This is a genomic window from Octadecabacter dasysiphoniae (genome assembly GCF_021532615.1).
Taxonomy (GTDB): domain Bacteria; phylum Pseudomonadota; class Alphaproteobacteria; order Rhodobacterales; family Rhodobacteraceae; genus Octadecabacter; species Octadecabacter dasysiphoniae.
On record NZ_JAKGAQ010000001.1, the window covers coordinates 230,687 to 287,770 of the forward strand.

The 57,084-nt window shown below is 57.7% G+C and carries 57 protein-coding genes (2 of these 57 only partly in view); 37 read left to right on the plus strand and 20 right to left on the minus strand.

The genetic code is table 11. The annotated features are described in order from the left end of the window. Positions 1-390, minus strand: partial view of a bifunctional adenosylcobinamide kinase/adenosylcobinamide-phosphate guanylyltransferase gene (gene cobU, locus L0664_RS01060; protein WP_235223772.1) — the 5' portion only. The gene continues 135 nt to the left of window position 1, outside the view; only the first 390 of its 525 coding nucleotides appear in the window; its start codon is at positions 388-390; its stop codon lies beyond the left edge, outside the window. A 99-nt stretch (positions 391-489) separates the two neighbouring features. Here cobU and L0664_RS01065 point away from each other — a divergent pair, with 99 nt between their 5' ends. The 7 genes from L0664_RS01065 (at position 490) to L0664_RS01095 (ending at position 7,884) form a co-directional block, all read left to right on the plus strand. Then, positions 490-1,368: an RNA polymerase factor sigma-32 gene (locus L0664_RS01065; RefSeq protein WP_235223773.1), complete on the plus strand. Its 879-nt coding sequence runs from the start codon at positions 490-492 to the stop codon at positions 1,366-1,368. A 108-nt stretch (positions 1,369-1,476) separates the two neighbouring features. Then, a complete protein-coding gene (coaBC, locus tag L0664_RS01070) occupies positions 1,477-2,661 on the plus strand; it encodes a bifunctional phosphopantothenoylcysteine decarboxylase/phosphopantothenate--cysteine ligase CoaBC (protein WP_235223774.1) in 1,185 nt (394 codons plus the stop codon). Continuing rightward, positions 2,661-3,110 carry a dUTP diphosphatase gene (gene dut / locus L0664_RS01075; RefSeq protein WP_235223775.1) on the plus strand — a complete coding sequence of 150 codons (450 nt, stop codon included), beginning with the start codon at positions 2,661-2,663 and terminating at the stop codon, positions 3,108-3,110. The genes coaBC and dut overlap by 1 nt, the downstream gene beginning before the upstream one ends. A 15-nt stretch (positions 3,111-3,125) precedes the next feature. Then, a complete protein-coding gene (locus tag L0664_RS01080; RefSeq protein WP_235223776.1) occupies positions 3,126-4,169 on the plus strand; it encodes a HesA/MoeB/ThiF family protein in 1,044 nt (347 codons plus the stop codon). Positions 4,170-4,230: 61 nt separating this feature from the next. Continuing rightward, positions 4,231-5,016 (plus strand): transporter substrate-binding domain-containing protein, encoded by a 786-nt coding sequence (locus tag L0664_RS01085; protein WP_418888004.1) that lies wholly within the window; start codon positions 4,231-4,233, stop codon positions 5,014-5,016. Between the two features lie 15 nt (positions 5,017-5,031). Further along, positions 5,032-5,826: an amino acid ABC transporter permease gene (locus L0664_RS01090; RefSeq protein WP_235223777.1), complete on the plus strand. Its 795-nt coding sequence runs from the start codon at positions 5,032-5,034 to the stop codon at positions 5,824-5,826. Between the two features lie 45 nt (positions 5,827-5,871). Next, positions 5,872-7,884 carry a M3 family metallopeptidase gene (locus L0664_RS01095; RefSeq protein ID WP_235223778.1) on the plus strand — a complete coding sequence of 671 codons (2,013 nt, stop codon included), beginning with the start codon at positions 5,872-5,874 and terminating at the stop codon, positions 7,882-7,884. Between the two features lie 40 nt (positions 7,885-7,924). On the opposite strand, the gene L0664_RS01100 is transcribed toward L0664_RS01095, so the two are convergent. Continuing rightward, the gene (locus L0664_RS01100; protein WP_235223779.1) at positions 7,925-8,458 is read right to left on the minus strand and encodes an SH3 domain-containing protein; all 534 of its coding nucleotides are present in this window, start codon (positions 8,456-8,458) and stop codon (positions 7,925-7,927) included. Positions 8,459-8,571: 113 nt separating this feature from the next. Here L0664_RS01100 and L0664_RS01105 point away from each other — a divergent pair, with 113 nt between their 5' ends. After that, on the plus strand, positions 8,572-9,558 hold the full coding sequence (locus tag L0664_RS01105; protein ID WP_235223780.1) for a 2-hydroxyacid dehydrogenase: 987 nt from the start codon (positions 8,572-8,574) through the stop codon (positions 9,556-9,558). 21 nt (positions 9,559-9,579) lie between these two features. Here the strand turns inward: L0664_RS01105 and L0664_RS01110 are convergent, their stop codons facing one another. Continuing rightward, the gene (locus tag L0664_RS01110) at positions 9,580-9,777 is read right to left on the minus strand and encodes a hypothetical protein (protein ID WP_235223781.1); all 198 of its coding nucleotides are present in this window, start codon (positions 9,775-9,777) and stop codon (positions 9,580-9,582) included. 432 nt (positions 9,778-10,209) lie between these two features. Here L0664_RS01110 and L0664_RS01115 point away from each other — a divergent pair, with 432 nt between their 5' ends. Then, complete coding sequence (locus tag L0664_RS01115; RefSeq protein ID WP_235223782.1) at positions 10,210-12,711, plus strand: GcvT family protein; 2,502 nt, start codon at positions 10,210-10,212, stop codon at positions 12,709-12,711. A gap of 34 nt (positions 12,712-12,745) precedes the next feature. Next, positions 12,746-13,123: a hypothetical protein gene (locus L0664_RS01120; RefSeq protein ID WP_235223783.1), complete on the plus strand. Its 378-nt coding sequence runs from the start codon at positions 12,746-12,748 to the stop codon at positions 13,121-13,123. Here L0664_RS01120 and L0664_RS01125 read toward each other — a convergent pair. Beyond that, a complete protein-coding gene (locus L0664_RS01125) occupies positions 13,120-14,088 on the minus strand; it encodes an aminoglycoside phosphotransferase family protein (protein ID WP_235223784.1) in 969 nt (322 codons plus the stop codon). The two genes, L0664_RS01120 and L0664_RS01125, sit on opposite strands and share 4 nt — an antisense overlap. Positions 14,089-14,239: 151 nt before the next feature. On the opposite strand from L0664_RS01125, the gene L0664_RS01130 reads away from it, so the two are divergent. Next, entirely contained in the window at positions 14,240-14,782 is a 543-nt protein-coding gene (locus tag L0664_RS01130; protein WP_235223785.1) for a Hint domain-containing protein, read from the plus strand. Here the strand turns inward: L0664_RS01130 and L0664_RS01135 are convergent. Further along, on the minus strand, positions 14,779-15,852 hold the full coding sequence (locus tag L0664_RS01135) for an NAD(P)/FAD-dependent oxidoreductase (protein ID WP_235223786.1): 1,074 nt from the start codon (positions 15,850-15,852) through the stop codon (positions 14,779-14,781). The two genes, L0664_RS01130 and L0664_RS01135, sit on opposite strands and share 4 nt — an antisense overlap. Positions 15,853-16,021: 169 nt before the next feature. Here L0664_RS01135 and L0664_RS01140 point away from each other — a divergent pair, with 169 nt between their 5' ends. After that, positions 16,022-17,161 carry a YHYH protein gene (locus L0664_RS01140; protein ID WP_235223787.1) on the plus strand — a complete coding sequence of 380 codons (1,140 nt, stop codon included), beginning with the start codon at positions 16,022-16,024 and terminating at the stop codon, positions 17,159-17,161. 133 nt (positions 17,162-17,294) lie between these two features. On the opposite strand, the gene L0664_RS01145 is transcribed toward L0664_RS01140, so the two are convergent. From L0664_RS01145 to L0664_RS01195, 11 genes are all read right to left on the minus strand, one after another. Then, positions 17,295-18,395 carry a BMP family ABC transporter substrate-binding protein gene (locus L0664_RS01145; RefSeq protein ID WP_235223788.1) on the minus strand — a complete coding sequence of 367 codons (1,101 nt, stop codon included), beginning with the start codon at positions 18,393-18,395 and terminating at the stop codon, positions 17,295-17,297. Between the two features lie 33 nt (positions 18,396-18,428). Next, a complete protein-coding gene (locus L0664_RS01150; protein ID WP_235223789.1) occupies positions 18,429-19,340 on the minus strand; it encodes an ABC transporter permease in 912 nt (303 codons plus the stop codon). Next, the gene (locus L0664_RS01155) at positions 19,340-19,645 is read right to left on the minus strand and encodes a hypothetical protein (protein ID WP_235223790.1); all 306 of its coding nucleotides are present in this window, start codon (positions 19,643-19,645) and stop codon (positions 19,340-19,342) included. The genes L0664_RS01150 and L0664_RS01155 overlap by 1 nt, the downstream gene beginning before the upstream one ends. Continuing rightward, positions 19,642-20,724, minus strand: a complete 1,083-nt coding sequence (locus tag L0664_RS01160) for an ABC transporter permease (protein WP_235223791.1) — start codon at positions 20,722-20,724, stop codon at positions 19,642-19,644. Before L0664_RS01160 ends, L0664_RS01155 begins: the two co-directional genes overlap by 4 nt. After that, positions 20,721-20,864 carry a hypothetical protein gene (locus L0664_RS01165; RefSeq protein WP_235223792.1) on the minus strand — a complete coding sequence of 48 codons (144 nt, stop codon included), beginning with the start codon at positions 20,862-20,864 and terminating at the stop codon, positions 20,721-20,723. The genes L0664_RS01160 and L0664_RS01165 overlap by 4 nt, the downstream gene beginning before the upstream one ends. Continuing rightward, on the minus strand, positions 20,854-22,374 hold the full coding sequence (locus L0664_RS01170) for an ABC transporter ATP-binding protein (RefSeq protein WP_235223793.1): 1,521 nt from the start codon (positions 22,372-22,374) through the stop codon (positions 20,854-20,856). Before L0664_RS01170 ends, L0664_RS01165 begins: the two co-directional genes overlap by 11 nt. Next, positions 22,371-23,120 (minus strand): xanthine dehydrogenase accessory protein XdhC, encoded by a 750-nt coding sequence (xdhC, locus tag L0664_RS01175; RefSeq protein ID WP_235223794.1) that lies wholly within the window; start codon positions 23,118-23,120, stop codon positions 22,371-22,373. The genes L0664_RS01170 and xdhC overlap by 4 nt, the downstream gene beginning before the upstream one ends. Further along, positions 23,117-25,489 (minus strand): xanthine dehydrogenase molybdopterin binding subunit, encoded by a 2,373-nt coding sequence (xdhB, locus tag L0664_RS01180; protein WP_235223795.1) that lies wholly within the window; start codon positions 25,487-25,489, stop codon positions 23,117-23,119. The genes xdhC and xdhB overlap by 4 nt, the downstream gene beginning before the upstream one ends. Next, on the minus strand, positions 25,486-26,853 hold the full coding sequence (gene xdhA / locus L0664_RS01185; RefSeq protein ID WP_235223796.1) for a xanthine dehydrogenase small subunit: 1,368 nt from the start codon (positions 26,851-26,853) through the stop codon (positions 25,486-25,488). Before xdhA ends, xdhB begins: the two co-directional genes overlap by 4 nt. Positions 26,854-26,978: 125 nt before the next feature. Next, a complete protein-coding gene (locus L0664_RS01190; RefSeq protein WP_235223797.1) occupies positions 26,979-27,431 on the minus strand; it encodes an SRPBCC domain-containing protein in 453 nt (150 codons plus the stop codon). Then, positions 27,428-27,757 (minus strand): ArsR/SmtB family transcription factor, encoded by a 330-nt coding sequence (locus tag L0664_RS01195; protein WP_235223798.1) that lies wholly within the window; start codon positions 27,755-27,757, stop codon positions 27,428-27,430. Before L0664_RS01195 ends, L0664_RS01190 begins: the two co-directional genes overlap by 4 nt. 181 nt (positions 27,758-27,938) lie before the next feature. Here L0664_RS01195 and dnaE point away from each other — a divergent pair, with 181 nt between their 5' ends. Together dnaE and L0664_RS01205 are read left to right on the plus strand one after the other, a co-directional pair. Further along, positions 27,939-31,436, plus strand: coding sequence for a DNA polymerase III subunit alpha (gene dnaE / locus L0664_RS01200; RefSeq protein ID WP_235223799.1), 3,498 nt, complete (start codon positions 27,939-27,941; stop codon positions 31,434-31,436). Between the two features lie 106 nt (positions 31,437-31,542). Further along, positions 31,543-32,418: a hypothetical protein gene (locus tag L0664_RS01205; RefSeq protein ID WP_235223800.1), complete on the plus strand. Its 876-nt coding sequence runs from the start codon at positions 31,543-31,545 to the stop codon at positions 32,416-32,418. On the opposite strand, the gene L0664_RS01210 is transcribed toward L0664_RS01205, so the two are convergent. Beyond that, positions 32,415-32,618, minus strand: a complete 204-nt coding sequence (locus tag L0664_RS01210; protein ID WP_235223801.1) for a SlyX family protein — start codon at positions 32,616-32,618, stop codon at positions 32,415-32,417. The two genes, L0664_RS01205 and L0664_RS01210, sit on opposite strands and share 4 nt — an antisense overlap. Positions 32,619-32,725: 107 nt before the next feature. On the opposite strand from L0664_RS01210, the gene hisS reads away from it, so the two are divergent. The 3 genes from hisS to hisG are packed head-to-tail and all read left to right on the plus strand — an operon-like array spanning position 32,726 to position 36,059. Continuing rightward, the gene (gene hisS / locus L0664_RS01215; protein WP_235223802.1) at positions 32,726-34,285 is read left to right on the plus strand and encodes a histidine--tRNA ligase; all 1,560 of its coding nucleotides are present in this window, start codon (positions 32,726-32,728) and stop codon (positions 34,283-34,285) included. Continuing rightward, positions 34,282-35,370: an ATP phosphoribosyltransferase regulatory subunit gene (locus L0664_RS01220; RefSeq protein ID WP_336247084.1), complete on the plus strand. Its 1,089-nt coding sequence runs from the start codon at positions 34,282-34,284 to the stop codon at positions 35,368-35,370. Before hisS ends, L0664_RS01220 begins: the two co-directional genes overlap by 4 nt. Beyond that, entirely contained in the window at positions 35,367-36,059 is a 693-nt protein-coding gene (gene hisG / locus L0664_RS01225; RefSeq protein WP_235223803.1) for an ATP phosphoribosyltransferase, read from the plus strand. The genes L0664_RS01220 and hisG overlap by 4 nt, the downstream gene beginning before the upstream one ends. Before the next feature lie 114 nt (positions 36,060-36,173). Here hisG and L0664_RS01230 read toward each other — a convergent pair whose 3' ends face one another. Next, complete coding sequence (locus tag L0664_RS01230; RefSeq protein WP_235223804.1) at positions 36,174-36,605, minus strand: DUF1489 family protein; 432 nt, start codon at positions 36,603-36,605, stop codon at positions 36,174-36,176. Positions 36,606-36,709: 104 nt separating this feature from the next. Between L0664_RS01230 and L0664_RS01235 the strand changes: the two genes are divergently transcribed. The 3 genes from L0664_RS01235 to L0664_RS01245 all read left to right on the plus strand — a co-directional run bounded on the left by L0664_RS01235 (position 36,710) and on the right by L0664_RS01245 (position 40,698). Continuing rightward, complete coding sequence (locus L0664_RS01235; RefSeq protein WP_235223805.1) at positions 36,710-38,971, plus strand: adenosylcobalamin-dependent ribonucleoside-diphosphate reductase; 2,262 nt, start codon at positions 36,710-36,712, stop codon at positions 38,969-38,971. 330 nt (positions 38,972-39,301) lie between these two features. Beyond that, on the plus strand, positions 39,302-39,694 hold the full coding sequence (locus tag L0664_RS01240) for a carboxymuconolactone decarboxylase family protein (protein WP_235223806.1): 393 nt from the start codon (positions 39,302-39,304) through the stop codon (positions 39,692-39,694). 212 nt (positions 39,695-39,906) lie between these two features. Beyond that, the gene (locus tag L0664_RS01245) at positions 39,907-40,698 is read left to right on the plus strand and encodes a DUF2927 domain-containing protein (protein ID WP_235223807.1); all 792 of its coding nucleotides are present in this window, start codon (positions 39,907-39,909) and stop codon (positions 40,696-40,698) included. Positions 40,699-40,740: 42 nt separating this feature from the next. On the opposite strand, the gene L0664_RS01250 is transcribed toward L0664_RS01245, so the two are convergent. Then, positions 40,741-41,115 (minus strand): hypothetical protein, encoded by a 375-nt coding sequence (locus tag L0664_RS01250; protein ID WP_235223808.1) that lies wholly within the window; start codon positions 41,113-41,115, stop codon positions 40,741-40,743. A gap of 335 nt (positions 41,116-41,450) precedes the next feature. Between L0664_RS01250 and L0664_RS01255 the strand changes: the two genes are divergently transcribed. From L0664_RS01255 to L0664_RS01325, 15 genes are all read left to right on the plus strand, one after another. Beyond that, a complete protein-coding gene (locus L0664_RS01255; RefSeq protein ID WP_235223809.1) occupies positions 41,451-43,673 on the plus strand; it encodes a YjbH domain-containing protein in 2,223 nt (740 codons plus the stop codon). Then, the gene (locus L0664_RS01260; protein ID WP_235223810.1) at positions 43,670-44,308 is read left to right on the plus strand and encodes a YjbF family lipoprotein; all 639 of its coding nucleotides are present in this window, start codon (positions 43,670-43,672) and stop codon (positions 44,306-44,308) included. Before L0664_RS01255 ends, L0664_RS01260 begins: the two co-directional genes overlap by 4 nt. A 90-nt stretch (positions 44,309-44,398) precedes the next feature. Further along, a complete protein-coding gene (locus L0664_RS01265) occupies positions 44,399-44,620 on the plus strand; it encodes a hypothetical protein (protein WP_235223811.1) in 222 nt (73 codons plus the stop codon). A gap of 445 nt (positions 44,621-45,065) precedes the next feature. Further along, entirely contained in the window at positions 45,066-45,395 is a 330-nt protein-coding gene (locus tag L0664_RS01270; RefSeq protein WP_235223812.1) for a PepSY domain-containing protein, read from the plus strand. Positions 45,396-45,485: 90 nt separating this feature from the next. Then, entirely contained in the window at positions 45,486-46,169 is a 684-nt protein-coding gene (locus L0664_RS01275; RefSeq protein WP_235223813.1) for a winged helix-turn-helix domain-containing protein, read from the plus strand. After that, positions 46,153-47,436, plus strand: coding sequence for a sensor histidine kinase (locus L0664_RS01280; RefSeq protein ID WP_235223814.1), 1,284 nt, complete (start codon positions 46,153-46,155; stop codon positions 47,434-47,436). The genes L0664_RS01275 and L0664_RS01280 overlap by 17 nt, the downstream gene beginning before the upstream one ends. Positions 47,437-47,512: 76 nt before the next feature. Further along, positions 47,513-47,716, plus strand: a complete 204-nt coding sequence (locus L0664_RS01285; RefSeq protein WP_235223815.1) for a hypothetical protein — start codon at positions 47,513-47,515, stop codon at positions 47,714-47,716. 346 nt (positions 47,717-48,062) lie between these two features. Next, entirely contained in the window at positions 48,063-48,974 is a 912-nt protein-coding gene (locus tag L0664_RS01290) for a lipid A-modifier LpxR family protein (RefSeq protein ID WP_235223816.1), read from the plus strand. A 114-nt stretch (positions 48,975-49,088) separates the two neighbouring features. After that, positions 49,089-50,153 carry a Hint domain-containing protein gene (locus L0664_RS01295; RefSeq protein ID WP_235223817.1) on the plus strand — a complete coding sequence of 355 codons (1,065 nt, stop codon included), beginning with the start codon at positions 49,089-49,091 and terminating at the stop codon, positions 50,151-50,153. 3 nt (positions 50,154-50,156) lie between these two features. Beyond that, on the plus strand, positions 50,157-50,870 hold the full coding sequence (locus tag L0664_RS01300) for a M50 family metallopeptidase (protein WP_235223818.1): 714 nt from the start codon (positions 50,157-50,159) through the stop codon (positions 50,868-50,870). A gap of 133 nt (positions 50,871-51,003) precedes the next feature. Next, positions 51,004-51,624, plus strand: a complete 621-nt coding sequence (gene rpsD, locus L0664_RS01305; protein WP_235223819.1) for a 30S ribosomal protein S4 — start codon at positions 51,004-51,006, stop codon at positions 51,622-51,624. A 166-nt stretch (positions 51,625-51,790) separates the two neighbouring features. Continuing rightward, positions 51,791-52,366, plus strand: coding sequence for a TIGR00645 family protein (locus tag L0664_RS01310; protein WP_235223820.1), 576 nt, complete (start codon positions 51,791-51,793; stop codon positions 52,364-52,366). 62 nt (positions 52,367-52,428) lie between these two features. Next, the gene (hisC, locus tag L0664_RS01315) at positions 52,429-53,514 is read left to right on the plus strand and encodes a histidinol-phosphate transaminase (protein WP_235223821.1); all 1,086 of its coding nucleotides are present in this window, start codon (positions 52,429-52,431) and stop codon (positions 53,512-53,514) included. Beyond that, positions 53,511-54,425, plus strand: coding sequence for a prephenate/arogenate dehydrogenase family protein (locus tag L0664_RS01320; RefSeq protein ID WP_235223822.1), 915 nt, complete (start codon positions 53,511-53,513; stop codon positions 54,423-54,425). Before hisC ends, L0664_RS01320 begins: the two co-directional genes overlap by 4 nt. A 20-nt stretch (positions 54,426-54,445) precedes the next feature. Further along, positions 54,446-55,018 (plus strand): extensin-like domain-containing protein, encoded by a 573-nt coding sequence (locus L0664_RS01325; protein WP_235223823.1) that lies wholly within the window; start codon positions 54,446-54,448, stop codon positions 55,016-55,018. Here L0664_RS01325 and L0664_RS01330 read toward each other — a convergent pair. Beyond that, on the minus strand, positions 55,015-56,010 hold the full coding sequence (locus L0664_RS01330) for a DUF2125 domain-containing protein (RefSeq protein WP_235223824.1): 996 nt from the start codon (positions 56,008-56,010) through the stop codon (positions 55,015-55,017). The genes L0664_RS01325 and L0664_RS01330 overlap by 4 nt on opposite strands. A 64-nt stretch (positions 56,011-56,074) precedes the next feature. On the opposite strand from L0664_RS01330, the gene L0664_RS01335 reads away from it, so the two are divergent. Beyond that, a complete protein-coding gene (locus tag L0664_RS01335) occupies positions 56,075-56,596 on the plus strand; it encodes a gamma-glutamylcyclotransferase (RefSeq protein WP_235223825.1) in 522 nt (173 codons plus the stop codon). A gap of 70 nt (positions 56,597-56,666) precedes the next feature. Further along, a protein-coding gene (locus tag L0664_RS01340) for a biopolymer transporter ExbB (RefSeq protein WP_235223826.1) crosses the window boundary here: on the plus strand, positions 56,667-57,084 show its start. The gene runs 761 nt beyond the window's last position; 418 of the gene's 1,179 nt are visible here — the first part of the coding sequence; the start codon lies at positions 56,667-56,669; the stop codon falls past the right edge of the window.

Below are 57,084 nucleotides of genomic sequence, written 5' to 3' on the forward strand. Positions count from 1 at the left end.
AATGCCGGTCCCGACCTCATTTGACACAACGATCACTTGGGCAGGGCAAGCGGCCAGATCAAAGAGCAGCGTTTCGCACGCGGCCGCCATGTCCCCATCCGCCAAAAGTACGTTTGACAGCCAAAGCGTTGCGCAATCTAGCAGCACAATTTCAGAATCCAACCGCTCCGTAAGGGGCATGTGCAGGTCCAAAGGCGCCTCGACCGTTAACCAATTTGAACCACGCATGTCGCGGTGATCAGAAATTTTATCGCGCATTTCATCATCGAACGCTTGGGCCGTCGCGATATAGACGCGGGGCTTAGATGATTGAAAACAAAGGGTTTCGGCAAAGCTCGATTTGCCGGAGGCAGCGCCACCTAAGACGAGAGTAAGCGAGGGCAAGGGCAAGGCAGCGACTTTCTATGATCCGAACAGTTTAATGACACGTAACTAGAACACTACCAAAAGCAAAGCACTGCCACGACAGACCTTAGGGGGGCCACAGACATGGCATTTGACGGACGTTACGACCAAAGCCTTTCGCGCACCGCGATGAAAGCCGAACTGCTGGACGCGGAAACCGAGCTGAAACTGGCATACGCGTGGCGCGATCAGCGCGATGAACAGGCGCTGCACCGCCTCATCACGGCCTACATGCGGCTGGCGATTTCGATGGCGTCAAAGTTCAAACGCTACGGTGCCCCGATGAACGACTTGATCCAAGAAGCGTCGCTTGGCCTGATGAAGGCGGCAGACAAATTTGACCCCGATCGCGGCGTGCGCTTTTCGACATACGCGGTCTGGTGGATCAAAGCCTCCATTCAGGATCACGTGATGCGCAATTGGTCGATGGTCCGGACAGGATCGACGTCTTCGCAAAAGTCACTTTTCTTCAATCTGCGCCGGGTTCAGGCGCGGTTGGAACGCGAAGCACAAGCCCGCGGTGAGGTGCTGGACCGCCACGAAATGCGCCAGAACATCGCCACCGAAGTCGGCGTCCCCCTGCACGACGTGGAGATGATGGAAGGCCGGTTAAGCGGATCTGATTTCTCTTTGAATGCGACCCAATCGGCCGAGGACGAGGGCCGGGAGTGGATTGACGCATTGGAAGACGAAGGCGATCAAGCCGCTGAAACTGTTGAGAATTCCCATGACACTGACACGTTGCGCCAGTGGCTTTTGACGGCGCTTACGTCGTTGAATGATCGTGAACAGTTCATCGTCCGCGAACGCAAACTGCGCGACGATCCCCGCACATTGGAAAGCCTTGGCGGGGAACTTGGCCTGTCCAAAGAACGCGTGCGCCAGTTGGAGGCAGCAGCATTTGGCAAAATGCGCAAAAGCCTTGAGGGACAAAGCAAAGAAGTTCACCACTTCCTACTTTGACCCGCGTTAATCCGGCTAAGCCGCCCCCGTTCGGGGCGGCTTTTTCGTGTCTGGTTCTTTGGCGGGGTTGGGCCTAGTCTTTGGGCAGATATCCGAAGGTAGGGACCGATGGGCAAAAGAATTCTGTTAATAATTGGCGGCGGCATTGCAGCATTCAAATCATTGGATTTGATCCGCCGCCTTCGTGAACACGGCCATGAGGTGACGCCAGTTTTGACCAAAGCTGCGTCAGAATTCGTGACCCCTCTCAGCGTTTCAGCGCTGGCAGGCCAGAAGGTTTTTCAAGATCTTTTCGATCTGAATGATGAGGCCGAGATGGGCCATATCGAACTCAGCCGCGCCGCGGATTTGGTGGTGGTCGCCCCTGCAACGGCGGATTTGATGGGTAAAATGGCCGCCGGTCTGGCCAATGATCTGGCCTCAACTTTGCTGATGGCGACAGATAAACGAGTGCTGATTGCGCCGTCGATGAACGTGCGGATGTGGGAACATGCGGCGACGCAGCGCAATCTAGCTACTTTGGAAAATGATGGTATTTTGACGTGCGGCCCGAATAAGGGCGATATGGCATGTGGTGAATTTGGGTTTGGCCGTATGGCTGAACCGATGGAAATCGTCGGGGCAATAGAAGCGGCAGTGAATGACGGCCCGCTTAAGGGCAAGCATATCCTTGTGACGTCCGGCCCGACCCATGAACCGATTGACCCCGTGCGCTACATCGCCAACCGGTCTTCGGGTGCGCAAGGCACGGCAATTGCGCGCGCGCTTTTGGGGCTTGGCGCGCGGGTCACATTTGTGTCCGGTCCGGCGGACGTTGCGCCGCCAATCGGTGTTGATTTGGTCAGCGTGCAGACCGCTGCGCAAATGCTTGAGGCTGTGAATGCCGCGCAAGATGTTGATGCCGGTGTGTTTGCCGCGGCGGTTGCCGATTGGCGCATGGCGACCGCATCGGACCAGAAAATTAAGAAAGATGGCAAAGGGTTGCCTGTACTGGAATTCGCCGAAAACCCTGACATTCTGGCGACGGTCTGTGCGTCAAGGGGGCGGCCGAAATTGGTCGTTGGCTTTGCCGCAGAAACCCAAAATGTCATCGAAAATGCGACGGCGAAACGAACCCGCAAGGGCTGCGATTGGATCGTTGCGAACGACGTATCGCCCGCCACAGGCATCATGGGGGGCGCGGAAAATGACGTGACGCTGATCACGGACGACGGGGCGGAAGATTGGCCACGAATGGGTAAGGATCAGGTGGCACAAAAATTGGCACAGCGCATCGCAGAGGCCTTGGGATAATGGCGACCGTGCTGTTTGAATGGGTCGCGGGTGCGGATAAAAGTTTCGGGCTGCCGTCTTATGAAACATCCGGCGCGGCGGGGGCGGATGTCCGTGCAATTTTTGAGGATAAACAGGGTGTTAGCCTGGAATCAGGTGCACGTATGTTGGTCCCGACAGGGCTGCGCATTGCCGTACCTGACGGGTTCGAAGCACAGCTTAGGCCCCGTTCTGGGTTGGCATTGAAACACGGGATCACCCTGCCCAACAGTCCGGGCACGATTGACAGCGATTATCGCGGCCCGCTTGGCGTGATTGTGCAAAACGGGGGCGATAAGCCGTTCGAAATCACCCATGGAATGCGGATCGCGCAGATGGTGGTCGCGCCGGTTGTGCAGGCTACGTTTAAGGTCGGCGCGTTGGATGACACGCAGCGCGGCACGGCCGGATTCGGGTCGACGGGAACCTAAAGTAGGAGCGCGGAAATGATTATCGTCTTGTCCATGGCCGCCGTGCTGTGGGGCATCGGCTGGGGAATGGGCGCGCCCAAGGCGGCGCGTTTTTCGATGATTGCGCTGTTGATGATCGCGGTTGTCGCGATGCACATCATTTTGCCCGATGGGCACCCCTTGCGCGAGAACACAGGCAAAGAACCCGCACTGTGGATATTTATCATTGTGGCCGGAATGGTGGCATGGGGGTATTCTTATTTGCTATCGCGTGTGCGCGCACGGGCCAGCGGCGCACCGTCTTTCGGGTATGAACCCCCTGCAAATTCCGGCCCGTTTACAGATACGGAACTGGACCGCTACGCCCGCCATATCGTGTTGCGCGAAATTGGCGGCGCGGGGCAAAAGGCGCTTAAGGATGCGTCGGTTCTGGTCATCGGTGCGGGGGGGCTTGGCGCGCCGGCGTTGCAATATTTGGCGGCGGCGGGCGTGGGCACAATCGGCGTTATCGACGGGGATACTGTCGCAAATTCCAACCTGCAACGGCAGGTTATCCACACCGATGACCGCATCGGAATGTCCAAAGTGCGGTCCGCAGCGCAGGCCATGACCTCTCTCAATCCGTATGTCACCGTGAAACCCTACAGCCGCCAATTGGATGCGGACATCGCCGCAGAATTGGTTAATGAATACGATCTTGTGCTGGACGGAACGGACAATTTCGCCACGCGATATCTGGTGAACGAGGTCTGCGTGCAGGCCGGTGTTCCGCTGATTTCAGCCGCGTTGACCCAGTGGGAAGGCCAGATCAGCCTGTACCACCCGAAATCCGGAACCCCATGTTATAAATGCATTTTTCCGCAAGCACCTGATGCGTTCCTGGTGCCTAGCTGCGCTGAGGGCGGGGTTCTTGGCCCGCTGCCCGGTGTCTTGGGCGCAATGATGGCCGTAGAGGCCGTTAAAGTGTTAACTGATGCGGGCGAAGGATTGCGTGGCCGGATGCTCATTTACGATGCACTTTACGGCGAAACGCGCACGATCTCGATGAAACCACGCGCGGATTGCCCTGTGTGCGGCTGAACGCTTGCCACTTGGTCCCGCTGCGCCATAATCCACAAAACCCAACCTGATGGAGACTGCCATGAAAACCCCTATGATAGCTGCCGCTGCGGCGATGTTTGCGACCACTGCTTTCGCCGACGGACACCTGCCTGATCTTGGCGGACAAGAAATCGTTGTCGCGACCGAAAACGCCTATCCGCCGCTGCAATTCGTGGACGGTGACGGCAATGCTGTCGGCTGGGAATACGATGCCATGGCCGAAGTCGCAGAGCGTTTGAACGCCACAATCGTTTACGAAAATATTTCTTGGGATGCGATGATCCCTGCGGTGTCCGAAGGCCAGTTCGATATGGGCATGACAGGCATCACCATCCGCGAAGACCGTGCAGAGATCGTTGATTTTTCAGACACTTACATGACGTCCGAAATGGTCATGCTTGTGCGCGGCGATGAAGACCGGTTCAGCGATGCGGCGTCTTTTGCCGCCGACGATGACCTTTTGGTTGCCGCCCAGCCCGGCACGACGCCGTTCTACGTTGCGGTCTACGACGTTCTCGACGCGGATGAGGCAAACCCGCGCATCCAGCTGTTCGAAACCTTTGGCGCGGGCGTTGCGGCCCTGCGCAATGGCGATGTTGATCTGGTTCTGACGGATGGAACAGCGGCCAATGGCTACGTTGAGGCATCCGACGGCGGGCTGAAAATTGTCGGCGAAAAGCTCGGCACAGAGGACTTCGGGTTTATCTTCCCGAAAGGTTCCGAACTGGTCGCGCCGATCAATGCCGCGATTGCGGACATGCAAAGCGACGGGACGATTGATGCGCTGAACACGCGCTGGTTCCTCGACTATAAGCTGGGCCAGTAACGCCGAAAGGCCGGCGTGATCACGCCCCAACAAGATCGGGATTTCCCGTATTGGCTGCTCATCGTTTTGGCGGTGGGCGGCTATTTGTTTTGGCAGGTCATCGCGGATGATCTGTATTCTGACGTGTTACGCACGCTGTCTAAGGGCATAAAAATAACGCTGTTCGTGACGTTCGTGGGGTTTGCATTGGCGGCCTCCCTCGGGCTTGGGCTGGCGCTGATGTCCATGTCGCGCTTCATCGTGGTGCGCCAGATTGCGCGCCTTTATATTGAAATCGTACGCGGCGTGCCGATCATCGTGCTGCTTCTTTATGTGGCGTTCGTGTTGGCGCCATTGTTGGTGGCAGGGTTCAACCACGTGGCCGAAACCGTGGGTGCCGACCCGATCCGCAACCGTGATTTTTCCATGCTGTGGCGTGCCACGATCGCGTTAACCATCGGCTATTCCGCCTTCATCGCTGAGGTCTTTCGCGCCGGACTGCAAAGCATCGAAAAAGGCCAGATCGAAGCCGCCGAGGCACTGGGCCTGCGCCCCTGGCAGCGATTTCGCCACATCACCTTCCCCCAAGCATTCCGTCGAATTCTCCCGCCCCTCGGCAATGATTTCATCGCCATGGTGAAGGACAGCAGCCTCGTGTCCGTCTTAGGCGTGTTGGACGTCACGCAGGCCGGAAAAATCACCGCAGCGGGCAATTTTCGCTATTTCGAAACCTACAATGTCGTCGCGCTGATCTACCTGACCATGACAATCGGGCTGTCACTGGCGCTGCGCCGCCTCGAACGTCATCTGCGCGACAAGACCCCCGGTTGAAGCCGCCCGCGCGCGCGCCTAGTTTGATCCCAAAGGAGACCATCAATGACAAATCCGTTGCGCGACACGTGGGATACCCCGTTTGAATTGCCGCCGTTCGATCTGATCAAAGACGAACATTTCGCGCCCGCCGTTGACGCGGCATTGCAAGACGCGCGCGCCGCAATCGCCGCGATCTGTGATGGATCGCACCCCACCTTCGCCAACACGATTGAGGCCCTGTCGATGGCCGACACACCGCTTGAAAAGGCGCTGTCGCCATTCTTTGCCATGGCAGGTGCCGACAGCAACGAGGTGCGCGAAGGATTGATGCGGGATTTCTCGCCGATGTTGTCCGCCTACTCGTCCGAAATCACCGCAAATACGGAACTTTTCGCGCGGATTGAAACACTGTGGCAGGGCCGCGACGCACTGGATTTGACACACGAACAAGCCCGGGTTTTGATGCTGGTGCGGCGCAATTTCGTGCGCTCCGGTGCGTTGTTAACCGGCGCTGAGGCCGATCGTCTGGCCGACGTCAAGCAGCGCCTGTCCGTTCTTGGCACGCAATTCACACAGAACCTTTTGGCGGACGAACGCAGCTGGTTCATGCCCCTTGATGATCTGTCCGGCCTGCCTGATTTCGTGATCAACGCGGCCAAATCAGCGGGCGAAGACAAAGACGCAGGCGGGCCTGTCGTGACGTTGTCACGATCATTGATCGTGCCGTTCTTGCAGTTTTCGGATCGTCGCGATTCGCGCGAAAAAGCCTATGAAGCATGGACCGCGCGCGGCGCAAACGGGGGCGAAACAGACAACCGTGCCATCGCCGCCGAAACATTGAAATTGCGCCAAGAACGCGCGCAATTGCTGGGCTATGACACGTTTGCGGATTACAAACTGGAAACCGAAATGGCGGGAACACCGGACGCGGTGCGCGCTTTGTTGATGCAGGTCTGGGAACCGGCAAAAACATCAGCCGAAACGGATGCCAAGGTCCTCGAGGCCATGTTGGTGGCCGACGGACAAAGCGCCCCGTTGCAGCCGTGGGACTGGCGCTATTACAGCGAAAAACGCCGCGCCGCCGAACATGACCTCAACGAAGCAGAGCTAAAACCATACCTGCAACTCGACCGTATGATCGATGCGGCATTCGCCTGTTCAAACCGTCTGTTCGGCCTGCAATTCACGCCAATCGACGCGCCACTGTACCACGAAGACTGCCGCGCCTGGGACGTCACACGCGACGGCAAACATATGGCGGTGTTCATCGGTGATTATTTCGCGCGCGGCTCAAAACGCTCGGGCGCGTGGTGCAGCGCGATGCGCTCCCAACAGAAATTGGCGGGCGATATTCGCCCCCATGTGATCAACGTGTGCAATTTTGCCAAACCGTCTGCGGGGCAACCTGCGCTGCTGTCATATGACGATGCGCGCACGCTGTTTCATGAATTCGGCCACGCCTTGCACCAGATGCTCAGCGATGTGACGTATGAACAGATCTCGGGCACATCCGTCGCCCGTGATTTCGTGGAACTGCCCAGCCAGCTCTATGAACACTGGATGGAAGTCCCTGAAGTTCTTGAAGAATTCGCAATCCACGCCGAAACGGGCGACGCGATGCCACGTGATCTGCTCGATCGGATGCTGGGTGCGGCAACCTACGACATGGGCTTTTCCACGGTTGAATATGTGGCGTCCGCACTGGTTGATCTTGGCTTTCACGAAGGCGCGCCACCTGCCGATCCAATGCAAAAACAGGCCGAAATTCTGGAAGACATCGGGATGCCATCGGCCATCCGCATGCGCCACGCGACCCCAAATTTCGCCCACGTCTTTGCGGGTGACGGATATTCATGCGGCTATTACAGCTACATGTGGTCCGAGGTGATGGACGCAGATGCCTTCCAAGCGTTTGAGGAAAACGGCGGGCCGTTTGATCCGACAATGGCCAAAAAACTGGAAACCTTCATCCTGTCCGCTGGCGGGTCCGAAGACGCGGCTGTGCTGTACAAAAAATTCCGCGGTTCCATGCCGGATGCCACTGCGTTGCTAAAGGGGCGTGGCCTCGCCGCTTAGGCTTCATCTAGGCCAAAAAACTCCCCCCGGAGGGTCAGGGTCAGTCGCGCACTTCGTCCGCGGCGACTCCGAACAGGGCGGATTTCGGGGCCCAACCCCGATATCCGCCAGCACGCAGACGGCACCAATCCACACTGCATTCGCCAAGATCAGCAATCACGCCCAGTTCCAGCATGGCGATTTCGGTGGCATCGGGCAGGGGTTGCCCGCGCAGGGTCAACAGATCGCTATCGATGATGACGGTTCGATTGCCCGACAACATGGAATAATGCACCCAACCGCCCATGCCTTCGCGGTCCACAACACGGCGCCAGTGGCCATATTCGCCGATCACGCGCAACGGCATGTCACGGCGTGCAAAAATCCAGTCGATACGGTGCGACAGGGACGGCCCGCGCCGCACGTTGGCCTCGTTCGCCTTAAGCGACACATAGCGCGGCATCGGCAGGTTCGTCACAGGGCCGCGTTCGCCCTGCACAGCCGTAATCGCGGTCACGGTTTCTTGCGCGCCAACAGGTGCGGCAAAACCAATCAATACAGCCATCAGTGCGGCGCGCGCGCGGTTCATGTTCATACTATACTGCCCATCTTTGGTCTGTGCTTTTTGCTGGCGGTTCTTGTGCCGCCGGACCTTTGAGGGCAACCTGACAGGTGACGCCCGTTCGGGCAAGCAAGGGGAGCGCAAACATGCCAAGCAAACGCCTAAGTGTTACCGTCACGCGACGGTTGCCGGATGCCGTCGAAACACGGATGCGTGAATTGTTCGATGTCACCCTGCGCGACGACGACACTCCGATGCGCGCGGATGAATTGGTCGACGCGATGAAAACCTGCGACGTGCTGGTGCCCACCGTAACGGACGAAATCACCGCAGGCGTTTTGGGCCAAGCAGGCGAGCGTTTGAAACTCATCGCGAACTACGGGGCAGGGGTGGATCATATCGATGTGGCAACCGCCCGTCAGCGCGGGGTTTTGGTGTCAAACACACCCGGCGTCGTGACAGAAGACACAGCCGACATGACCATGGCCCTGATTTTGGCTGTGACGCGGCGCATCCCCGAAGGTCTGGCCGTGATGCAAAGCGGTACGTGGGACGGCTGGGCCCCAACCGCGCTGATGGGTGGGCGCATTGCGGGGCGGCGTTTGGGTATCCTTGGCATGGGCCGGATCGGGCAGGCGGTCGCAAAACGCGCCCGCGCGTTCGGAATGCAAATCCATTACAACAACCGCCGCCGCCTGCGCCCCGAGGTCGAAGACGCGCTGGATGCCACATGGTGGGACAGCCTTGATCAGATGGTTGCACGCATGGACATTATATCGGTCAATTGCCCGCACACGCCCGCAACGTTCCATTTGATGAACGCACGGCGGCTGAAATTGATGAAACCCGATGCAGTGATCGTGAACACGGCGCGCGGCGAAGTGATTGATGAAAACGCGCTAACGCGGATGCTGCGGGCGGGCGACATTGCGGGGGCGGGATTGGACGTTTACGAAAATGGAACCGCGCTGAACCCGCGCCTGCGCGAACTTAAAAACGTCGTGCTGCTGCCCCATATGGGGTCAGCGACCCTCGAAGGGCGTGTTGAGATGGGTGAAAAAGTCTTGTTGAATATCAAGACGTTTGATGATGGCCACCGCCCGCCGGACCTGGTTGTTCCGGCGATGCTTTAGCCATGCGCGCGGGCCGCAGCGTTACTGCGGGCCCATGGTTGAAAACCGCATAAAATCATTCTGCGACCGCGTCCCGACAGGGCGCGGGGTATAGGCCTCTGCGGTTGCAAAGCCGGAATTCAAGGTGTCATAAGTGTCGGCCCGCGATGTGATCTCGGGTGGGGTACATGCGCCAAGCGCCATCGCAGCACCAAGTGCTGCCAGTCCAAAACGTGTCATACTGCTCTCCTCGCGGGGCCGCTTAGCACGGCTCTCTCACGTTACTCTAACGTCAATATAGGCACGCACTGGCGAACCGCATAGGGGGAATTGTGCTGCTGGGCATCCCTGTCGCAAAATTGCCTCACCAATTAACCCTTTGTTAACTTGGCAAGTTCTTCCGTTGGTTGAAGGTGGTTCACGTAACGGAATGCAGCGCGCGTGAACAAGCGGAGCCGCCCCTGCGGGCCGGCGCATTTATTCTTGGTGGGCGCGGCACCCTGAGCCAATCGCGATGAGGCCGGTTTAGGTGGATAGGTGGGATCAGTCGCGCAAATAATAGCCAAGCGAAGGCACGGTTGGTCGGTTTTAGGTGATGACGGGTCGGGTGGGTTTGACGCCGCTGCGCCACATTGGGGCAACGTGTGCCCATAGCGTGAAGGAGTCGCCGCAATGAAAACGAATGTCAAAGCACTGGTTGTCGGCGGCGGAGCCGTAGGAACATCAATCGCCTATCATCTGGCAAAGGCCGGATGGGATGATGTGATGCTGCTGGAACGCGATGAATTGACGTCCGGGTCCACATGGCACGCCGCCGGTTTGTTGCCCCTGTTCAACATGTCCTTTGCCACGACCCACATCCACAAATATTCGGTCGATTTTTACAAACAGCTTGAGGCCGAGACAGGCCTGAATGCCGGTTTCGCGGTTGTCGGCAATTTGCGGATGGCCCAAACGGATGAACGCATGGACGAATATATGCTTTATGCGTCCACCGCCGAAACCTGCGACGTTCCCGTTGAATGGCTGACCCCGGATGACATCAAATCCCGCTGGCCCCTGATCAACACCGAAGACCTCAAAGGTGCGATTTATCATTCTGAAGACGGTTATATTAACCCCGCCGACGTAACGATGGCGATGGCCAAAGGCGCACGTCAGCGCGGCGTGGAAATCGTGCGCAAGTGGCAGGCGGATGCGTTTGACTGGAACGGCACCGCGTGGGACGTGACCTGCACCAAAATGGTGGAAAAGGGTGGCAATCTGGTGCCGTCTGACGAACAGATTGTGATCACGGCTGAACACGTTGTGACGGCGTCGGGCAACCACGCGCAACGCACGGCGAAGATGCTGGGCATCAAGATGCCCGCGATCCCCGTTGAACACCAGTTTATCGTTATGGATCAAGACCCTGCGCTGGTCGAATACCGTGCAAACGGCGGCGCAGAACACCCTGTTGTACGCGATGCAGATGCGCAATCCTATGTGCGCGAAGAACGTGGCGGCTGGATCCTCGGCGTCTATGAAAAAGGGGCGCCAGCACGGTTTGAACACGGGGTGCCGGACAGCTTCCGCGCGGACCTGTTCCAGCTCGATCTTGAACGCATCGAAGACCAATATATGGCGATGATCCACCGCGTGCCATCCTGCGAAGAAAGCGGGTTGAAGGACGATTTCAACGGCCCGATCTGCTACACGCCTGACGGCAATCCGCTGGTCGGCCCTGCGCCGGGCATGCGCAATATGTGGCTGGCCGAAGGGTTCAGTTTCGGGATCACAGCGGCGGGCGGCACGGGCTACTACCTCGCGCAGTTGATGGTAGAGGGTGAGGCCGAAATCGACATGGCGTCGCTGGACCCCAAACGCTACGGCGACTGGATGACAACCGAATTTGCCGCGCGCAAAAACGAAGAATGCTACGACCACGTCTATATTCTGCACCACCCCGACGAAGAACGCCCCGCAGCGCGCCCCCTGCGCACGGCCCCTGCCTATGATCGCCAAGCCGCGCGCGGGGCACAGTTTGGTTGGGTGAACGGCTGGGAACGCCCGAACTACTTTGGCCCCCTCGACGCGCCGGATAATTTTGACCATGACGCACGCAGTTTCAAACGCGGTGGCTGGTGGCAGCACGCCGTGGATGAGGCCAAGGCGATCCGCGAAGGTGTCGGCCTGATCGACGCCACGGCGTTTACAAAACACATCGTCAAAGGCCCCGGCGCCGCCGCGTTTCTGGATTGGTTCACCACCAACAAACTGCCCCGCGTGGGCCGCATCAACCTGACTTACGCGCTGACGAGCCACGGCACGACGCGCACGGAATACACGATCGTGCGCACGGGCGAAGATGCGTTTTATCTGGTCAGCGCAGGCGCGTGGACAGATTATGACGCCGATTTCCTGCGCAAGGCGATTGAAGACAAAGAACCCGACTTTGGCCGCATCGAATGCCAGAACGTCACGACGCAGTGGGGCGTTTTCGCCATCGCTGGCCCAAAGTCGCGCGATGTGTTGAAGGCCGTGATCAACGATGCGGACCCTGAAACCGCGCTAACCAACAAACGCTTTCCTTGGTTGTCCGCCAAGCAGATCGAACTGGGCATGTGCCCCGTCAACGCGATCCGCGTTGCCTATACTGGCGAATTGGGTTGGGAACTGCACCACCCGATGGAAATGCAGAACTATCTGTTTGATTTGCTAGAAAAGGCGGGCGCAGACCACGGTATGAAGCTGGTCGGCGCGCGGGCGCAAAACTGGCTGCGGCAGGAAAAATCCTATCGTGCGTTCGGCACCGAATTGGGCCGCGATGCGACCCCTCTCGAGGCTGACTTGCCGCGTTTCGTGGACCTCGAAAAAGACTTTCACGGCAAAGACGCGATGCAGGAAATCGGCATCCGGTCAAAGTGTGTGACACTGCTGATCGACGGGCCTGCGGATGCGGACCCATGGGGGCGTGAGGCGCTGCTGCATGACGGCAAGAAGGTCGGGCGTTTGACGTCGGGCGGTTATTCCGTAGCATTCAACAAATCCATCGGCATGGGGTATCTGCCACCCGAATTGGCAACAGTCGGCACCCGCGTTAAAGTTCGTATGTTCCGTGAACTCTGGGACGCTGAAGTTGTGCAGGACAGCCCCTATGACCCCAAGAACGAGACTATTCGCAAGGACGGTTAGCGCCCTTTTCCTATCGCTCTGTGCGGCCCCGGCCATGGCGGCGGGGTTCGCCAGCCCCAGCGGCAACATTCGCTGCTATCTGGACGTCTACAGCGACCTACCATTTGGCGATATGCCAATGGTCTGCCTGATCTTTGACGCCGATTGGGATTTGCCGCCAGATTACGGCGACAGCGACCCGACCTGCGATTTGGACCGTACCCGCACCCTGATTTTGCAGCCCACAGGCCGCCCGCAAGAACGCTGGACGTGCCACGGTGATGTGTTCTGGCCGGAACCGCTTGGCACCCTCAGCTACGGGTCGGAATGGTCGATGCTCGGGTATGGGTGCCGCGTGGAAACCCGCGGCGTGACCTGCACCAATGGCGACAAAACATTCTTCGTCAGCCGCGCCACACGGTCGTTCTTTTAGGCCTTCGCAAACGCGATATCGAGGCGGGGTTTCAGGTTGCGATACAAAATCCGGTCAGCCCGTATTTTGGCGTGGGACTCCCGCGTGATCGAAGCCCAATCCAGCAACAGCCGACCGCGCAGGGACACATCCAGAACGCCCTTGTCGATCTTGTGCTTGTAGCCTTTGAAAAACATATCGCGGTGGGCTTTGGTGATGCCGGTGTTGTCGATCTCGGCCACGGGCGTATCGCGGTAAATGTCGACCTTTAGAAAATCCACAACATCATAAACAGCCATCTTGGCGCGCGCTTCGGTAAAATCGAAACCGTAGGTCATGCCCGGCCCTAACATGATGTTTTCACCGTGAAAATCACCGTGCGACGTGGCGTGGGTATCGCGGATACGGTTCACCTTGCGGGTCTGTTCATGCAAGATCGCACGCATATACGCGACGTCATCAGCAGGGGCCTGCATCTCGCCACGCGCGACGATCTCATCAAGCTCTTTGACCATCCAGTTGCCCCAGAACTCCTTGCGTTTTTGGGGCTCATATTCGTGCATCGCATGCAGCCACAGGCCCGCACGGCGGAACACCTGGCGGCGCGTTTGGTCGGATTCAACGGCCTGCAACCTCTCTCCTGCGGTCTTGTGATCCAGAAATTCAGTGACGCAAAACGTGCCCGTGGGCGACAAATAAACCGGCGTCGCGATGCCCAGCTTGTCGTATTTCGCAAAATGCGCCGACAGGTTTTGAAGCTCGCGAAATTCTTTGGCCAATCGCCCGTCGCTGTCGGCCTCATAGTCAAGCTTCAGCGCAAAAGCCTCCGCGCCAAGCTCCACTTTCCACACCTGCCGCGTTTTGGGAAATTCATAAGACCGATAAATAACGCGGTGTTCGGGCATGCCGACGAACCCGCGATGGTCGGCAAATTCGCGGATCATCGCATTCACGCGAGAGTCGATAATGGCAGAAGGCTGGGTCATGCCGCACCTTTACTGCTCAAATCCGCCGCGTCAAACGGACCTGCCCAAAAGGACAGGGCAGGTAACGCAAAATGCCCAATTTGTGCCCTAAAGTGGGCCGGTTGGGGCAGTAAACACCAGATGAACTGACGCCACGTTCGGAAGAGAGCAGATGAGACATCAACCAGAATTGCAGGCGCTCGCCCCGTGGGTCGCGGCCTTCGGGATCACGCCAGACACCCGCATTTCAACACCTTTGGGTGAACGTCCGGCGGATGATCTTGCGATTGGCGATCTGGTCAACACCCGCGACGACGGCCCCCAGCCGATCACCAACATCCGAGAGGCTTTCGCCGCCCCGTCTGAGCGTAACCACTACCCCGTTTGCATCGCCCAAGGCGCGCTTGGCTTTGGTTTGCCGCGCGCAAATTTGCATGTCGGGGCGCAGCATCGCGTGTTGTTTCAACACATCCGCGTGCCGCTGATGTTCGGGGCTGATGCGGTCTTGGTGCGGGCAAAATCGCTCGCCGTGAGCCATGCGAATGTGGCTGTCCAAAAGGCTGTCGCGCCGGTGTCTTTCATCCAGATTTCCACACAAGATCAGGCGATCATCTTTGCCGAAGGCGTGCCGATCGAAACGATACTGCGCGACGGGGAATGCGACCTCGGGTTTATGACGTTGCGGTCTTGGGAACTGATGGCGGCCGTGGCTTAACCAAAACGACCGGGCCGCATTTTCGCGACCATATCCGGCGCAATTTGCGGCGTATCACCGGCCACCAGATCAGCCACCAGCTGTGATGCGGCGGGCGCGGTCTGGAACCCGTAACCGCCTTGCCCTGCCATCCACACAAAGGTCGGGTCAGCCGCGTCAAGCCCCAGCACCAGATTGCGGTCAGGGGCAAAACTGCGCAGACCCGCCCAGTTGGACAACATCCGTGTGACGGGTTCGGTGACATGTTCTTCGTAACGCGCCAGCCCTTCGGCCAGCACCATATCATCGGCCCAGGCATCCATAGGCTCCATCGGCGTTTCGTCGGCGGGCGACACAATCAGCGCGCCCGCATCCGGTTTCGCGTACCAGTTTTCGCCGGGGCCAAACAGCATCGGCCAGCCCGACATATCGTGCCCGCCCGGTGCAGGAATACGCGCCATCGAACGGCGCAGCGGCGTGATGCCAATGGGCGCAATCCCCGCCATTTCCGCGACTACATCAACCCATGCCCCCGCCGCATTGACGATGTTGCGCGCACTCAGGGTTTCATCCCCCACGGCCACGTCCCATCCGGTTTTGGTGCGGGTGATTGCCGTCACTTCGGCCCCTGTGCGCACCTCTCCGCCAGCGCGGCGCACGTCGCGCGCAAAGTTCTGCACAAGCAGATCGGTGTCCAGATCCCACGCATGGGCATCGTATCCCACGCGCGTCACAGTGTCATTGAGGATGGGAAACATCGCGTGGGCGTCCGCAAGCGATACTTCGGTCAGATGCATCGATTTCAGGTCAGCGTCAAAGTCAGCGGTGTTGTCGTTCGTGCCGATCAACATCAATCCACGCGCGCTGGTGACGCCGCCATTTGCGGTAAAATGGTAGTCGCGGCTGGCCTTGTTCAGCTCAACCGTGGAGGGCAGGCCGTAGCTTTCTTCAAACATCGCCGCAGATCGCCCCGACGCATGATAGGCCAGCGCGGTTTCGCGTTCCAACACAACCACATGGCCATGGGCCGACAGGCGCGACCCAACAGATGTGCCCGCAATTCCGCCGCCGATAACAAGAAAGTCGATCATGTCAGAACCCCTTTTGATTGGGGCAGATCATGCGAATGCACAGCGAAGGTCAAGGGCCGATACAAAATTCAAAATGGGGCGACGGAACGGCAAAGTTGCCCCGTATCATGATCAACACGCCTGACAAACTTGTGCGAAATCAATTGCGTTCCCAATGTGAAAGAAGACCATGTCAGTTCCCCCCCGTTTGGTACCGTCCCTGTGTTCCACTGCGCTAGGTTTCGCAGCCCTTTGCACCCCGAATTTTGCAACCGCCCAGATTGAGGCCCGCCAGATCGCGGCCGAGGCTTTGGTTGAACCTGCGCAAACCGTAGCCTGCACGCTCACGGATGGGTCGGACGCGCAGTGCCTTGAAGTGACGGTGAAATACGTCCCCGACACGCTCGAGGTGGGGCCGTTTTGCCCCGCAACCCTCGATGATGTTGGCGGGATTTGGGATTGGGATGGCGAAGCCGCGGGGCTGTATCGCATCGACGGTGATTTCCTGCGGATGCTGAGCGATCTGGGATACACGTTTTACGATGACGCAGGCGAGGTGGCGGTGTTTGATATCCGCACCGAAGGCCCGACCAGCGATCACGATTGCATCAACGCATCCTACGACACAAGCGTTGAAATGACGATGTTGATCCCCATGACCCCGGTGATGGCCGACAGCGCGACAGACCTTGGCACAGTCGCCAAAGTCGGGCTGTCGCTGAACGGTGTGCCGATCTTTGCGGATGCGCCCAGCGTGCTGGACCGCAATCATATGCCGGCCCTTGATGTCTGCGCTGGGCACGTTGATCCGGGCGGGTGGTATCACTACCACGGCACGGCAACCGACATGGAAACGGTCTATGGCGCGGCGGACATGCAGCTGTCTTGTGCCAATGCTATTCAAGATGCCAAGGCGCAGTTCGGCTACGCCTTTGATGGTCACGCGATCATGGGCAGCCTAGAGGCGGACGGCAGCGTGCCGCGTGGTCTTGACGATTGCGGCGGCCACATGCACGGCGACACCTACCACTATCACGCCAGTGCCGAATTTCCGAACCTGCCGACCTGTCTTGTCGGTGAACAGGCTGTCGATAATTTCAGCACGACGGCGGCCCAAGGCATCGGATCAGCGCGCGGCGACACTGGCCCCCCCAGCGAAGGCCGCCCTGATTTTTCGGCCATTGCACAACGGCTCGGGGTTGAAGAATCCGCACTGGCCAACGCGATTGAGGCCGCAGGCGGGCGCGATGCCGATCTTGGCGCGGTGGCTGCGACCTTGGGCGTGGACGAAAACGCCCTGCGTGCCGCTTTGCCCGGCCCTGATCGCTAAACGGGGCGCCGCCCGCCCCCCCCGCACACAGATTTTCATCAAGGCCACTCACGGCTTCTCCCCATCTTGATGAAAACAGAAAGGCCCGCACTTTGTGCGGGCCTTTCGATCGTTTAAGGGTAGGTTTCGTCGCTTACTGGGGCACTTCTGCCGTCAGACCTTCGACGTAGAAATTCAGACCAGCAAGGCCATCATCACCGTAGTCGGACGCTGTTTCGCCTTCAGCCAACCAGACAGACCCGTCCTGTTTGTTGATCGGGCCTGTGAACGCGTGGTATTCACCGGACGCCAAACGCGCGACCATATCTTCGGCAGATGCTTTGACCTCAGCCGGGATCGCGTCGGAAATCTCACCGATGCCGACCATGCCAGCGCCGATACCATCCCACGTGGATGTGGATTCCCATGTGCCGTCCATAACAGCCTGCGTGCGCGCGATGTAATACGGCGCCCAGTCATCAATGATCGAAGACACGCGTGGCATTGGTGCAAATTCGCCCATGTCAGACGCCTGACCGAATGTGTAAACCGTCGCGCCCGCATCGTTGGCAGCGGCCGCAGCAGCCTGTGGCGCCGTGGAATCTGTGTGCTGCAAAATCACGTCAGCGCCCTGTTCGATCAGAACATTGGCGGCCTCTGCTTCTTTTGCGGGGTCGAACCACGTGTAGGCCCAGATGATCTTGAATTCGACGTCAGGGTTCACTTCTTTGGCGTGAATGTAGGCAGAATTGATGCCGCGAATAACTTCGGGGATCGGGAAGGACGCGATGTAGCCAATCACATTGGATTCGGTGATCTGACCCGCGATGTGGCCCTGTACTGCACGGCCTTCATAGAAACGCGCGGAATAAACGGACACGTTGTCGGCCTGCTTGTACCCTGTTGCGTGCTCGAACGCGACATCGGGGAAGTTGGCTGCAACATTGATCGTCGGGTCCATGTAACCGAACGACGTTGTGAAAATCAGGTCAGCACCCTCAAGCGCCATCTGCGTCATCACGCGTTCTGCGTCCGGGCCTTCTGGCACGCTTTCGACAAACACAGTTTCAACCGCATCGCCAAATTCTGCTTCGACGGCCAAACGGCCTTTGTCGTGCTCGTATGTCCAGCCGCCGTCACCGATCGGGCCGACGTAAACAAAACCGACCTTCACAGGCGCGTGGCCGTCCGCATGGGCAAGACCGCCCAACATGGCCGTGGCCGCAGCGCTCGCCAAAAGTGTTCTTCTCAACATGTGTAATCCCCCTAGGATTTTCTTAAGTGACCTCTAACGCGAGGCGTGGAACGTCTTGCCAAGTGACCCCGGCGCACCGCCAGCGGACATAATGACCAGAACGAGGATGGTGGCAATATAAGGCGACATAGACAGGTATTCGACAGGAATCGCAACGCCCGCCGCCTGAAGGTTTAACTGCAAAACAGTCACCCCGCCAAAAAGATAGGCACCCAGCAAAAGGCGCCCGGGTTTCCAGCTGGCAAAAACCACAATCGCCAGCGCGATCCAACCGGCACCCGCCGTCAGACCGTCCGCATATGTCGGCACCCGCACGATAGACAGATACGCCCCGCCAAGCCCCGCACAGGCCCCGCCAAACATGATCGCCAAAAGCCGCGTGCGCACCACATGATAGCCAAGCGCATGGGCCGCTTCGTGGTTTTCCCCAACCGCGCGCAGCACCAGCCCCGCGCGGGTTTTGTTAAGGAACCACCAGACACCGCCAACGATACCCAGCCCGACATAAACCATCGGATCATGCTGGAAAATAATCGGCCCAATCACCGGAATGTCGCCAAGGATCGGAATATGCCAATCAGGAAAGCTCGGCGCCTTCACACCCAAATACCCCTGCCCAAGAAGCGACGCGAGCCCGAGGCCAAACAGCGTCAGCGCCAACCCCGTCGCCACCTGATTGGACAGGAAAAACTGCGTCAGAATACCAAACACCAACGCCATGCCAGCCCCGCCCAATGCGGCCACCAAAAACCCGATCCATGCATTGCCCGTGGCAATCGCCGCCACAAACCCCAACACGGATCCCGAAATCATCATCCCCTCAACACCAAGGTTCAAAACCCCTGCGCGTTCAACGACCAATTCCCCGATCGCAGCAAGAAGGATGGGCGTGGCGGCCACCATAAGCGACGCCAACAACAACAGCGGATCGATGGAACCAAACATCAGACCATCCCCCCAAAGCCATGCGCCGAAAGGTGGACAACACCCGCAACCACAATTGCGCTCGCCAACATCACCATCACATGGGACCGGCTCGGTCGATGCAGTCGTGACAACACCCGAACGACGCGCGGCGAAAACCGTGTGCCCGCCCAAATCACTGCGCCCGCAATCACGACCAACGCCAGATGCGCGCCGACAAAGGCAATCAGCGCACCCGCCGCCATGCCATCACCCGTCACTGCGCCATGCAGCATCCACATCATCATCAGACCCATCAGGCCGCCCATGATTACAGGTTTCATCATGCTGCCCCCCTTTGCACCAACCGCACGCGGTAATTTGTCAGCACATCCACCGCGAGCAATGCGAACAACAAAAACCCTTGAAACACCTGTATCGCGGCGCCCGGCAGCCCCAACGACGACTGCGCGATATCGCCGCCAATATAGGTCAGCGCCATCAGACCACCGGCCAGCAGAATACCAACAGGATGCAAGCGCCCCAAAAACGCGACAATGATCGCCGTGAACCCGTAGCCGACGTTGAAATCAATGCTGACGATGCCCGCAGGGCCGGACACTTCCGTCAGGCCCGCGATCCCCGCCAATGCACCCGATGTGCCAAGACAGAACAAGATCAACCGCGCAGGGTTCACACCCGAAAACGCCGCCGCGCGCGGGGCTTGGCCCGCCAGTTTAATCTGAAACCCAAGGATGTGACGTGCAAACAGGATATAGGCAAAGATCACCGCGATCAGCGCGATCACCACGCCCCAGTGCATCCCGTTGGATTGCGAAATCCAAGACGTCGCCGCGTCCATCTGGGACATGTTGCGCGATCCCGGAAATCCCATGCCCTCGGGGTTTTTCATCGCCCCCAGCGCCATGGACGCCAGCAATTGTTCGGCCACATAGACCAGCATCAACGACACCAAAATCTCGTTTGTTCCGAATTTCACCCGCAGGATGCCCGGGATCATCGCCCAGGCAAATCCGCCGAACGCACCCGCGATCAACATGGCGGGAAACACCAACCAGCGGGCCTCGGATGGATACATCGCCAACGCCACCGCCGCGCCGCAAATCGCACCAATGATGTATTGGCCTTCCGCACCAATGTTCCAGATGCCCGCCTTGAACCCGAGCGATAGTCCCAACGCGATCGCCACCAAGGGCGCGCCTTTCACCAGCAGCTGCGGCAAATAGAAAAAGCTGAATTCGCCAAACAGCGGTTCCCAAAAGATTTTGGACAACGCCTCAAGCGGGGGTTTTCCCAACGCCGCAAAAAGGGCCGCGCCAAAAATCATCGTCAGGATCACCGCCACAAGGGGGGCGGCGTAAGACCAGAACGCAGACGGCTGCGGGCGTTTTTCCAGCGCAATCATGGGCGAACCCCGTCAAATTCGTGGTTTTCGGTTTGGTTACAACGGGTTACGCCGCGTTGGTCCGAAATGCCCCGATCCGCAGCCATACCAGACCCATACCCGACCCATACCGGACCCATACGCACAAAATCAGTCAACATGGGCGACCTCCATATCATGCGCACCGCCCAGCATCAGGCCGATTTCTTCGACCGTCAGACCACGTGCAGGGCGCGGTTTTGACAGCCTCCCTTCGTTCAACGCCGCAAAGGAATCCGAAATTTCCATAAGTTCATCAAGGTCTTGCGAGATCACAATCACTGCCGCACCTTTGGCCGCCAGATCCAGCAACGCCTGACGGATCGCTGCGGCGGCTGACGCATCAACACCCCACGTCGGCTGGTTCACGACAAGTACCTGAGGATCCTGCAAAATTTCACGTCCAATGACGAATTTTTGCAGGTTGCCACCGGACAAAGACCGCGCCGCATTGCCCGGCCCCGGCGTGCGCACATCGAACCGTTCGATCACCTCTTCGGCAAACCCGCGTGCCTTGCCCCAGTTCAAAAAGCCGTTCTTTGTCAGACCCTTACGCTTGCGCGCAGTCAGGGCCGCGTTTTCCGTCAGTGACATATCGGGTGCCGCCGCGTGGCCCATACGTTCTTCGGGGGCGGCGCAAATTCCAAGGGTGCGGCGCGCATCTGGGGGCAGGTGCCCGATGTCGCGACCACCAAAGAAAATCTGACCCGCCGCAGTGGTGATCTCACCGGACAACGCACCCAGCAATTCATCCTGCCCGTTGCCCGCCACACCGCCAATGCCAATCACATCGCCTGCCCGAATTTCCAGCGTGATATCCTTAAGGGACGTGCCAAATTCAGCAGGCGATTTCGCGTTCAACCCGTTGATTTGCATCAAAACATCGCCGTCGACCTTCGCCTCGCGTTCGGGCACATGCAACGTGCCACCGACCATAAGTTCGGCCATTTCACGCGCGCTTGTCTGGCGCGGATCGCAGGTCGCCACGACCTGACCCAGACGCAGAATCGTGGCGTTGTCACACAGGCTGCGGATTTCCTCCAGCTTGTGGGAAATGTACAAAATGGCCGTGCCTTCGGCCTTTAGTTTGCGCAGGGTTTCGAACAGGATTTCAACCTCTTGCGGGGTCAGCACGGACGTCGGTTCATCCATGATCAGCACCTTGGGGTCTTGCAAAAGACAGCGGATAATCTCGACCCGTTGACGTTCACCAGCGCTCAGATCACCCACAATGCGCGATGGATCAAGCGGCAGACCGTAGGTTTCTGACACCTCTTTGATGCGCTGGGCCAGATCGCGCAGCGGCGGCGGATTTTCCATCCCGAGGGCGACATTTTCAGCAACGTCCAGCGCCTCAAACAAAGAAAAATGCTGGAAAACCATAGCGATACCGGCAGCGCGCGCGGCGCGTGGTTCGGCGGGCGCAAAGGGCGTGTCCTCCAGCGTCATGGTGCCGCTGTCCGGTTTCACCAGCCCGTAAATGGTTTTCACGAGGGTCGATTTGCCCGCACCATTTTCACCCAACAGGGCGTGGACCTCGCCTTTGCCGATTTCAAACGACACATCGGAATTGGCAACGACGCCGGGATAGGCCTTGGTCAGGCCGTCCAATGTCATCAGCGTGTCTGTCATCTATTCGCCTTCCCCGTGGCCCCAGCCGAAGATGAGATTAGCGCAGCCGCCACGCCCACGGCAATGGCCTGCGGGTGCTTTCCAAGGCGCGGTTCGCCAATCGGGCAAGCAATGCGTGTAATTTCATCACCACCGTGCCCCATTGAGGCGAGCCGCGACCGAAATCGCGCCCATTTGGTCGCCGACCCGATAATGCCGCAGCTGGCGAATCCGTGCCGCAGCAGGGCATCGCAAAGGGCCAGATCCAGATCATGTGAATAGGTCACGATGATATGGTCGCAGCGTTCAGGCGCGCGGGCCACAACGCGGGCAGGATCAGCGGCAACCAGCGGCGCGACATTCGGCGCTAGATTATCGGGCATCCGGTCAACAGACGTGTCAATTAGGGTGATTTCGCGGTCGTTGAATGGGGCCATGACATGTGCAATCGCGCGCCCGACATGACCCGCGCCCCAAATCCACAAGGGTGTTCCAAGGGGGGGCTCGTCTTTGACATTTCGCGCATAATCCAGTGTCACGCGCCCGCCGCAGCACTGGCCCATATCAGGGCCAAGTGCGACGTTGCGGGTCGCCTCGGTTTGGCCGGACAACAGCATGTCACGGGCAGTATGAATTGCGTCCCACTCAAGGGCACCGCCACCAATGGTGCCTTCAATAACGTCCTCAAAAACAAACATTTGCGCATCGGTGTCGCGGGGTGCAGACCCTTTGGTGGCCTGCACCCGCACCCTGATCCAGTCGTTCATGCGCGCGCCCGCTTGACCGCCCGCAACACTTCTTCGGCTGTGGCGGGGGCTTGTAAATCAGGGTAGGTTGCGCCGCACGCAGCGACCGCATCGGCGAGCGCGGCATGTGCCGAAATTCCTAACATGAACGGCGGTTCACCGACGGCCTTTGATCGGTACACGGTCTCGGCGCGGTTTTCGCCATCCCATAGGGCGACGTTAAAGATGTCTGGGCGATCAGAGCACGCAGGGATTTTATACGTGCTCGGCGCATGGGTGCGCAGGTTGCCCTTATCGTCCCAGACCAGTTCTTCGGTGGTCAACCATCCCGCGCCTTGCACAAACCCGCCCTCGATCTGGCCGATGTCGAGCGCCGGGTTCAGTGATGCCCCGGCGTCGTGCAACACGTCCACGCGCAGGATGCGGTTTTCACCAGTGTTGGTGTCGATCACGACTTCGGAAATGGCCGCGCCATAGGCGAAATAAAAGAACGGGCGCCCCTTTCCTGCGATGCGGTCCCACGCGACGTCGGGGGTTTTGTAAAATCCGGTCGCAGATAGGCTGACGCGGTTTTCATAGGCGGTTTTTGCGGCTTCGGCGAAGGTCAGAGTGCGCGTGCCGACGCTGACTTGGTCACCCTGAAAGGTGATCGCGTCAGGTTTTACCTGATGCAGCTCGGCCAGGCATTCCGCGATCCGGTTGCGAATGATGTCACAGGCATTTTGCACGGCCATCCCGTTGAGGTCGGTGCCAGACGACGCCGCAGTTGCCGATGTATTCGGGACTTTGCCCGTGTCTGTCGCGGTGATCTTAACGGCATCAATGCCAACCCCGAACCGCGCCGCAGCAACCTGCGCGACCTTTTGAAACAAGCCTTGGCCCATTTCGGTGCCGCCATGGTTCAGATGGATCGATCCATCCGCATAGACATGCACCAAGGCCCCGGCCTGGTTCAGGTGGGTTAGCGTAAACGAAATACCGAATTTCACAGGGCTGAATGCGATGCCTTTTTTCAGGGTCGCGTGGGTCGCGTTCCAGTCTGCTACGGCCTTTTTGCGGGCGGCGTAATCTGCATCCCCCAGCAATTTTTCGGTTATCTCGTGCAGGATAAAATCGGTGACCGGCATATCGTAGGGCGTGGTGTTGTCCGCTTTGGTGTCGGGCGAATGTGCACTGGCGAACCGCGTGCCGCGCCCCGGCTTCACCTGGCCAGAAAAACTCCCGCCGGAGGCATCCGTCGTTTCCTCGGCCGCGGCATAGTAATTGATGCGCCGCACGTCCGCTGCGTCCTTGCCCAAGGCGTGGGCGATGTGATCCATCACCCGTTCGATGCCAAGCATCCCTTGCGGCCCGCCGAACCCGCGAAACGCTGTAGCGCTTTGCATGTTGGTTTTCAGGCGGTGCGATGTGATGCGCGTAGTGGGCAAAAGATAGGCATTGTCTGCGTGCAGCATGGCGCGGTCAGCCACGGGCAGGGACAAATCCTGCGCCCAGCCACACCGTGTGTAATGGGTAAAATCTACGCCTGCTAGGCGCCCGTCGTTGTCATAACCGACGTCATACTCAATCCGGAAATCGTGGCGTTTGCCCGTGATCATCATATCATCGTCGCGGTCATACCGCATTTTGCAGGGGCTGCCTGTTAGTGCGGCGGCAACGGCGCAGGACACCGCAAGCGCGTTGCCCTGGCTTTCCTTACCACCAAAGCCACCGCCCATTCGCCGGATTTCAACGCGCACGCAATGCATTGCAACGCCAAGTGCCTCGGCCACTTTGTGTTGGATTTCTGTGGGGTGCTGGGTGGACGATTGCACCACCATATCGCCGCCCTCTTGTGGCAGCGCCAGCGCAGCCTGTCCTTCGAGGTAAAAGTGTTCCTGCCCCCCCATCTCAAGCCGCCCTTGCAGGCGGTTGGGCGCGGATGAGAGGGCGCTGTCCACGTCGCCCTTGGTGTAAATGCGGGGTCCGTCCTCAAACCGTGCATCAGCGGCAAGCGCGTCTTCAATCGTCAGGATAGGGGTGTCTTCGGCGTAGGTAATATCGCCCAACCGCGCAGCGTGGCGGGCATTCAAATGCGTGTCCGCGATCACGAGAAAGACCGGTTGGCCGAGGTAATGGATCGACCCGTCAGACAGCATCGGTTCATCATGAACAGACGGCGACACATCATTGGCGAAGGGCAAATCATCAGCCACCAAGACAGCCTTGACGCCCTTTGCCGATTTCACCTTGGCGAGGTCAATCGCCGTGATCTTACCGCATGCAATCGTACTAACACCAAAGGCGAGGTGCAGGGTTGTCGCGGGCATGGGCACGTCATCGACATAGCGGGCCTGACCTGTGACATGTAGCTTGGCGGCATCATGCGGGAGGGGTTTTGAAATGCTCATGCATTCACCCCCAAGACATCGGTTTCGACGCCACTGATGTCATCGAAGTAGCGGCGCAACTGGCCCTGTGCGGCGTCCATTCTATAGGCAGCAGAGGCGCGCATGTCGGACATTGGTTGGAAATCTTCGGGCAATTTTTCACAGGCTGCGTCGATGGTTTCGAACGACCAAGGTCGTCCGATCAGGGCCGCCTCGCTCAACGCTGCGCGTTTCGGCGTGCCGGCCATCCCGCCAAACGCGATACGAGCGTTTGTGATTTTGCCCTTCGCAACGGTGATATTGAAACAACCGCAGACCGCTGAAATGTCCTGATCGAACCGTTTGCTGAGCTTGTAGCAACGCAGGGAGGGGGCGGATTTTGGAATGCTGACGCCTTCGACAAATTCACCCGCTTGGCGGTCCTGTTTGCCGTATTCGACAAAGAAATCTTCAATCGGCATATCACGACAGGTATCGCCACGGCGCAGGTGCAGCGTGGCCCCCATGGCAATGAGAGCCGGCGGGTTGTCCCCGATGGGGGAGCCGTTGGCGATATTGCCGCCGATGGTCGCGGCGTTGCGCACCTGATCGGACCCGTAGCGGCGGATCATTTCGGCGTAGCTGGGGTGCAGATCGCGCACCGCCGCCAGCACATCTGTCATCGTCACGGCCGCCCCGATGCGCAGACTGTCGCCCGCGTCGTCGATCTGTTGCAGGTCGGTGCAGCGGTTCAGGAACGCCACATCGCCAAGATCGGCAAAATTCTTTGTCACCCAAAGCCCGACATCTGTGGCCCCTGCGATCAGCGTCGCGTCGGGGTGGGACATATACCAGTTCGCCAGTTCGTCGCTTGTTTCAGGTACAGGGATTTGAGTTTTTTGGCCTAGATGAAGGGGCGCGGGCGCGTCGTGCATGTGATCGGGCACGGGTGCTGATTGGCTGGTGATGGCAGCGCGGATGATCGGTGCGTAGCCCGTGCAACGGCACAGATTGCCCGCTAGCACATCGTCGTGATCCGTGCGGCCGTTCAAATGGGCGGTGGCCATGGACACAACAAACCCCGGTGTGCAGAACCCGCATTGGCTGCCGTGATTGTCGATCATCGCTTGTTGCACGGGATGCAGCGTGCCATCGGGTGCGGCGATGCCTTCTACCGTGCGTACGGCCTTGCCGTGGAGTTGCGGCATAAACAGGATGCAGGCGTTTAAGGACCGCGCACCACGTTCGTCGGTGATCATGACGGAACATGCGCCGCAATCACCTTCGTTGCAGCCTTCTTTGGTGCCGGTCAGGCCACGGGTTTCGCGCAGCCAATCGAGCAGCGTTTGCGTGGGGGGAGTGTCCACCTCCACGGCCTCTCCGTTAAGAAGAAACGTGACGTTCATGTGATTTGCTCGGCCGCGGTACCAGGTTTGGTCATTGCGCGGGGTCGATGCGGCGTAGACCCCAGCGCAAAAGGTATCAAAGCGTCTGGGGGTGCATTTGGCAAGCCCCCGTCAGGGGCACGATTTCATTGGCGGGCGATAAGACTGTCGAGATTGGCCATGCTGCCATCCCATCCACCTTTGAATTCGCCGATCATGTCCGCCCCGACGAAGGAGGACACAGCGACGGTCACGCACAGGGTTGCGCCGCTGGCGTTCGGAGTGACTTGCAGCGTCACGAGGCTGGCGCCAAGGGCCATTCCGCCGGCTTCGATTGTTTCGGTGTACACGGCGTCCGTCGGTTCGTTCAGGTTGTACCACCGTGTGTATGATTCAAAATCCGGCGCGTCGGCCGGGCCGCAGCGTTGGTGGTCTGTTCCGCCGACCCGCACATCAGATGATAGCGTTTCAAGTGTCACGTCTTGATCGGGCGCGCCCCAAATTGCGCGCATGTCCGCGTTGGTCAAAAGCGGCCAGAGGCGCGCAGGCGAAAGAGCGATGTCGCGGGTGTAGGTGAAGGTATCTGTATGTGTGGTCATGATGTGTTCCTGTTGATGTCGTCCGCCAGCGCGCTGAGTTGATCGAGGCGGTTGTCCCAGACGCGGCGTTGCCATTCGAGCCACCCTTGCAGTTCCATCAGGGGGGCCGGTTCAATGTGGCAGGTGCGCACGCGGCCCTTTTTGGCGGAGCGCACGAGGCCGGAATTTTCCAACACTTTGAGGTGCCGCATGAATGTTGGCAGGGCAATGTTATGGGGCGCCGCGAGGTCCGATACGCTGGCCGGACCGCGCGCAAGCCGTTCAACCACCGCGCGGCGGGTCGGATCCGATAGGGCAGCAAAGGCGGCGTCGATGGAATGTTGCATGGCGGGATTATGTGAGGCGGTGACCGCCGTGTCAATATACTTAGCCAAATTACTAAATTTTAGATGCATGGCGTGAATTACCCGATGATAACAGGTGGTTGCAGGCAGGCGCTGATGTATTTTTGTGTTGCGCGATATCTGTCTCTTCCGCCGGACCCCACCACAAGCTAGGGTGTGATGTATGGCTGATCCCCGATTCATACACCTGCGCACGCATACGGAATATTCCCTTTTGGAAGGGGCCGTTCCGGTCAAGAAATTATCTGGTTTGGCGGCGAAAGCGGGCATGCCTGCTGTTGCTGTCACCGACACGAACAACATGTTCTGTGCGTTGGAATTTTCCGAATACGCCGCCAAAGAGGGGGTCCAGCCAATCATCGGGTGCCAGGTCGATGTGACGATGGGATCAGGCGAACAAGCCCGCCGCCCCGACCCACCCGCACCGGTTGTTCTGCTCGCGCAGAGCGAAGCGGGTTACATGAACCTAATGAAGCTGAATTCATGTGCCTACGTTGATGCGGGCGGGGAATTGCCGCAGGTGTCGATGGACGATTTGGTGAAACATTCGGACGGGTTGATTTGCTTGACGGGTGGTCCCGACGGGCCCATCGGGCGGCTGTTGCGTGCAGGCCAGCGCCCCGCTGCCGAAGGTTTGATGACGCAATTTGCTGCTGCGTTTCCGGATCGTTTGTATGTGGAATTGCAGCGCCATCCCGATGCCAACGGATTGCCCGAGGCTGAGAAACTGTCCGAACAAGGCCACGTTGAAATGGCTTATGCGATGGAATTGCCATTGGTGGCGACCAACGATGTCTATTTCCCGAAGTCCGAAATTTACGAGGCCCATGACGCGCTGTTGTGCATCGCGGATGGCGCATATGTGGACCAGAACGAGCCGCGCCGCCGCCTGACGCCGCAGCACTATTTCAAATCCCAAGAAGAAATGGTGACGCTGTTCGCCGACCTTCCCGAAGCGATTGCAAACACCGTTGAGATCGCCAAGCGTTGTGCCTTCAAGGTCTATAAACGCGATCCGATCTTGCCTAAGTTCGCCGATGACGAGGTCGCGGAATTGCGCCGTCAGGCCCAAGAGGGATTGAAGGCGCGTCTTGCGATCATCCCCCACGCCGCCACCGTTGAGGAATACGAAGCGCGGCTGGAATTCGAGCTTGGTATTATTGAGGGAATGGGCTTTCCCGGATATTTCCTGATCGTTGCGGATTTTATCAAATGGTCCAAAGACAACGCTATTCCTGTTGGGCCGGGCCGTGGTTCTGGTGCGGGTTCGCTGGTGGCTTACGCGCTGTTGATCACCGACCTTGACCCGCTGCGCTATTCGCTTTTGTTCGAACGGTTCCTGAACCCCGAACGTGTGTCGATGCCCGATTTCGATATCGATTTTTGCATGGATCGCCGCGAAGAAGTGATCCGTTATGTTCAGCAAAAATATGGTCGTGACCGTGTGGGCCAGATCATCACGTTTGGTGCGCTGTTGTCTAAGGCCGCCGTGCGTGACGTCGGGCGTGTGCTGCAATTGCCCTATGGGCAGGTCGACAAACTGTCCAAGATGATCCCGGTTGAGGGCGTGAAACCTGTCAGCATTGTCAAAGCCTTGGCGGATGAACCGCGCCTGCGCGAAATGGCGAAGAACGAAGAAGTTGTGGATCGTCTTCTGACCTATGGCCAGCAGCTTGAAGGGTTGTTGCGCAACGCATCGACCCACGCGGCGGGTGTTGTGATTGGTGATCGATCGTTGGATGAATTGGTCCCGCTCTATCAGGATCCGCGATCCGATATGCCCGCGACGCAGTTCAACATGAAATGGGTGGAACAGGCGGGATTGGTCAAATTTGACTTTCTGGGCCTGAAAACCCTGACCGTGATCCAGAACGCGATGGACCTGATTTTGAAGTCTGGCCGCGACATCCATATCGCACCCGACGGCACGCAATTGTATGAACCAGCAACCGGCGCGGTGAATGAAATCAACGCCATCCCGCTGGATGATGAGGCGTCGTATAAATTGTACGCTGCCGCAAAAACCGTCGCCGTCTTTCAGGTGGAATCCAGCGGCATGATGGACGCGTTGCGGCGTATGAAACCGGACTGCATTGAAGACATCATCGCGCTGGTGGCGCTGTATCGCCCCGGCCCGATGGAAAACATCCCCAAGTTCTGCGAGGTTAAAAACGGCCTGTCAGAGCGGGACCAATTACACCCTTCGATTGATCATATCCTCGATGAAACGCAGGGCATCATCGTTTACCAGGAACAGGTTATGCAGATCGCCCAAGAAATGGCGGGCTATTCGCTAGGCGGGGCCGATCTGTTGCGCCGCGCCATGGGTAAAAAGCTGCAAGAAGCGATGGACGTCGAGAAGCCGAAGTTCCTGGCCGGATCGCTGGAAAACGGTGTCGACAAGAAAAAGGCGCAAGAGGTCTGGGACCTGCTGGACAAGTTCGCCAACTACGGTTTCAACAAATCCCACGCGGCGGCCTATGCGGTCGTCAGCTACCAGACGGCATGGCTGAAGGCGAACCATCCGGTCGAATTTATGGCCGGTGTGATGAATTGCGATATCCACCTGACGGATAAGCTCGCCGTGTATTTCCAAGAGGTGAAGAAGGGGCTGAAACTGCCTTGGAAGGCGCCCTGCGTGAACACATCACTGGCCACGTTCGATGTGCAGGATGCCACGCTGATCTACGGGCTGGGTGCGCTTAAAAACGTCGGCGTTGAGGCAATGAACCTGATTGCGGACGGGCGCGGCGATGCGCCGTTTGTGACATTGTTTGACCTCGCGCGTCGTGTTGATTTGAAACGTGTCGGCAAACGCCCGATGGAAATGTTGGCGCGGGCAGGGGCGTTTGACGTTCTTGATCCGAACCGTCGCAAAGTCTTTGATTCACTGGATGCCTTGGTGAATTATTCCGCCGCGATCCACGACCAGAAGAACTCCAATCAGGTGTCGCTGTTTGGCGAAGCGGGCGATGATTTGCCCGAACCGCGCCTGTCTGCTGCCGCTGATTGGTTGCCCGCAGAACGTCTGTCCGAGGAATTCAAGGCGGTCGGATTCTACCTGTCTGGTCATCCTTTGGACGATTATATGGCCGCGCTGAAACGCACCGAAAAGGTGCTGACATTGGATGAGGTCACGGCCAAGGCCGCAAACGGGGCAATCGTTGCGAAAATGGCGGGCACCGTAGCAGGACGGCAGGAACGCAAATCAGCACGCGGCAACCGTTTTGCCTTTGTGCAATTGTCCGATCCGACCGGCCAATACGAGGTCACGATGTTCTCGGACACGTTAGAAGCATCGCGCGACCATTTGGAAACAGGCACGCAAGTCGTCATCGGGGTTGAGGCCACGATGGAGGCTGAGCAACTGAAACTGCTCGGCCGTTCCGTTATGCCAGCGGACATGGCCGTGGCGAATGCAGGGTCCAGCGGACTGCGTGTCTTCTTGGGGGATGTCGGCGCGATCCCGACTGTCAGTGATATTTTGCAAAATGCAGTGAAGGACGGCGTCAAGGCGGGGCGTGGGCCGATCCTGTTTACCATCGATGATATTGAGCTGGGCGAGATTGACGTCGAGCTGGACGATCATTTTCCGGTCAATCCCCAGATCAAGGGCGCGTTGCGATCGCTGGTCGGTGTGATCGAAGTTCAAGAAATCTAACGCAGCGGCAAAACCCTGCCTGTCCAAAGGGCCCAGTAGACGCACGGGTGGCCATCCGTTAAACCCCTGTTAACGCCTTTACGGTGACAGGGACGAAGGACGCTAAATGCGCCAAATTTTATTGAGCTTGGGTATGGCTGTGATGTTGTCGGCCTGCGGTGATCCGCTGCGTAATGTCACGCGGCTAAGCGCCGTGGACGTGGGCGCCAGTGCGGCAACGGTCACACAAACACCCGCCGAGGCCACAAATACAGGCGGTGGATTGTTTTCTCGTCTGTTGAACCGTGCACCACAAGACCCGACCAATGCCGCGATTGAGGCGGCGTTGGCAGATGCCTCAGTGGCGACAGAACCGTCCGGTGATGCGTCAGATGAAGTCACCGAAGTTGCCACCGTGCAATCCACACAGGATCGCCCGCGCCGTGGCCTCGCTGGATTGTTCCGCCGATCCCCTGACACCGATGTGCCGCGCAGTGGCCCCGACACGCAGGATGTATCGGCTGGAACGGTGATGCCATTCGGCGAAATTGCCCGCGTGTGCGACATCCGTGGCAGAGCGCTTGGCACGCAGGTCGATACAGGTGGACCATTCAAGATTTATGATACCATCCCCAATTCAACTGCACCCCGTCCGTTTTACATCACCGGTTTTGACGATAATTGTGCGCGCACGTTTACGGGTGCTGTCGTGGTTACGGGTGATGTGGAAACCCATGAATTTGTCCGGTATCGCCCCAGCAACGAACGCATCCCCTACAGCACAACCGACAACGCCTATGAGGCCCTGAAGGCCAGCGTGTGCCGTGTCGGGCGCGGCCAGCCCTGCGGTGAGCGCACAGCGCGCATGGACAGCAACACGCATTTCATCACGGTCTATAATTTCTTTGGCGGAACGTTCAGTGCCGTGCCGACGAAATGGGCGCAAATCCTTGTGCACGACGGCGAAGTCGTCGCGATGTCGATCAAGGATGGCGCGACTTAATAATGCGGCGGGCGCTGGTCGGCCAACGGGACTGAACTGCCTGTGTCCATCTCGCGCGTGGCTTCGCGCTCCATCAACATTTTGACGCGGTAGGTCAGGCGACTGATCTCGTCTTCCTGACGCGCGACGATGTCGGACAGATCGTCCACCGTGCGGGTCAGGTGGGCCAGCGTTTCTTCGATGTTTGTTTGATCACTCATGGGCGCTGAATACGCCTGCGCGCGTGGCTTTGCTAGCCCCTGCTGTTGCGCCAAAGGGTGGGGCGCGGTAAAGCGCGGGTAACTGACCCGTAACCGGAGCCAAACCCATGGCCAAGAAGCAAAAAGTACAACGCCCCAAGGCGCAGACTCCAAAAGGGTTTCGCGACTATTTCGGTGCCGAAGTGGCACAGCGCACCGACATGCTGCGCACGATTGCGGGCGTGTACCATCGTTACGGGTTCGAAGCGCTGGAATCAGCCGCCGTTGAAACGGTTGAGGCGCTGGGCAAGTTTCTGCCAGACGTCGATCGTCCTAACGAGGGCGTGTTTGCATGGCAGGAAGAAGACGAAAACGACAACGGCGACTGGCTCGCGCTGCGCTATGACCTCACAGCGCCACTGGCGCGCGTGTTCGCACAGCACCGCAACGATTTGCCGACCCCCTATCGCCGCTTTGCGATGGGCCCTGTGTGGCGCAACGAAAAACCGGGGCCAGGACGCTTTCGCCAGTTTTATCAATGCGACGCGGATACGGTCGGGTCGGGGTCTGTGGCTGCCGATGCAGAGATTTGCGCGATGCTGGCCGACACGCTTGAGGCCGTCGGGATCGAGCGCGGGGATTATGTGGTGCGGATCAATAACCGCAAGGTTTTGAATGGGGTGTTGGAGGCTGTTGCTCAACAGATAATTGACGAGAACTATCCAAATGGACCAAGGACCCATGGGGATGGCGGCGCTCAAGATGTCTTGGATCGCAAGGACGTTTGGCAAGCCAATGTTCTCAGAACGATCGATAAATTTGATAAAGTTGGAGCGGTAGGAGTTCGGCAACTACTTATGGAAGGTCGAGAAGATGCATCAGGGGCCTTTATTGATGGCGTTGGACTGACGCAAGAACAAGCCGAACCTGTTCTCGCGTTCCTGACTTCTATGGCAGACGACTCGACCGGCACATTAACCAATCTGCGCGCCGCCATTGGCGACAGTGCTGTTGGTGCGCAAGGCGTTGATGAACTGGAACAAATGGCCAATCTCCTCGCTGCAGGCGGCTACGGCCCAGACCGCATTGTCATCGACCCATCCGTCGTGCGTGGCCTCGGCTACTACACCGGCCCCGTGTTCGAGGCCGAACTGACGTTCGAGATCAAAGACGAAAAGGGCCGTCCGCGCTCCTTCGGCTCCGTCGCTGGTGGGGGGCGTTACGACGACCTCGTGAAACGATTCACCGGCCAAGAAGTCCCTGCGACGGGTGTGTCCATCGGCGTGGATCGTCTGCTGGCAGCGCTCCACATGAAGGGCCGTCTGAGCACGGACACCACGGGCCCCGTTGTCGTCACCGTCATGGATCGTGACCGCATGGCAGATTATCAGGCCATCGTGTCCGAGCTGCGAAATGCGGGTATTCGCGCCGAAGTGTACCTTGGCAATCCCAAGAACTTCGGCAACCAGTTGAAATATGCAGACCAGCGCAATTCCCCCATCGCGATCATCCAGGGCGGCGATGAAGTGGCCGCCGGAACCCTGCAAGTCAAAGACTTGATCCTTGGCGCAAAGATCGCGGAAACCGCGACGCATGAGGAATGGAAGGACCGGCCCAGCCAGTTCGAAATCCCCCGCGCTGATCTGGTTGACCGGATCAAAGCGCTGCTAACAGAGCAAAGCCAGTGACAACGGACCGCCAAGACACGTGGGATCGCGCGCGCGCCTATCAAGGTGTGTTCATGCAGCAAGGCGCGGTGGTGACGGATGCGGATTACATGCAGCAATCCGATCTGTTGCTTGATCTTTACGGTGAGGACATCCGCGCACGTGCTTTCACTACGCACGATCCGGTTCGCGGTGAATTGATGCTGCGGCCCGATTTTACTGTTCCGATTGTGCAGCATCACATGGCGTCGGGCGCAGACCCTGCACGCTATACCTACCTCGGCAAAGTGTTTCGTAAGCAAGACGTCGTTGAAACCCGTGAGACAGAGTTTGTTCAAGTCGGATTTGAAATTTTCGATGGCAGCGATCCTGCGGCTGCGGACGCTGAGGTGTTCGCGACCTTTGCGAGTATCCTCAAAGACGTTCCTGTCACGGCTTCGACGGGGGACATCGGAATTTTGCGCGCCGCCGTTCAAGGGCTGAATACAACGCCCGCCCGTCGCGCCGCGCTGATGCGGCACCTGTGGCGGCCGCGCCGCTTTAAGGCTTTGCTGGATCGATATTGCGGTCTGATCGCAGCCCCCGCCAGCCGCCGTGCGCTGCTAGACGCAGCTGATCCGATGGCCGAAATGCCACCGCTGCTTGGCCTGCGCACGCGCGCCGAAATCGCAGGGCGGATTGATGCATTGCGCACGGACGCAGCAGCTGATCCGATTTCGCAGATCGAACGCGACCTGCTGGATGCCCTTCTTAAGGTGCGTGAAACGGCACCGCATGCCCTGACAGCCTTGCGCGATATCGCCGTAGATCTGCCCTCGATCTCAACCGCCGTTGACGGGCTTGCTGCGCGTCTTGATGCGCTCGCCGCACGCGATGTTGACGTCGATGCGTTACCGTTCGAAACATCTTATGGGCGCACGTCGATGGAATATTACGACGGTTTTGTCTTTGGTTTTGATGCGGACCCGGGCCTGAATTTGCCCGCAGTCGCGACCGGTGGCAGATACGACGCCCTTACCGCAGTTCTTGGCGGCGGAACGGGCGTTCCCGCAGTGGGCGGCGTGATCCGCCCGGCGCTTGTCGCGGATGTGGAGGGCGCGCAATGACCCTGAAACTTGGTGTGCCGTCCAAGGGGCGGCTGATGGAAAAGACGTTTGATTGGTTTGCGGCGCGCGGCGTGACCTTGCGCAAATCTGGCACGGATCGCGAATATGCAGGTGCTGTGGATGGGATCGACGGGATCGAATTGGTGCTGTTGTCCGCAGGTGAAATCCCGCGGGAACTCAACGCGGGGCGCATTCACCTTGGCGTCACAGGGTCTGATCTGGTGCGTGAAAAACTCAGCAGCTGGGATCAACGGGTGGTCGATGTGGCCAAAATGGGCTTCGGCGGGGCCGATCTGATCATCGCTGTGCCGCAGGCCTGGATCGACGTTGATACGCTCGATGATCTGGATGCGGCGGCGGCGGCGTTTCGTGCCCACCACGGGTTCCGCCTGCGCATCGCGACGAAATACCACCGCCTCGTGCGGGAATTTTTGCGCGACAATGGCGTCGCCGATTATCAGCTGATCGACAGTCAGGGCGCGACCGAGGGCACGATCCGCAACGAAACCGCAGAAGCAATTGCCGATATCACATCAACCGGTGAAACCCTGCGTGCCAACGGTTTGAAAATTCTGTCCGACGGCATGATCCATGCCAGCCAAGCGACCCTGTTTCGCGGTCGCCGTGAACAATGGACACCGGACATGCGGGCCACGTTCAAAGCCCTGCAATCGAAACTGGGCGCTTAAGCTCTTCTTTGGTCTATAAAAATCCCGGGGAGCCCGAAGGGCGGGGCAGCGCCCCTCTTTCTTGCGCACGCACAGCGTGCGCGCCCCTGCCCGCCGCAGGCGCTGATCGTCAGATCACAAAATCCCGATTTCAGCCAGCGCCGCACTCAAAGAAGCTGGTAGCGCTTCTTCTTCCTCGCGTCCGGCCGGTAAATCCATGGGCGCGTCCGCATCCTTCAAATAGCGCCAGCCTTGGAAGGGGCGCTTCAGGGTCGGCACAACGCGGATCAACTCGGGGTCCAGAACGATGGCGCAGCGCCGGATGCCGTCGCTGCCAAAATATTCGTCCAACCGCGCAATTCGTTGACGGCACAGCAGTGATCCCTTGACGACCCAATAAATACTACCACCGGCCAGTAATTCGGTCTCGCGCTTGGGCCACATGCGCGTCACATGGCGCGGCAATCCGTCGCCGGCTTGTGCGCGTTTCGTGTTTTGCCAAGCCGCGAGGTCTGCTACACCCTCGGTTCCAACGGACAATTTTTGAAGATGTAGGGTCTTGCTCATGATGGCCTTCACTATATGTTCACAAATTGTTCCAAATGCACACAACATCTGGTAAGGTAGTGGTTCACCACCGATTCTGCCAGTCATCCAAAAGAGGTTCCCCCATGTCCCGCTTCGCCGCCCCTATTGCAGAACAAATCTGGGACATGAAATATCGCCTGAAAGAGGCGGACGGCACCCCGATTGACGCCACCGTCGAAGATACCTGGTCCCGCGTGGCGAAATCTCTGGCCTCTGTCGAAAAAGACCCAAAGACGTGGGAGCCGAAGTTTTACGCGGCCCTCGAGGATTTCAAATACCTCCCCGCAGGGCGGATCACTGCGGGGGCGGGCACGGATCGCAGTGTAACACTGTTCAATTGTTTCGTCATGGGCACGATCCCCGACACGATGTCGGGCATTTTTGATAACCTGCGCGAAGCGGCGTTGACGATGCAGCAAGGCGGCGGGATCGGGTATGATTTTTCAACCATTCGTCCCAAAGGTGCGGTTGTACACGGTGTTGCCGCCGATGCGTCCGGCCCTCTGTCGTTCATGGACGTCTGGGATGCCATGTGCCGTACCATCATGTCGGCCGGATCGCGGCGCGGCGCGATGATGGCCACGATGCGCTGTGATCACCCCGATGTTGAAGATTTCATTGCAGCCAAATCTGACGCCGCCCGCCTGCGCATGTTCAACATGTCCGTGCTGATCACTGATCCGTTCATGGAAGCCGTGAAAGCGGACAAGCCCTGGGATCTGGTCTGGAAGGGCGAGACCGTGCGCACTGTTCAGGCCCGTGATTTGTGGGACCGGATCATGCAGTCGACCTATGATTATGCTGAACCGGGTGTAATTTTCATCGACCGTATCAACGAGATGAACAATCTGAATTACGTGGAAACCATTGCTGCCACGAACCCGTGCGGCGAACAGCCCTTGCCGCCCTATGGCGCGTGTTTGCTCGGCTCAATCAACCTCGCGCGGTTGGTGTCTGACCCCTTTGAAACAACGGCTAAAGTGGATGACGCGGACCTAGCCGATCTTGTGGCGACAGCTGTGCGGATGATGGACAACGTGGTTGATGCGTCGCGCTTCCCGTTGGAAGCCCAAGCCAAGGAGGCTGCCGCGAAACGCCGGATCGGTCTTGGTGTCACGGGTCTGGCGGATGCGTTGCTTATGACAGGTTTGCGTTACGGCTCTGAGGAGGCGGCGCGTCAGACCGAGCACTGGATGAAAGCCATCGCGCGCGCCGCGTATCTGGCGTCGGTGGACTTGGCAAAAGAGAAAGGGGCATTCCCCTTATTTGATGCGGACAAGTACCTCGCGTCCGGCAATATGGTGCAGATGGATGACGATGTGCGCGCAGCGATCCGCGAACACGGCATCCGCAATGCGTTGCTGACATCCGTTGCGCCAACCGGCACCATCAGCCTGTATGCAGGCAACGTGTCCAGCGGGATCGAACCTGTGTTTGCCTATGCCTACACCCGCAAGGTTCTGCAAAAGGACGGCAGCCGCACCGAGGAAGAGGTCGTCGATTACGCCGTCAAAATGTGGCGCGACCTGAAAGGTGATGCGGATCTGCCCGACTATTTCGTCAACGCGCAGACCTTGCCCGCGATGGATCACGTGCGCATGCAAGCGGCGGCGCAAAAGTGGGTGGATTCATCCATTTCCAAAACCATCAACGTCCCCGAAGACATCGATTTTCAGTCTTTCAAAGACGTCTATATGGAAGCCTGGGACACAGGGTGCAAAGGCTGCACAACCTATCGCCCCAATGACGTAACGGGGTCGGTATTGTCCGTGGCCGAGGATACGAAACCCGAGGTGATTGCTGACGAGAACGCAGGCGACGTGATCTATATGACCGAACCGCTTGATCGCCCGGGTGAGTTGACGGGCCAGACCTATAAGGTGAAATGGCCGGATTCCGAACATGCGATTTACATCACCATCAACGATATTCTGCACCAAGGGCAGCATCGCCCGTTCGAGGTGTTTATCAATTCCAAGAACATGGAACACTTCGCATGGACGGTCGCCCTGACGCGGATGATTTCTGCTGTTTTCCGGCGCGGGGGCGATGTGTCGTTCGTGGTTGAGGAGTTGAAAGCCGTGTTCGATCCGCGTGGTGGGGCATGGATGCAGGGCAAATACGTGCCGTCCATTTTGGCCGCCATCGGTGGTGTGATCGAAAAACACATGGTGGCGACAGGGTTCCTCGCGGGGGAGGGCATGGGCCTGAAATCAGACCCGCAGGCGGACATTGTGGCGATGGCGCCCAAAGGCAACGCCTGCCCAAGTTGCGGCCAGTATTCCCTGCGCATGGTCGAGGGCTGCATGACCTGCGCTGATTGTGGCCACTCAAAGTGTGGCTGATTGGAATTGTTGCAGGTGTGGACCGCGCCGTTCAGAAATTTCCCCTTAAGGTAGGGTCGAAAATCATGCACCTGCTGCATTGATCGGATGCATCGCAGCATCTGATCAATGGGCTACAAAGTGCTGACAGGAACGGCCCATACTGGCGATTTACCCACGGATTGGAAAGCTGCGGTTGGTTCCGGCGTTCCGGACAGTCGCGGTAACCGCAAAATCAGTTGAAGGGTGAGGTCACAGACTGCGGGACAAAGCGACCATAGCGCTTGATACTCAGGACTATGTTCTTATTTCCATTAGGCAATATTTCCCATTTAACATTGAGGCCGCACAATGACGAAAACGACCACGGAAATCGGTAAAGAATTATCAGAAGCGCTGAACCCCGGTATGGAAGATGCGCTGGATGCCAGGTACGGGCACCTGCTGCCGGGAATGGCAGAAGGGGTGGTCGATTTCGCTTATGGTCGCCAATATGCGAGACCAGAACTGCCTTTGCGCGAAAGGTACATCGCAACAATCGCCGCGCTCACCGCTCTTGGTGGGCAAACAAAGCCTCAACTTAAGGTCAATATTTCAGGTGGCCGAAAAGCAGGCCTATCTCAAAAGGAAATCGCCGAAGTGATCTGGCAGATGTCTTTGTATGGTGGTTTCCCGTCCGCCATTAACGCGCTGAATGCAGCGCTAGAGGTCTTTGATGAGGAAGAAGCTGTCGCTGGTTCTTGAGCGATAGTAGCCGTTTGGGCCAGACTAAATGAATGATTGCGCAACTCAGGTCAACGTCAGCTATTGCTCCTGCAATGTTCCTCTATCAGATTGCGAACAAGCTAAGATCAACACGACCCACCCCAAACGCTCATGGCAAGATCAAGGCCATTGACCACGCACTTCACAGCGAGAATGAGCAGACCGCCAAGATGGAAAGGTCCGAGTAAGTCATGAAGACGGATGCTTTTCGAACATCTAGGCATTGGGGCGCTGTGTGTCTTTTTGTTGCGCTCCTCGGGGCTTGCGATCCGGCAGACACTGGCCAGTCTTCCGCCGACGTACTGGTACGCAATTTTAGCGAGATTGCATTGTCCAATGAATACGATGACGGGTTCTCGGGGCGGGGTGGGGTCAGCCCTTTGCGACGCTGGGAAGATCCTGTGCGTTTTCAGATTGTTTTTGGCGCCGGTGTCTTGCCTGCACAGCGTGCAAAGGATGCTCTTAGCGTTTCACAATACGCGGATCGCCTTCGCCAAGTAACAGGGCATCCTGTGTCTACCAGCGGATCCCCAAATTTCATCGTCGTCATCGCAAGCGAGGGTGATCGCGCTGCAGCCCTTCAAGAAGCCGCATTGCGAGTGCCAAGCATTGCAGGGCCGCCTTTGGCCATTCTAAACGGTTTGGACCGCGATACTTTTTGTGCCGTTGCTGCCTATGCTACGGAGAATGGTGGCACTCGTTACACAGCGGCGGTGGCTGTGATCCGCGCCGAACATGACGATCTGCGACGTCTGTCCTGCATCCACGAAGAACTGGCCCAAGGTTTAGGCCTGCCCAACGACAGCCGCAGGACCCGCCCGTCAATTTTCAATGATGATGACGAGTTTTCATTCCTGACAGATCATGACGAACTGCTTTTGCGAATATTGTATGACCCACGTTTAAGCGCCGGCATGACATCAGACACCGCGCTACCCATTGCACGTGTCATCGCACAGGAGTTGATCGGCGAGGTGCCGTAAGGCCAGTGTGGGGCAGCGGGTTCAGATTTGAAGCCCGCCCGACTAGTTAATTCGACGCGTCGTGACGCCCGCAATCGCGCCGAACTGCTCAGACACCTTGAGCGGAAACCACGTTTGCTGAATGTTCTCAAAGCCGGGTAAACTTGCGATCAGGCTGGAGGTGCTGCGCGCACATAATCCGCCGGGCACTTCGCCATGGGCCTTTGCCGCACGGAGCAAAGCATTGGCCATTTCTGCCGAAATATCAATGGATTGCACCAGCAGGTGCGAGTCAAAATCCGCGCGCGTGTGATAGGCGGTGTACTGAGCGGCCACCTGCGGTGTTATGCCGAAAAGAACATCATGCTGTTCTGGCGCAAGGTCGCTGCTGAATGTGCCGGCAGGGTCAAAAATGACCCGTTCTTCACCGTTGATCATCAGCGCGCTGTGTGACCCATATCCGGTCTGATTGCTGACCATTGTGAATAGGGTCAGGCGGTTTGGGCCGTCGTACCTAAAAGACGCGCTTGCAACAGCGTCGCCCGGTGCAAAGACCGAAGGTGGGCTACAGGCGCTAAATGCCAAAAACGCACAGGCCGCTAAAATCCAGCTTCGCATATAAAAACCTCCTGGTCGCTATTCTTGCTCGAAATGTCTTAAGTACCCTCAAGCAACAGTCAGACAGACAAAGCATTGATCGAGGTAAGTTTTTTCACGTGGCGCACGAGAACGTGCCAGACAGTCAAGTGATACAGAACAGGTAAAGAATCAACATGGCAACGGACTTCGACCAATCGGGCCACGATGTGGGCTTTGAGAATGAAAGCTGCGGTGTTGAATACAATGCGGCGGACCGCACGGTTGTAGGCGGACCCACCAGCAAATGGTTGGCGCAAATACTGTCCGTTGTCAGCGTGTTAACTGCGACGGCCGCGCCGCTTTATGCAGAGCAAAGCTATACCTATTCGCTAAACGGCGCCCCAGGGTTGATCGACATGCCGACCGCCCAAAGCGCAGTAGATGCCGAATTGGCAGCAACAGTTTCATATTTTGCCGGATCGACGCGCAACACGCTGAGTTTTCAAGTGAACCCGCGCCTGTCGGGAAGTCTACGCTATTCGCGGATCGCCAATTTCAACAGCATGGGCGGCGACACCTATGATCGCTCATTCGATCTGCGTTACCGTTTCCTGGACGAAGGGACATATCTTCCATCGGTTGCCGTTGGGCTTAGTGATGTGCTGGGAACTGGGTTTTATGCGTCTGAATACCTTGTGGCGACGAAAAATGTTACGCCGCGGCTGGCCTTTACAGCGGGTCTCGGCTGGGGGCGATTGGGGTCTTACAATGGAATTGAAAACCCTTTGGGGGCGATTGACGACGGGTTCTTAACACGTCCCAGATCAGGGGCGGTCAATGGTGGGCAGCTTGAGTTTGGCCGATGGTTTCGCGGCGACATGGCCGCTTTTGGTGGTGTTGAGTGGCAAGCGACTGATCAACTGACACTGAAAGCAGAATATTCGTCGGACGCATATACGGTTGAGACCGACGCGATCCGAAACTTGTTTGAACGTAACACGCCTCTCAATTTCGGATTAACCTATAGGTTTGACAACGGGGTTTTGGCGCAAGCCCAGATCCTGCATGGCTCAGAGATCGGGGTGGGGCTGACGTATACGTTTAACCCCCGCACTGCTGCGATCAATGGATCAGGTGGCAGTGCCCCGACCCCTGTTGTTGTCCGCGCGCCGGGGGCAGCGGCCGATCTGGGTTGGACAACTCAGCCAGCAGGGCCTGCGATTTTGCGCGATAATGTTCAGACATTGCTTGCCGCAGAAGGCATGTCCGTTGAGGCGTTTGAATTACAGCCACGCGAAGTCATCCTGTATGTGCGCAACAATCGCTATATTGCGCGCGCCGAAGCAATCGGGCGCGCTGCGCGTATCCTAAGCGCCACGATGCCTGCATCCGTTGAGACCTTTCGCATCGTGCCGATGGTTGGCGGCCTCGCGACGTCACAAGTCACGTTGCAGCGCAGTGACCTCGAAGCGCTTGAATATCATCCCGACAATGTCGAACTCAGCTATGCTTTGGCGGATATCAGCGACGCCACCCCGCCGGGCGCATCAGCGTTATATCCTGACGGGCTTTATCCCGATTTCAGCTGGGACTTTGGCCCCCATCTCGGTGCCGGTTTCTTTGATCCTGATAGCCCGCTTCGGGCGGATCTGAGCGCGGAACTCAATTTTTCCTACGATATCGCGCCAGGGCTTCATCTGGATGGAACGGTCCGTCAAAAATTGATCGGAAATATCGGTGGAAACGACCAACAAAGACCAACGACGCTGCCACGGGTGCGATCAGATGGCCCGGCATACGCAAGCACAGGTGGCCCGAGCATCAACGTACTGACCCTTACCTATCGCGACAGGATTGGAGAGAACCTTTATGGTCGTGTGACGGCTGGATACCTCGAAGACATGTACGGCGGTGTTTCGGCTGAGATTTTATGGAAGCCGGTCGCCAGCCCGTTTGCAGTTGGAATAGAGGCAAATATCGTCCAACAGCGCGATTTTGATCAATTGTTCGGCTTTCGCGACTATGACGTCGCGACCGGGCATATTTCGGGCTATTGGAATATGGGCAACGGGTTTCACAGCCAGTTGGACGTCGGGCGGTATCTGGCCGGGGATTGGGGTGCGACAGTGTCTGTCGACCGCATATTTGCCAATGGCTGGCGCGTTGGGGCCTATGCCACAAAAACAAACATCTCCGTTGAGGAATTTGGCGAAGGGGCGTTCGACAAGGGCCTGCGATTAACAATTCCGCTGGAAAGCATTCTGGGCACGCCGAGCACGGCCACCAATTCGATTGTTTTGCAATCATTGGCGCAAGATGGCGGGGCGCGGGTCAATGTCAGCAATCGGCTTTATGAAACCATACGCAGCTATCATGATCCCGAATTGCAAGAGACATGGGGAAGGTTCTGGCGATGAAATATAACGCAATGACAGTGGGTCTGACTGCTCTGCTGGTGCTTGGTGGTTGTGGCCAAACGGAAGACACGGTTTCCGGCATCGCGCTTAGCCGACTTCAGGCCATCGGGAAACCCGCCCCTGTCCGACTAAGTTATGAAGCCACCCGTGCGCAGGTCACGCCCGAGTTGCTCGAACAAATTGGCATTCCTGTGATCATCGCACATCTCGAAAGCCTCGGTGGTACTACACTGATGGCCGAACGCGCCCGCAATGGCGCGGTTACGACTTTCATGTCGGATCAACGGATCAGCATCAGCTTCAACCAAGGTGTCATTGTGGCCACCCGTGGTCTGGGCAATGACCTGATGAGCGCGAATGTAACGGAGGTCGTCGCGTCACTAGACGATGCGCGATCAGGCACCGCCGCGACCCGCATTCATACCTATCTGGACGGCGAAAACCAGACACAGACCCGCCAATTTAATTGCAGCTACAACCCTGATCCTGAAGGGAAAATCATCGAAGCCTGTCGCGACGGCGATGTGACCTTTGAAAACCAATACTGGCGCGATCAGGCCGGTGTTCCGGTGGCGTCACGTCAATGGATCGGGCCACAGCTTGGATATCTGATTGTCGAACATTTGCAGAACTAAGGCACGGAATAGACCGTTAAGTTTTTAATCATGACATACTGATTTTTTTCGTATACGGTCGATTAATTGAAAATTTTGGGGAACCCTCACATGAAGCGCATTACAACTTTGATTATTGCCGCCACACTGGCAACAGCGACAAGCGTATCGGCACAAAACGCCGGAACATCCAACGAAATCACACCGATCGAAGAGCCAGTTGTTGTGTTCTCTTCTGCTGGTCCAGCACTTGGTCTGACACCGGGCCTCATCGCTGCGGGCATCGCGATTACGGTCATTGGCATCGCTGCATCTTCAAGCAACGGCACCTAAGCATACAGTCTTAGCATCGCGTTGATGTTGAGGCATGAATTGAGAAAGGCGGGCTTTAACAGTCCGCCTTTTTTTGTGGGCTGAACCTGTGCGCATTTCCAGTACGTGCGGCCTTAAGACAGGGGCTCTCTATTGCGATCGTTTTGTTCACAGTTGCTCGACATGTCCCGATCCGTGCTTGGATTGAAAACCAGATGCGCCCGAAGTGGCCTTGCGGCGGGCGGTTTCGGGCATCTGGTTTCGAAAAGTTTTCTGAAATTTGCACCGGACATTCGTTGCGAAAGTCATGGGCGTCTGCCCTCGGCTGGTGACGTCCCGCCAAATCCGAATTTGCCAAGCTTACGGGATTGTAAGGTTGGCGATCATCGCTCGTAAGGTTGGGGCCCTATTTCTGTTTTATCGGATGGCGCAATGGCACTCCCTAACATGAAAACGGAGAAACGACATGAACACGAAACTGATTGCAGGCGGCACTTTGACAGGTCTGGTTTTGGCAGGTGGATTTGCCGGGTTGGTCTCGGCTCAGTCGGTGGCGAACGCGACCGGTCTGACTGAAGAACAGGTGATCGAGATTGCCCTGATGGAAGTGCCGGGCGAGGTGACTGAGGTTGAGCTGGAGCGTCGCCGGGGCGAGCAGGTGTATGAAGTCGAGCTCCTCAGCCAGGACGGCGTTGAAATGGAGGTTAGGATTGCCGCTGAGACGGGCGAAATCCTGAAAGTCCAAGCTGAAGGCGAAGATTGCGACAGTGACCACGACGACGACGACGAAGCATAACTGAAAACAATTTTCGTCGATCACCAAAGCGCGATAGGCTGCCAGAAACGGCGGCCTGTCGCAATTTCACTTTCGCCCCCAAGGACCACAATGCGTATTTTGCTTTTAGAAGACGACAAACAGCTCGCACCTTGGATCGCGGGTGGTTTGCGCGAAGAAGGCCATGTCGTTGATCATTTTGACGACGGTAAAGATGCGTTGATCGCGGCGATGGGGCAGGATTTTGATCTATTGATCCTTGATCGTATGGTGCCGGGGCTTGATGGCTTGGCCGTTCTTAAATCCTTGCGTGCCTCAAGAAACAACACCCCTGCCTTGTTTCTGACCGCCCTTGGGGAGGTCGACGCCCGCGTCGAGGGGTTTGAGGCAGGGGGCGATGATTATCTGACCAAACCCTTTGCCTTCGCCGAATTATCCGCCCGTGTGGGTGCCTTGGGCCGAAGACGTGAGGGGGGTGATACCTCGGAGGCGACCCAGACGACGTTGCGCTATGCTGACCTGACGCTGGACCTGCTGTCGCGTCGTTGCGAACGCCAAGGCCAGTCGATCGATCTGATGGCGAAAGAGATAAAGCTGCTGGAATATTTGATGCGCCGGCCCGGTCGTTTGGTGACCCGCACGATGTTGTTGGAACAGGTGTGGGACATGAGTTTTGATCCGACGACCAGTGTTGTCGAAACCCACATCAGTCGTCTGCGGGCCAAGATCGACAAACCGTTCGAAGACCCCCTTTTGCGGACGCGGCGGGGAGAAGGTTATGTCTTTGGTGCGTGAGTGGCTTGTGCGGTTTAGGTGGCTTCAACGATCTTCGACATTGCGTTTGGCGGCACTGTTGTCGGGCATATTTGCGATTGGTTTTGTCGTCGCAATTTTCGTTGCATTGACCCTTGGGCAGCGGGCAAACGAGCGGCGGTTGGATGCAACGCTAGAAATACTCGCTCAGGGGAATTCAGCCGCAGAAATAGACAGGGGCACGGCCGCGTTGATCCTGCGCCCGTTGGATGATTTATCCGGTCTTCCCGATCCGTTTCGCCGTGCCGCTTTGCGCGGCGGTGGGACGGTTTTCTTGCGCGATGATTTGATGCGTTCTGACGTGTGGCGTGTCTTGGTGGCGCAAGACAATACGGGCCTGCCGATTATGGTGGGCATCCCGATCGACGACAGTGAAGACGCGCAGGAACTTCTGGCGCAAATTTTGTGGACGACGGCTGCGATTGTAATTGCGCTGACCCTTGCGATTGGGGTCTGGGCGGGACTGCTGGCGCAGCGACGTTTGGCGCAAATCAACACCACCTTGGATCGCCTCGCGTCAGGGGATTTGTCAGCGCGGAGCGGACATTCGAAGTCAAAAGACGATCTTGATGACATGTCCCAAAACCTTGACCAAACCGCGGCAGAGCTTGAACGCCTTGTCAGCCAAACCCGTCACCTTAGCGCCAGCATTGCCCATGATTTGCGCACGCCTTTGGCAAGGTTGCGCGCGCAGTTGGAAATGTTGCCTGCCAGTGACGGACGTGGGGCCGCGTTAGAGGAGGCGAGCCATCTATCCGACGTGTTTGACACCATCATGCGTGTTGCCCGGATCGAGGCCGGTCAAGGTCGTGATGGGTTTGAACCATTGGTCATGGACGACTTCGTACGCGAGATGGCCGAAATTTATGGCCCTGTGGTCGAGGATGAGGGCAAGATACTGGCGGTCGATGTTGTGTCACCCGCAACGGTGCAGGCAGATCGTGGCATGTTGGTTCAGGCCATGGCCAATCTGATCCAAAACGCGCTGGTCCATGGTGGCGACCGGATCATTCTGTTCGTTGATGGTCCCAAAATGGGCGTGGCTGACAACGGTGCAGGTGTCGATCCCGCCCAGTTTGCGGAAATTATCAAACCCATGGTGCGTCTTGATGCGGCCCGCAGCACCCAAGGATCAGGCCTTGGTCTGGCATTGGTGCGCGCAGTTGCAGATCGACACGGCGCGCGGCTTGATCTGGCGGAAAATACGCCGCAGGGGCTTCGCATCGCGATCAACTTTACAGAATTGTAAGGTGTTCGTCAGGCGGACGTATATCCGCCGCCCTATCTCAGGATCATCAAAACAATTGATGAAACCGGAGAGCCAAATGACCAACCTGATTATCAAACTGAAATCCGCCGTATCCAATGCAGTTCTGTTCGCGTCCGCCACTTTCATGGTCGGGCTGGGCTTTGCCTTCGTTGGCACGATTGCGCTGTTTGGCCTTGTTGCTGTGGGCGTGGCAATGATTGCCGCGTTATTTGTTACACCGCCAGTGCAGGCGCCGAACGATGCTGAAATCGCCACCTGATTGACGCCGTCTGAAAGGTTGCCCCGGTGACAAACCCTCCAAATCCCTAGGGCGACTACAAAGGCCATGATACTGGTTCATGTTGCGGGGATTTTTGGCACAAAGTCATGCGCCGCGATGGTGTTCTGGAAAGTATGACAGGCCATCTGCCGATGTGGCTGAATTTGACAGATGGCGTTCAACGCATGACGGGAAAAACCCGCTTGATCTGTGAATATCGCGGTTGCGCATGCGTTTCCCTTATCTGGCCGTTGCCTAAAATCTGGCGCATTTGCATGAGATACGGGTCGCCAACAGGCGGCCCGTTGTCATATAGAGGCCCAAAAGTAGATTATTGGGGTGAACGATGCGACTGATTGCGATGATATGTGCGGGTCTGATGATGGCCTCCCCGAGCGCGGCGCAAGAGCGTGAGACGTTGGGTTACGGACGTATTTTCACCAATGATTTCTTTGGCGATAACGAGGATCGCTGGCGGTCGGGGTCTTACGCCTATTCGATCGTGCGTGGCCCTGAATGGGACGGTGTGCGTCCCTCGACGCCCGGTGCAATCATTGAATACCGTCTGCGTTCCGAGATTATTGCGCCGTCTACGGTGAATGGCCCCGGGTCAAGCGACCGTGCCTATGTTGGTGCTGTGTCGGCGGGTGTGCACACACATTTCGCACGCGGCGCTGCAAACATTTCTGCCGGTGTTGATCTGGTCGCGACCGGTCCGCAGACCGGTATTCTTGATATGCAAGACTGGTTTCACGATATCATCAGCGCACCCAACCCATCCGCGTTTGTCGAAGACAATCAGGTTGAAAATGCAGTCCATCCGACCGTTCTGACTGAGCTGTCTTACCGTTTGCCGATCGGCACCGCGACCACGCTGCGCCCCTTCGTTGAGGCCCAGTACGGTGTGGAAGATTTCGTGCGTGTCGGTGCGGATGTCTTGATTGGGGAAACTCTTCAGAACGATATGTGGCTGCGCGACAGCGCGTCCGGACAACTTTATTCAGGCATCGAAAGCGGGCGCCCGGGCACCGGATTTGTTCTGGGCGCGGATTATGCGTCGGTCGGTGACAGCGCCTATTTCCCCGCCAGCTTTGGCACTGTGGCACAAGAGGAACGGTTTCGCGCACGCGCCGGAGTGCACTGGCGGTTCGGCGACGGGATCTCATATTTCTATGGTTTGACGTATCTTAGCGAAGAATACGTAGGTCAGGATGGTGGCCAAATCGTCGGGTCACTGAAGCTGAATTTCAACTTCTAAATAAATAGTTAACGACTGACGTTAAAGTAACTTGATCGGTCCGATTCACCTCTGTTAACCTCTATCACAGGACCCCGCGCCAAATGACGGGGCCAGACAGAGGCAGAAACGGGCATGAAAACGGGCTTTAAGGGCACGTTCGTCATTTCCTGGTCACAGACGGAACTCGATGGGTTCTGGTCGGCACCGCTTGAAAACTTGCGGGTCGGCACGGCATGGTCATGGACGGGCGAAGCGGTACGGGTGGACGGACCCGCAGAAATTTTACCACTGGGCGACGCGGCCGGAGAGGCCGACATCCGCGAGCGGGCAGCCATGTCTGTGCGCCGGTTGTTGCGCGCTGTCGAAGTGAACACATCACGTCTTGATCTGGTGGAGGTCGAACCCGTTCCGTTCGAGCAATCCTTCACGGTGACCGACGGGCGCGACACATGGACCGTGACCCTGATCGAAGGCGCGACGCCGTCGGCCAGGTTGTGCATGTTTGTTGGCGAAATTCCCCCGCGCACCGCTGATTTGTGGATTGTGAATCACACTGTTGAATTGAAATCCAGAGACCAGAACGATGATCCAGCAGGTGGCGTGATTTGTTTCACCCCGGGCACGATGATCCGCACCGAAGGTGGGCTCATGCGGGTTGAGGACATCGGTGAGGGCACGCGCGTACAGACCAAAGACAACGGCTGCCAAGAAGTCCTGTGGACGGGTGCGCGCCGTGTGACGGGGGCCCGCCTTTATGCGATGCCGCATCTTTGCCCGGTCAGGCTGCGTGCCGGATCGCTTGACAATGATGTGCCGGATGCCGGCCTTTTGGTCAGCCCCGATCACCGTGTGATGGTGAAGGGTGCGCGGGCACGGGCGCTGTTCAACACCGACGAAGTGTTGGTGACGGCGCGTGATCTTGTGAATGATGGTTCAATCTATGTTGACCGTTCCATGCGCGAAGTGCGCTATATCCACATGCTCCTGCCGAGCCATGAGGTCGTGTTCGCCAATGGCGTAGAAAGCGAAAGCTTCCATCCTGCCAGTGCGGGTCTTGAGAACCTTGGTGACGATGATCGCGCCCGACTGTTTGCGCAGGTGCCTGATATTGCGGAAGATGCCAATGCCTACGGGGCCTATGCACGCCGTGTTGTGTCTGCATCAGAAGCCGCGATTTTGCGCCACGACGCCGCCTGATCCGTGACGAAAGTCGCGCAGTTTCTGTCCGGCCATTGGCAATTGATCGTGCTCACGGCGATGATTTACGCGCTGTGGGGGACGGATGTGATATGGCCGTTGCGGGTTCTTGTGGTCGTCTTTCATGAAATATCCCACGCGGCTGCCGCCCTTTTGACGGGCGGTTCGGTCGAAAGTATTTCGTTTTCCCGCAACGAAGGCGGCGTGGCCTGGACACGCGGCGGCAACGGCTTTGTGATTTCGACGGCGGGATACCTTGGGTCTTTGTTGATCGGGGCGGGGTTGTTTCTGGCCGCGGTCAACACGCGGGCGGATCGCGGTGTGGCCGCGGGCGTCGGCGCGTTGCTGATCGCGGTTAGTGTGATCTACATCCGCGATCTGTTCCCGTTTGTTTTTGCGGCCCTTCTGGGCGGGGCAATTATCGGGATGGCATGGAAACTGCCCGCGCAACTGAGTGATCTTAGTCTGCGGGTCATCGGCTTTGTCAGTATGCTTTACGTACCGTGGGACATCATCACCGACACGATTTTCCCCAGCCCATACCGTGGCCCCAACATGAGCGATGCGGAACGCATTGCCACCCAAACGGGCCTGACCGAAGGGATCGTGGGAATCTTGTGGTTGATCATCGCTTTGGCGGTGATATTTGCCACGCTTCGCATCGCGCTGCGTCACCCCAGCAATATCGTTTTGCGCGCCCGTCCAGATAGCCGTTGACTCGCGTCTGGGTCAGTCGTAATGCAGCGTTTCAATTGGTGTTGGTGGGCCCCGCAAGGGGATTCCTGTCAGGGGTTCGCCCCAAAGGACAACGCCCTTCACGCCCGATAGGGCCCCAAGAAGGAGATCAGCCGTGACCAAACGCACGTCTGCCAAGTACAAAATTGACCGCCGGATGGGTGAAAACATCTGGGGTCGTCCGAAATCCCCCGTCAACCGTCGTGAATACGGACCCGGCCAGCACGGCCAGCGTCGTAAGGGCAAATTGTCCGACTTCGGTATGCAGCTGCGCGCTAAGCAAAAGCTGAAGGGTTACTACGGCGACCTGACTGAAAAGCAATTCCGCCGCATCTTTGGTGAGGCCGAGCGTGTTAAAGGCGACACCGGTGAAAACCTGATTGGTTTGCTCGAGCGTCGCTTGGACGCTGTTGTTTACCGTGCCAAGTTCGTGGCGACTGTGTTTGCTGCGCGCCAGTTCGTAAACCACGGCCACGTCACTGTGAACGGCAAGAAGGTGAACATCCCGTCTTACCGCGTCAAAGAAGGCGATGTCGTCGAAGTCCGTACAAAGTCCAAGCAGAACGTCGCCGTTCTGGACGCTGTTGCACTGGCCGAGCGTGACGTTCCTGACTACGTCGAAGCGGATCACTCCAAGATGACAGCGACGTTCATCCGCACACCTGGTCTGGGCGACGTTCCATACCCGGTTATGATGGAACCGAACCTCGTGATCGAATACTACGCTCAGAACTAAGCCTTCTGAGACAAGATTTAAGAAAGCCGCGCCCCATCGGGTGCGGCTTTTTTGATTCAGGTGGGCGGAAAATCTATTTGAACCACGCGTGCAAGGGCTTGGCGGTTGCCCGATCGGTTTTGGCAGGGCTATCCAGAAAGAAAACAACTTATTGGGGCGCACGTGTATGTCAGACGAAAATCAAAAACCTGAATCCTATTCCATGGAAGAAACGTTCGAACGCGGGCTGTTCGCATCCCGTTGGCTGATGGCGCCGATGTATCTGGGCCTCGTGTTCGCGCTTGCGATGTTGACGTTCATCTTTTGCCGCGAGTTGATTTATTACATGCCGCAGGTGGTGACGATGTCCTCGGACAAGTCCATTCTGGTCGTTTTGACACTGATCGACCTTACGCTCGCCGCGAACCTTTTGCTGATCGTGCTGTTTTCGGGCTACGAAAATTTCGTGTCGAAAATGGATATCAGCGATGAAGATGACAAACCCGATTGGATGGGCACTGTCGACTTTTCCGGCCTGAAAATGAAACTGATCGCATCGATTGTCGCGATTTCCGCCATTCACCTGCTGAAACGGTTCATGGAAATCGGCGTACCTGAAGCTGATGAAATTTATGGCAACAACGAATTGATGTGGTTCGTGATTATCCACATGAGCTTCGTATTTTCCGGCATTATCCTTGCCGGCATGGACTGGATTTCTGCGAACGCTAAAATTCGTATGAAAGAAGCAATGAAAAAGTAACGCATCTGGTCTCTGCGTCCCTGCCGCATTAGAAGGGCAGGGACGCTATTTGGACGGACCCGATGACTAAGATCAAAGCACAACCCGGCATTATGGACATCGCACTGTATCAGGGCGGCAAAAGCCATGTGGACGGTGTTGAAAATGTCCTGAAACTGTCGAGCAACGAAAACCCGTTTGGCCCCTCCGAGGCTGCCAAAGAAGCGCTTGTTCGGGCGTCCCACACGCTCCACCGCTATCCGTCCACGGATCATGGCACCTTGCGCGCTGCAATCAGTGACGTTTGGGGGCTGGACCCGGACCGCATCATCTGCGGCAACGGGTCGGGTGAAATCCTAATGATGATTGCACAGGCCTTTGCAGGCAAAGGCGATGAGGTTCTGTTCACCGAACACGGCTTTGCCATGTATCCGATTTATGCCAACGCCAATGGCGCGAAACCTGTTGTGGTGGCCGAACGGGATCGTGTCGTGGATGTGGATGCATTGCTGGCGGCCTGCACCAAGAAAACCAAAGTGTGCTACATCGCCAACCCCGCCAACCCGACAGGCACGATGATCGGTCAGGGTGATCTGGAACGCCTCGCGGATGGGCTGCCCGCCGGTGCTGTGCTGGTGCTGGACGGGGCATATTCCGAATACGTAGAAGGGTATGATGCGGGCAAATCGCTGGTGGACAGCCGGGACAACGTCATCATGACGCGCACGTTTTCCAAGATTTACGGTTTGGGCGGTCTGCGGATCGGATACGGCTACGCAAGCCAGCAGATCATCGATGTGCTGATGCGTATTCGCGGTCCGTTCAATATTTCCGCACCCGCATTGGCCGCCGCAGAGGCCGCGATGCGCGATGTCGCACACACCGAAAAATGCCGCACCGACAATGCCAAACAACGTGATTGGATGGCAGGGGCGTTGGCTGAAATCGGGTTGCCATCCGATATATCGACAGCAAACTTCATCCTTGTGCGGTTCGCCTCCGAAGCCGACGCGAAGGCCTGCAATGATCATCTGATGACCCAAGGGATCATCGTGCGTTTGGTCGGCGGCTATGGCTTGCCGAACTGCCTGCGCATCACTGTCGGCGATGAGGCATCGTGCCGCCGCGTGGTCCACGCCATTGGCCAATTCAAAGGGGCATCAAAATGACCGTGATGTACAATCGCGTTGCATTGATCGGCCTTGGCCTGATTGCATCATCCTTGTTTTGGGCGATGAAACGGGGCGGCCTTGCGGGCGAAACCGTCGGGTATGCGCGGTCCGCCGCGACTCGCGATACTGCGCGCAACATTGGCCTGTGTGACCGTATCTGTGACAGTGTGGCCGATGCCGTCGCGGACGCGGACCTTGTGATCCTGTGTGTGCCCGTGGGCGCGATGGATGCCGTCGCTGCCGAAATCGGCCCCTTGTTGAAAACAGGTGCAGTGGTGTCTGACGTGGGGTCGGTGAAACGTGCGGTGATTGATGCCGTCAGCCCGCATATACCTGATGGCGTGCATTTCATTCCCGCACACCCGCTGGCAGGCACCGAACAATCCGGGCCCGAATCTGGTTTCGCGGAATTGTTCGACAACCGCTGGTGTCTGTTGACCCCGAATGGCGCGGACGCGGCCGAGGTTGCGAAATTGCGCACCTACTGGGAAGCACTGGGCAGCAATGTCGATGAAATGGACGCGGACCACCACGATTTGGTGTTGGCCGTCACATCGCACACACCCCACCTGATCGCATACACGATGGTCGGCGTGGCCGATGACCTAAGCCGCGTGAGTGAAAGCGAAGTGGTGCAATTTTCCGCGACGGGTTTTCGGGATTTCACCCGCATCGCAGCGTCTGATCCGACCATGTGGCGCGATGTGTTTCTGAACAACAAAGACGCGACCCTCGAAATCCTGGGCCGTTTCACCGAAGAACTATTCGCCCTCCAACGTGCGATCCGACAGGGCGACGGCGATTTGTTGCACGACTATTTCACGCGCACCCGTTCCATCCGGCGCGGCATCATCGAAGCCGGCCAAGACACAGACGCCCCTAACTTTGGCCGGTATCCGAAGCCATGAAGGTCTGGGGCGCATTCATATTGGTAATCGCGCTGGGAGGCTGTTCGCGCGAGGCACCCGAACCTACCGTTGGTCCGGGCAATGTGTGCGGTGATCCGGCGTTATTTGGTGAAACCATCGGCACGGTGGATGGCGCAGGGGCCTGCGGGATCGAAAATGCAGTGCGTTTGACGTCCGTGTCCGGCGTGACGCTGTCGACCCCGGCGATCATCGATTGCGGAACCGCAACCGCGTTGAAAACATGGATCGAAACCGGCGCACGCCCTGCGGTCGGTGATACAGGGGGCGGCCTGTCGTCCTTGCGGGTGGTGGCACATTATTCGTGCCGAAGCCGCAACAACCAATCGGGCGCACGTTTGTCCGAACACAGCTTTGGCAACGCGATTGATATTGCGGGCGTCGGGCTTGTCGATGGGACGGAAATGACAGTTCTGAGCGATTGGAACGGCCGCTACGCCAGCCAGTTGCGCCAGATGTGGCAGGCGGCCTGTGGTCCGTTCGGCACGGTTCTGGGGCCAGAGGCAGACCGGTTCCACCGTGATCATTTTCATTTTGACACAGCCGATTACCGATCAGGCAGCTACTGCCGTTAACGCAGCAGCGGCGCGGCCCCCAGCGGCATCGCGCCCAGCATCATGTTCCCGTCTGTGATGTTTAGCGTCAGCGTCAGCGTGTCGGGAATATGGGGTGTTTCGTCCATATTGTTGGCGATTTCTAAAACAAGAAAACGGCGATCAGCGTTCACCACACCTGTGGACACGGCCAAATCCAGCGCTTGTTGCCAGTTGCGCGCCGAGATTGAAATTGATCCGTTCAAAACCCCGAAATCATCTGGCGTGACGTCCCCGATGGCTGACAGGGACATATCCCCCCACGCCAGCGCAAATTCCGTAATACTGAGCGTTTCGATCTGGGCAGACATCGCCGCGTCACCGTTCAGCTCAATCGGGGCGGATAGGGTCACGTCACTGTCAAACCGCAGGTTTTGAATAATTGGCGGTTGCAGGTTTTGGGGGTCAATCATTCGGCGGATGTCTTCGGGCAACACGATGGATCGGGCCTCAACGAAGGCGTCATAGGTCTGCGTTGTGCCGGGGCTCAGGCGCATCGCGGCCAGAAGGCTGGCCATGGCCAGTTCGGCACCTTCTTCACTGCGGATGCGCGGATTGTCCGCCTCGATCGTGGCGGTTTGAAACGCGAGCGCGGCATTGGCGCGTACTTTGCCGGACGCGCGCATGTCGTTGGTGATCAGCGTGAACACTTCGCCATCAATGTCCAATGTTTGTTCTTGTGGGAAAACGGCGATCACCTCGTTGGGGCGATAGGACAGCGCGAACAGTTGAAACGTCGGCGCAAAATAGGTCACGCGGCCTGTCGGATCATAAAATTCCAGATCCGTGATCGTGGTGTCAAAGCGTGACGGAAACCCGCGTGTGTGCAGCGTGTCGTATGATAAATCATAATCGCCCGCATCAACCTGCACCAAGGCCTCGGTCAGCCGATCCTGAATTTGGGACCGCCCCACAAACCAGTAACCGCCATACAGCGTTGCGGCCACAACCACGAGGACAATGAGTTTACGCATCTGTGACCCTTTCATCAGACCAGTGATTGGTGTTTAGAGGACGCGAAAGAGAAGGGCCATAACAATGACAATGTGGGTGTTTGGGTACGGATCATTGCTGTGGAATCCGGGGTTTGAACCCGCAGAGGCCGTGACGGCAACATTGCACGGATACCATCGCAGTTTCTGCATGCTGTCGATCCACCACCGCGGCACAGTCGATGAACCGGGTCTGGTGCTGGCGCTGGACGCCGCGGATGCGACCTGCACAGGTGTAGCGTTTCGCGTCGCCGAGGCGGACGAAACCCGTGTTCTGGCCGAACTGCGCGAACGTGAATTGATTTCGAGCGCCTATTTAGAAGCCCAGGTGCCACTGGCCCTGAAAGACGGGCGCGACGTTCAGGCCCTGGCCTATGTGATCAACCGCGATCACGAACAATACTGCCAATACGACCTTGAAAAGCAGGCGCAGCTTATTGCGCGATCCGTTGGCGGGCGCGGTCCGAACCCTGAATATCTGTTCAATACTGCGGATCATTTGGTCATGATGGGGATTAAGGATCCTGATATGGCGTGGCTTGTGGCGCGTGTGCGCGAATTGACGTGATTTTGTTTGGGGTTTGCGCGCCGACCCCCTATTATGATTGTTAACAAACAACAAAGAGGTGCCTGATCCCATGGCAACAGGGGACCAAAAGGCCGAGCCGCAGTTCTCACAACCTTGGCGCCAGATCATTTCGATGCTGGTGGTTTTGGCGTTGGTCTGCGCGGGCGTATATGTGGCTTTTCCACGGGTCGGACCCGTGTTTTTGGCCAATCCATACCTGAACGGGTTTATTTTTCTGGTCTTCGTGATCGGCGTGTTGTCGTGTTTCGGGCAGGTCTGGCAGCTGATCAAATCCGTCGGCTGGATTGAGGCGTTCGCGAGCGAAAAGCTCGGTTCTGATGTGATCAAGGCGCCGGGGCTGCTTGCACCTTTGGCGACGCTTTTGGGATCGCGCGGGGCGCGGATGCAATTGTCGTCCAGTTCCTCACGATCCATCCTCGATTCCGTGTCCCAGCGTATTGACGAAGATCGTGAAATCACGCGATATA

Bases quoted from the DNA above. Each gene is read 5' to 3' on its own strand.
- L0664_RS01145 (WP_235223788.1), bottom strand. From the start codon at position 18,395: ATGTTGAGAAGAACACTTTTGGCGAGCGCTGCGGCCACGGCCATGTTG.
- hisS (WP_235223802.1), top strand. From the start codon at position 32,726: ATGGCCAAGAAGCAAAAAGTACAACGCCCCAAGGCGCAGACTCCAAAA.
- L0664_RS01095 (WP_235223778.1), top strand. From the start codon at position 5,872: ATGACAAATCCGTTGCGCGACACGTGGGATACCCCGTTTGAATTGCCG.
- xdhC (WP_235223794.1), bottom strand. From the start codon at position 23,120: ATGAACGACTGGATCAGGGTGCGGGTGCAGGCCACCAAAGGGTCTGCA.
- L0664_RS01240 (WP_235223806.1), top strand. From the start codon at position 39,302: ATGACGAAAACGACCACGGAAATCGGTAAAGAATTATCAGAAGCGCTG.
- L0664_RS01100 (WP_235223779.1), bottom strand. From the start codon at position 8,458: ATGAACATGAACCGCGCGCGCGCCGCACTGATGGCTGTATTGATTGGT.
- L0664_RS01085 (WP_418888004.1), top strand. From the start codon at position 4,231: ATGAAAACCCCTATGATAGCTGCCGCTGCGGCGATGTTTGCGACCACT.
- L0664_RS01310 (WP_235223820.1), top strand. From the start codon at position 51,791: ATGTCAGACGAAAATCAAAAACCTGAATCCTATTCCATGGAAGAAACG.
- hisC (WP_235223821.1), top strand. From the start codon at position 52,429: ATGACTAAGATCAAAGCACAACCCGGCATTATGGACATCGCACTGTAT.
- L0664_RS01080 (WP_235223776.1), top strand. From the start codon at position 3,126: ATGATTATCGTCTTGTCCATGGCCGCCGTGCTGTGGGGCATCGGCTGG.
- xdhA (WP_235223796.1), bottom strand. From the start codon at position 26,853: ATGAACGTCACGTTTCTTCTTAACGGAGAGGCCGTGGAGGTGGACACT.
- L0664_RS01250 (WP_235223808.1), bottom strand. From the start codon at position 41,115: ATGATCAACGGTGAAGAACGGGTCATTTTTGACCCTGCCGGCACATTC.
- L0664_RS01115 (WP_235223782.1), top strand. From the start codon at position 10,210: ATGAAAACGAATGTCAAAGCACTGGTTGTCGGCGGCGGAGCCGTAGGA.
- L0664_RS01275 (WP_235223813.1), top strand. From the start codon at position 45,486: ATGCGTATTTTGCTTTTAGAAGACGACAAACAGCTCGCACCTTGGATC.
- L0664_RS01165 (WP_235223792.1), bottom strand. From the start codon at position 20,864: ATGTTGACTGATTTTGTGCGTATGGGTCCGGTATGGGTCGGGTATGGG.
- dnaE (WP_235223799.1), top strand. From the start codon at position 27,939: ATGGCTGATCCCCGATTCATACACCTGCGCACGCATACGGAATATTCC.
- L0664_RS01265 (WP_235223811.1), top strand. From the start codon at position 44,399: ATGAAGCGCATTACAACTTTGATTATTGCCGCCACACTGGCAACAGCG.
- L0664_RS01160 (WP_235223791.1), bottom strand. From the start codon at position 20,724: ATGATTGCGCTGGAAAAACGCCCGCAGCCGTCTGCGTTCTGGTCTTAC.
- L0664_RS01295 (WP_235223817.1), top strand. From the start codon at position 49,089: ATGAAAACGGGCTTTAAGGGCACGTTCGTCATTTCCTGGTCACAGACG.
- dut (WP_235223775.1), top strand. From the start codon at position 2,661: ATGGCGACCGTGCTGTTTGAATGGGTCGCGGGTGCGGATAAAAGTTTC.
- L0664_RS01130 (WP_235223785.1), top strand. From the start codon at position 14,240: ATGAGACATCAACCAGAATTGCAGGCGCTCGCCCCGTGGGTCGCGGCC.
- L0664_RS01205 (WP_235223800.1), top strand. From the start codon at position 31,543: ATGCGCCAAATTTTATTGAGCTTGGGTATGGCTGTGATGTTGTCGGCC.
- xdhB (WP_235223795.1), bottom strand. From the start codon at position 25,489: ATGAGCATTTCAAAACCCCTCCCGCATGATGCCGCCAAGCTACATGTC.
- L0664_RS01110 (WP_235223781.1), bottom strand. From the start codon at position 9,777: ATGACACGTTTTGGACTGGCAGCACTTGGTGCTGCGATGGCGCTTGGC.
- L0664_RS01190 (WP_235223797.1), bottom strand. From the start codon at position 27,431: ATGACCACACATACAGATACCTTCACCTACACCCGCGACATCGCTCTT.
- L0664_RS01260 (WP_235223810.1), top strand. From the start codon at position 43,670: ATGAAATATAACGCAATGACAGTGGGTCTGACTGCTCTGCTGGTGCTT.
- L0664_RS01290 (WP_235223816.1), top strand. From the start codon at position 48,063: ATGCGACTGATTGCGATGATATGTGCGGGTCTGATGATGGCCTCCCCG.
- L0664_RS01195 (WP_235223798.1), bottom strand. From the start codon at position 27,757: ATGCAACATTCCATCGACGCCGCCTTTGCTGCCCTATCGGATCCGACC.
- L0664_RS01335 (WP_235223825.1), top strand. From the start codon at position 56,075: ATGACAATGTGGGTGTTTGGGTACGGATCATTGCTGTGGAATCCGGGG.
- L0664_RS01270 (WP_235223812.1), top strand. From the start codon at position 45,066: ATGAACACGAAACTGATTGCAGGCGGCACTTTGACAGGTCTGGTTTTG.
- L0664_RS01320 (WP_235223822.1), top strand. From the start codon at position 53,511: ATGACCGTGATGTACAATCGCGTTGCATTGATCGGCCTTGGCCTGATT.
- L0664_RS01105 (WP_235223780.1), top strand. From the start codon at position 8,572: ATGCCAAGCAAACGCCTAAGTGTTACCGTCACGCGACGGTTGCCGGAT.
- L0664_RS01285 (WP_235223815.1), top strand. From the start codon at position 47,513: ATGACCAACCTGATTATCAAACTGAAATCCGCCGTATCCAATGCAGTT.
- L0664_RS01235 (WP_235223805.1), top strand. From the start codon at position 36,710: ATGTCCCGCTTCGCCGCCCCTATTGCAGAACAAATCTGGGACATGAAA.
- L0664_RS01280 (WP_235223814.1), top strand. From the start codon at position 46,153: ATGTCTTTGGTGCGTGAGTGGCTTGTGCGGTTTAGGTGGCTTCAACGA.
- L0664_RS01210 (WP_235223801.1), bottom strand. From the start codon at position 32,618: ATGAGTGATCAAACAAACATCGAAGAAACGCTGGCCCACCTGACCCGC.
- L0664_RS01230 (WP_235223804.1), bottom strand. From the start codon at position 36,605: ATGAGCAAGACCCTACATCTTCAAAAATTGTCCGTTGGAACCGAGGGT.
- L0664_RS01170 (WP_235223793.1), bottom strand. From the start codon at position 22,374: ATGACAGACACGCTGATGACATTGGACGGCCTGACCAAGGCCTATCCC.
- L0664_RS01155 (WP_235223790.1), bottom strand. From the start codon at position 19,645: ATGATGAAACCTGTAATCATGGGCGGCCTGATGGGTCTGATGATGATG.
- L0664_RS01065 (WP_235223773.1), top strand. From the start codon at position 490: ATGGCATTTGACGGACGTTACGACCAAAGCCTTTCGCGCACCGCGATG.
- L0664_RS01255 (WP_235223809.1), top strand. From the start codon at position 41,451: ATGGCAACGGACTTCGACCAATCGGGCCACGATGTGGGCTTTGAGAAT.
- L0664_RS01125 (WP_235223784.1), bottom strand. From the start codon at position 14,088: ATGACCCAGCCTTCTGCCATTATCGACTCTCGCGTGAATGCGATGATC.
- L0664_RS01135 (WP_235223786.1), bottom strand. From the start codon at position 15,852: ATGATCGACTTTCTTGTTATCGGCGGCGGAATTGCGGGCACATCTGTT.
- hisG (WP_235223803.1), top strand. From the start codon at position 35,367: ATGACCCTGAAACTTGGTGTGCCGTCCAAGGGGCGGCTGATGGAAAAG.
- L0664_RS01330 (WP_235223824.1), bottom strand. From the start codon at position 56,010: ATGCGTAAACTCATTGTCCTCGTGGTTGTGGCCGCAACGCTGTATGGC.
- L0664_RS01245 (WP_235223807.1), top strand. From the start codon at position 39,907: ATGAAGACGGATGCTTTTCGAACATCTAGGCATTGGGGCGCTGTGTGT.
- L0664_RS01120 (WP_235223783.1), top strand. From the start codon at position 12,746: ATGGCGGCGGGGTTCGCCAGCCCCAGCGGCAACATTCGCTGCTATCTG.
- coaBC (WP_235223774.1), top strand. From the start codon at position 1,477: ATGGGCAAAAGAATTCTGTTAATAATTGGCGGCGGCATTGCAGCATTC.
- L0664_RS01140 (WP_235223787.1), top strand. From the start codon at position 16,022: ATGTCAGTTCCCCCCCGTTTGGTACCGTCCCTGTGTTCCACTGCGCTA.
- L0664_RS01150 (WP_235223789.1), bottom strand. From the start codon at position 19,340: ATGTTTGGTTCCATCGATCCGCTGTTGTTGTTGGCGTCGCTTATGGTG.